At 61.3% G+C, this 56,995-nt stretch carries 49 protein-coding genes (2 of these 49 cut by a window edge); 28 read left to right on the top strand and 21 right to left on the bottom strand.

The annotated features are described in order from the left end of the window. From fabI to gloB, 8 genes are all read right to left on the bottom strand, one after another. Window positions 1–622, bottom strand: partial view of an enoyl-ACP reductase FabI gene (gene fabI / locus ACYP2Q_RS01085; RefSeq protein ID WP_207283146.1) — the 5' portion only. It extends 173 nt beyond the left edge of the window; 622 of the gene's 795 nt are visible here — the first part of the coding sequence; its start codon is at window positions 620–622; the stop codon falls past the left edge of the window. A 20-nt stretch (window positions 623–642) separates the two neighbouring features. Beyond that, on the bottom strand, window positions 643–2,253 hold the full coding sequence (locus tag ACYP2Q_RS01090; protein WP_459728708.1) for an ABC transporter ATP-binding protein: 1,611 nt from the start codon (window positions 2,251–2,253) through the stop codon (window positions 643–645). Window position 2,254: 1 nt separating this feature from the next. After that, window positions 2,255–3,274: an ABC transporter permease gene (locus ACYP2Q_RS01095; RefSeq protein WP_459728709.1), complete on the bottom strand. Its 1,020-nt coding sequence runs from the start codon at window positions 3,272–3,274 to the stop codon at window positions 2,255–2,257. A 1-nt stretch (window position 3,275) separates the two neighbouring features. Continuing rightward, window positions 3,276–4,349 carry a microcin C ABC transporter permease YejB gene (locus tag ACYP2Q_RS01100; protein WP_034146535.1) on the bottom strand — a complete coding sequence of 358 codons (1,074 nt, stop codon included), beginning with the start codon at window positions 4,347–4,349 and terminating at the stop codon, window positions 3,276–3,278. A gap of 4 nt (window positions 4,350–4,353) precedes the next feature. Beyond that, a complete protein-coding gene (locus ACYP2Q_RS01105) occupies window positions 4,354–6,183 on the bottom strand; it encodes an extracellular solute-binding protein (protein WP_459728710.1) in 1,830 nt (609 codons plus the stop codon). Beyond that, the gene (locus ACYP2Q_RS01110) at window positions 6,180–7,994 is read right to left on the bottom strand and encodes an extracellular solute-binding protein (RefSeq protein ID WP_459729460.1); all 1,815 of its coding nucleotides are present in this window, start codon (window positions 7,992–7,994) and stop codon (window positions 6,180–6,182) included. The genes ACYP2Q_RS01105 and ACYP2Q_RS01110 overlap by 4 nt, the downstream gene beginning before the upstream one ends. 328 nt (window positions 7,995–8,322) lie before the next feature. Continuing rightward, window positions 8,323–9,759, bottom strand: a complete 1,437-nt coding sequence (locus tag ACYP2Q_RS01115) for a transglycosylase SLT domain-containing protein (protein ID WP_459728712.1) — start codon at window positions 9,757–9,759, stop codon at window positions 8,323–8,325. A 99-nt stretch (window positions 9,760–9,858) separates the two neighbouring features. Then, complete coding sequence (gene gloB, locus ACYP2Q_RS01120) at window positions 9,859–10,626, bottom strand: hydroxyacylglutathione hydrolase (protein WP_459728713.1); 768 nt, start codon at window positions 10,624–10,626, stop codon at window positions 9,859–9,861. A 65-nt stretch (window positions 10,627–10,691) separates the two neighbouring features. On the opposite strand from gloB, the gene ACYP2Q_RS01125 reads away from it, so the two are divergent. The 5 genes from ACYP2Q_RS01125 to ACYP2Q_RS01145 all read left to right on the top strand — a co-directional run bounded on the left by ACYP2Q_RS01125 (window position 10,692) and on the right by ACYP2Q_RS01145 (window position 15,975). Beyond that, on the top strand, window positions 10,692–11,450 hold the full coding sequence (locus tag ACYP2Q_RS01125) for a class I SAM-dependent methyltransferase (protein ID WP_459728714.1): 759 nt from the start codon (window positions 10,692–10,694) through the stop codon (window positions 11,448–11,450). Between the two features lie 91 nt (window positions 11,451–11,541). Beyond that, window positions 11,542–11,994: a ribonuclease HI gene (gene rnhA, locus ACYP2Q_RS01130; RefSeq protein ID WP_008062270.1), complete on the top strand. Its 453-nt coding sequence runs from the start codon at window positions 11,542–11,544 to the stop codon at window positions 11,992–11,994. A gap of 213 nt (window positions 11,995–12,207) precedes the next feature. After that, complete coding sequence (gene dnaQ, locus ACYP2Q_RS01135) at window positions 12,208–12,966, top strand: DNA polymerase III subunit epsilon (RefSeq protein ID WP_459728715.1); 759 nt, start codon at window positions 12,208–12,210, stop codon at window positions 12,964–12,966. Between the two features lie 124 nt (window positions 12,967–13,090). Continuing rightward, window positions 13,091–15,346, top strand: coding sequence for an Orn/Lys/Arg family decarboxylase (locus tag ACYP2Q_RS01140; protein ID WP_459728716.1), 2,256 nt, complete (start codon window positions 13,091–13,093; stop codon window positions 15,344–15,346). A gap of 14 nt (window positions 15,347–15,360) precedes the next feature. Next, window positions 15,361–15,975: a GNAT family N-acetyltransferase gene (locus ACYP2Q_RS01145; protein WP_459728717.1), complete on the top strand. Its 615-nt coding sequence runs from the start codon at window positions 15,361–15,363 to the stop codon at window positions 15,973–15,975. On the opposite strand, the gene ACYP2Q_RS01150 is transcribed toward ACYP2Q_RS01145, so the two are convergent. Together ACYP2Q_RS01150 and ACYP2Q_RS01155 are read right to left on the bottom strand one after the other, a co-directional pair. Further along, window positions 15,941–16,834 carry a LysR family transcriptional regulator gene (locus ACYP2Q_RS01150; RefSeq protein WP_459728718.1) on the bottom strand — a complete coding sequence of 298 codons (894 nt, stop codon included), beginning with the start codon at window positions 16,832–16,834 and terminating at the stop codon, window positions 15,941–15,943. The two genes, ACYP2Q_RS01145 and ACYP2Q_RS01150, sit on opposite strands and share 35 nt — an antisense overlap. 88 nt (window positions 16,835–16,922) lie before the next feature. Continuing rightward, window positions 16,923–17,156, bottom strand: a complete 234-nt coding sequence (locus tag ACYP2Q_RS01155) for a hypothetical protein (protein ID WP_459728719.1) — start codon at window positions 17,154–17,156, stop codon at window positions 16,923–16,925. 184 nt (window positions 17,157–17,340) lie between these two features. Here ACYP2Q_RS01155 and ACYP2Q_RS01160 point away from each other — a divergent pair, with 184 nt between their 5' ends. Next, window positions 17,341–17,901: an NADPH-dependent FMN reductase gene (locus tag ACYP2Q_RS01160; RefSeq protein WP_459728720.1), complete on the top strand. Its 561-nt coding sequence runs from the start codon at window positions 17,341–17,343 to the stop codon at window positions 17,899–17,901. A gap of 9 nt (window positions 17,902–17,910) precedes the next feature. Here the strand turns inward: ACYP2Q_RS01160 and ACYP2Q_RS01165 are convergent, their stop codons facing one another. Further along, window positions 17,911–18,570 carry a TetR/AcrR family transcriptional regulator gene (locus tag ACYP2Q_RS01165; RefSeq protein WP_459728721.1) on the bottom strand — a complete coding sequence of 220 codons (660 nt, stop codon included), beginning with the start codon at window positions 18,568–18,570 and terminating at the stop codon, window positions 17,911–17,913. Between the two features lie 56 nt (window positions 18,571–18,626). Between ACYP2Q_RS01165 and ACYP2Q_RS01170 the strand changes: the two genes are divergently transcribed. Beyond that, window positions 18,627–19,730 carry a DUF2855 family protein gene (locus ACYP2Q_RS01170; RefSeq protein WP_459728722.1) on the top strand — a complete coding sequence of 368 codons (1,104 nt, stop codon included), beginning with the start codon at window positions 18,627–18,629 and terminating at the stop codon, window positions 19,728–19,730. 103 nt (window positions 19,731–19,833) lie between these two features. Here the strand turns inward: ACYP2Q_RS01170 and ACYP2Q_RS01175 are convergent, their stop codons facing one another. Further along, on the bottom strand, window positions 19,834–20,784 hold the full coding sequence (locus tag ACYP2Q_RS01175; protein ID WP_459728723.1) for a DUF1853 family protein: 951 nt from the start codon (window positions 20,782–20,784) through the stop codon (window positions 19,834–19,836). A gap of 111 nt (window positions 20,785–20,895) precedes the next feature. Here ACYP2Q_RS01175 and ACYP2Q_RS01180 point away from each other — a divergent pair, with 111 nt between their 5' ends. The 8 genes from ACYP2Q_RS01180 to ACYP2Q_RS01215 all read left to right on the top strand — a co-directional run bounded on the left by ACYP2Q_RS01180 (window position 20,896) and on the right by ACYP2Q_RS01215 (window position 31,430). Further along, window positions 20,896–21,786: an NAD(+) kinase gene (locus ACYP2Q_RS01180; protein ID WP_433735670.1), complete on the top strand. Its 891-nt coding sequence runs from the start codon at window positions 20,896–20,898 to the stop codon at window positions 21,784–21,786. Further along, window positions 21,786–22,757 (top strand): metallophosphoesterase, encoded by a 972-nt coding sequence (locus ACYP2Q_RS01185; RefSeq protein ID WP_459728724.1) that lies wholly within the window; start codon window positions 21,786–21,788, stop codon window positions 22,755–22,757. The genes ACYP2Q_RS01180 and ACYP2Q_RS01185 overlap by 1 nt, the downstream gene beginning before the upstream one ends. Continuing rightward, window positions 22,754–23,623: a rhomboid family intramembrane serine protease gene (locus ACYP2Q_RS01190; RefSeq protein WP_459728725.1), complete on the top strand. Its 870-nt coding sequence runs from the start codon at window positions 22,754–22,756 to the stop codon at window positions 23,621–23,623. Before ACYP2Q_RS01185 ends, ACYP2Q_RS01190 begins: the two co-directional genes overlap by 4 nt. A gap of 34 nt (window positions 23,624–23,657) precedes the next feature. Further along, a complete protein-coding gene (locus ACYP2Q_RS01195) occupies window positions 23,658–23,918 on the top strand; it encodes a YeaC family protein (RefSeq protein WP_020799300.1) in 261 nt (86 codons plus the stop codon). Next, a complete protein-coding gene (locus ACYP2Q_RS01200) occupies window positions 23,915–24,745 on the top strand; it encodes a DUF2797 domain-containing protein (protein WP_274076997.1) in 831 nt (276 codons plus the stop codon). Before ACYP2Q_RS01195 ends, ACYP2Q_RS01200 begins: the two co-directional genes overlap by 4 nt. A gap of 10 nt (window positions 24,746–24,755) precedes the next feature. Further along, window positions 24,756–27,413, top strand: coding sequence for an aminopeptidase N (pepN, locus tag ACYP2Q_RS01205; RefSeq protein ID WP_459728726.1), 2,658 nt, complete (start codon window positions 24,756–24,758; stop codon window positions 27,411–27,413). A gap of 551 nt (window positions 27,414–27,964) precedes the next feature. Beyond that, window positions 27,965–29,017 (top strand): YCF48-related protein, encoded by a 1,053-nt coding sequence (locus ACYP2Q_RS01210; protein WP_459728727.1) that lies wholly within the window; start codon window positions 27,965–27,967, stop codon window positions 29,015–29,017. A gap of 28 nt (window positions 29,018–29,045) precedes the next feature. Next, window positions 29,046–31,430 carry an efflux RND transporter permease subunit gene (locus ACYP2Q_RS01215; RefSeq protein WP_459728728.1) on the top strand — a complete coding sequence of 795 codons (2,385 nt, stop codon included), beginning with the start codon at window positions 29,046–29,048 and terminating at the stop codon, window positions 31,428–31,430. 111 nt (window positions 31,431–31,541) lie between these two features. On the opposite strand, the gene ACYP2Q_RS01220 is transcribed toward ACYP2Q_RS01215, so the two are convergent. Both ACYP2Q_RS01220 and ACYP2Q_RS01225 read right to left on the bottom strand, forming a co-directional pair. Next, window positions 31,542–32,261, bottom strand: a complete 720-nt coding sequence (locus ACYP2Q_RS01220; RefSeq protein ID WP_459728729.1) for a FadR/GntR family transcriptional regulator — start codon at window positions 32,259–32,261, stop codon at window positions 31,542–31,544. Window positions 32,262–32,380: 119 nt separating this feature from the next. Further along, window positions 32,381–34,117: an IlvD/Edd family dehydratase gene (locus tag ACYP2Q_RS01225; RefSeq protein ID WP_459728730.1), complete on the bottom strand. Its 1,737-nt coding sequence runs from the start codon at window positions 34,115–34,117 to the stop codon at window positions 32,381–32,383. Between the two features lie 193 nt (window positions 34,118–34,310). Between ACYP2Q_RS01225 and ACYP2Q_RS01230 the strand changes: the two genes are divergently transcribed. The 9 genes from ACYP2Q_RS01230 (at window position 34,311) to ACYP2Q_RS01270 (ending at window position 41,221) form a co-directional block, all read left to right on the top strand. Then, window positions 34,311–35,633, top strand: coding sequence for an MFS transporter (locus ACYP2Q_RS01230; RefSeq protein ID WP_459728731.1), 1,323 nt, complete (start codon window positions 34,311–34,313; stop codon window positions 35,631–35,633). A gap of 155 nt (window positions 35,634–35,788) precedes the next feature. Beyond that, window positions 35,789–36,781, top strand: coding sequence for an AraD1 family protein (gene araD1 / locus ACYP2Q_RS01235; protein ID WP_459728732.1), 993 nt, complete (start codon window positions 35,789–35,791; stop codon window positions 36,779–36,781). Between the two features lie 10 nt (window positions 36,782–36,791). Next, on the top strand, window positions 36,792–38,372 hold the full coding sequence (locus ACYP2Q_RS01240) for an aldehyde dehydrogenase (NADP(+)) (RefSeq protein WP_459728733.1): 1,581 nt from the start codon (window positions 36,792–36,794) through the stop codon (window positions 38,370–38,372). Between the two features lie 150 nt (window positions 38,373–38,522). After that, a complete protein-coding gene (locus tag ACYP2Q_RS01245) occupies window positions 38,523–38,819 on the top strand; it encodes a DUF5629 family protein (protein ID WP_459728734.1) in 297 nt (98 codons plus the stop codon). Then, the gene (locus ACYP2Q_RS01250; protein WP_459728735.1) at window positions 38,812–39,981 is read left to right on the top strand and encodes a lactonase family protein; all 1,170 of its coding nucleotides are present in this window, start codon (window positions 38,812–38,814) and stop codon (window positions 39,979–39,981) included. The genes ACYP2Q_RS01245 and ACYP2Q_RS01250 overlap by 8 nt, the downstream gene beginning before the upstream one ends. Before the next feature lie 156 nt (window positions 39,982–40,137). Next, window positions 40,138–40,317 (top strand): hypothetical protein, encoded by a 180-nt coding sequence (locus ACYP2Q_RS01255; protein WP_459728736.1) that lies wholly within the window; start codon window positions 40,138–40,140, stop codon window positions 40,315–40,317. A gap of 196 nt (window positions 40,318–40,513) precedes the next feature. Next, window positions 40,514–40,639 (top strand): hypothetical protein, encoded by a 126-nt coding sequence (locus ACYP2Q_RS01260; protein WP_459728737.1) that lies wholly within the window; start codon window positions 40,514–40,516, stop codon window positions 40,637–40,639. Between the two features lie 115 nt (window positions 40,640–40,754). Continuing rightward, the gene (locus ACYP2Q_RS01265; RefSeq protein ID WP_459728738.1) at window positions 40,755–40,967 is read left to right on the top strand and encodes a hypothetical protein; all 213 of its coding nucleotides are present in this window, start codon (window positions 40,755–40,757) and stop codon (window positions 40,965–40,967) included. After that, window positions 40,964–41,221: a hypothetical protein gene (locus tag ACYP2Q_RS01270; RefSeq protein ID WP_459728739.1), complete on the top strand. Its 258-nt coding sequence runs from the start codon at window positions 40,964–40,966 to the stop codon at window positions 41,219–41,221. The genes ACYP2Q_RS01265 and ACYP2Q_RS01270 overlap by 4 nt, the downstream gene beginning before the upstream one ends. Before the next feature lie 129 nt (window positions 41,222–41,350). Here the strand turns inward: ACYP2Q_RS01270 and ACYP2Q_RS01275 are convergent, their stop codons facing one another. From ACYP2Q_RS01275 to ACYP2Q_RS01285, 3 genes are read right to left on the bottom strand one after another with little or no spacing between them, the layout of a single operon-like run. Next, window positions 41,351–41,947, bottom strand: coding sequence for a glutathione S-transferase (locus ACYP2Q_RS01275; RefSeq protein ID WP_459728740.1), 597 nt, complete (start codon window positions 41,945–41,947; stop codon window positions 41,351–41,353). Continuing rightward, the gene (locus tag ACYP2Q_RS01280) at window positions 41,944–45,585 is read right to left on the bottom strand and encodes an AAA family ATPase (protein ID WP_459728741.1); all 3,642 of its coding nucleotides are present in this window, start codon (window positions 45,583–45,585) and stop codon (window positions 41,944–41,946) included. Before ACYP2Q_RS01280 ends, ACYP2Q_RS01275 begins: the two co-directional genes overlap by 4 nt. Beyond that, entirely contained in the window at window positions 45,582–46,826 is a 1,245-nt protein-coding gene (locus ACYP2Q_RS01285; RefSeq protein WP_459728742.1) for an exonuclease SbcCD subunit D C-terminal domain-containing protein, read from the bottom strand. The genes ACYP2Q_RS01280 and ACYP2Q_RS01285 overlap by 4 nt, the downstream gene beginning before the upstream one ends. 321 nt (window positions 46,827–47,147) lie before the next feature. Between ACYP2Q_RS01285 and ACYP2Q_RS01290 the strand changes: the two genes are divergently transcribed. The 4 genes from ACYP2Q_RS01290 (at window position 47,148) to ACYP2Q_RS01305 (ending at window position 52,364) form a co-directional block, all read left to right on the top strand. Then, a complete protein-coding gene (locus ACYP2Q_RS01290; protein ID WP_459728743.1) occupies window positions 47,148–47,348 on the top strand; it encodes a hypothetical protein in 201 nt (66 codons plus the stop codon). After that, window positions 47,345–49,246, top strand: coding sequence for a phospholipase D-like domain-containing protein (locus ACYP2Q_RS01295; RefSeq protein ID WP_459728744.1), 1,902 nt, complete (start codon window positions 47,345–47,347; stop codon window positions 49,244–49,246). Before ACYP2Q_RS01290 ends, ACYP2Q_RS01295 begins: the two co-directional genes overlap by 4 nt. Continuing rightward, the gene (locus ACYP2Q_RS01300) at window positions 49,246–50,532 is read left to right on the top strand and encodes an SEL1-like repeat protein (RefSeq protein ID WP_459728745.1); all 1,287 of its coding nucleotides are present in this window, start codon (window positions 49,246–49,248) and stop codon (window positions 50,530–50,532) included. The genes ACYP2Q_RS01295 and ACYP2Q_RS01300 overlap by 1 nt, the downstream gene beginning before the upstream one ends. 248 nt (window positions 50,533–50,780) lie before the next feature. Then, the gene (locus ACYP2Q_RS01305; protein WP_459728746.1) at window positions 50,781–52,364 is read left to right on the top strand and encodes an ABC-F family ATP-binding cassette domain-containing protein; all 1,584 of its coding nucleotides are present in this window, start codon (window positions 50,781–50,783) and stop codon (window positions 52,362–52,364) included. 6 nt (window positions 52,365–52,370) lie between these two features. On the opposite strand, the gene ACYP2Q_RS01310 is transcribed toward ACYP2Q_RS01305, so the two are convergent. The 4 genes in view from ACYP2Q_RS01310 to ACYP2Q_RS01325 are tightly spaced (each overlapping or abutting the next) and all read right to left on the bottom strand, a layout consistent with a single transcriptional unit that may run on beyond the window. Beyond that, window positions 52,371–54,023 (bottom strand): BatD family protein, encoded by a 1,653-nt coding sequence (locus ACYP2Q_RS01310; protein WP_459728747.1) that lies wholly within the window; start codon window positions 54,021–54,023, stop codon window positions 52,371–52,373. Beyond that, window positions 54,020–55,753: a vWA domain-containing protein gene (locus ACYP2Q_RS01315; RefSeq protein WP_459728748.1), complete on the bottom strand. Its 1,734-nt coding sequence runs from the start codon at window positions 55,751–55,753 to the stop codon at window positions 54,020–54,022. The genes ACYP2Q_RS01310 and ACYP2Q_RS01315 overlap by 4 nt, the downstream gene beginning before the upstream one ends. Further along, window positions 55,750–56,829 (bottom strand): vWA domain-containing protein, encoded by a 1,080-nt coding sequence (locus tag ACYP2Q_RS01320; protein WP_459728749.1) that lies wholly within the window; start codon window positions 56,827–56,829, stop codon window positions 55,750–55,752. The genes ACYP2Q_RS01315 and ACYP2Q_RS01320 overlap by 4 nt, the downstream gene beginning before the upstream one ends. Then, window positions 56,822–56,995: the end of a DUF4381 domain-containing protein gene (locus tag ACYP2Q_RS01325; protein ID WP_459728750.1), read on the bottom strand. The gene runs 321 nt beyond the window's last position; the window shows 174 of its 495 coding nt (coding positions 322–495); its start codon lies beyond the right edge, outside the window; its stop codon occupies window positions 56,822–56,824. The genes ACYP2Q_RS01320 and ACYP2Q_RS01325 overlap by 8 nt, the downstream gene beginning before the upstream one ends.

Raw genomic sequence — 56,995 nt, forward strand, 5'->3', positions numbered from 1 at the left:
TGCGGAAGTTCTTGATGCCGGAAGCGGCGAGGGTGCGGATCGGGCCGGCCGATACGCAGTTCACGCGGGTGCCGTCCGGGCCCAGGGAGCCGGCCAGGTAACGTACGCCAGCTTCCAGGGAAGCCTTGGCCATGCCCATTACGTTGTAGTTCGGCATGGTGCGCTCGGCGCCCAGGTACGACAGGGTCAGCAGGCTGCCGTTGCGGCCCTTCATCATTTCGCGGCCGGCCTTGGCCAGGGCCACGAAGCTGTAGGCGCTGATGTCGTGAGCGATGCGGAAACCTTCACGGGTAGTGGCTTCGGTGAAGTCGCCGTCCAGTTGGTCGCCCGGTGCGAAGCCCACGGAGTGCACGATGCAGTCCAGGCCGTCCCACTTCTTGCCCAGTGCTTCGAAGACCTTGGCGATTTCTTCATCGCTGGCCACGTCACACGGGAAGCACAGCTCAGGGCTCGAACCCCAGCCCTGTGCGAACTCTTCGACACGACCTTTCAGTTTGTCGTTCTGATAAGTGAAGGCAAGCTCAGCGCCCTCGCGATGCATGGCGGCAGCGATGCCGGATGCGATGGACAGCTTGCTGGCGACACCGACGATCAGTACGCGCTTACCGGCGAGAAAACCCATGTGTTGCTCCTCTTTTCAGGTTATTGCGCAGTGGCTGGTGCCAAAAAGGCGGCTTCCAGCAACTGCTGTGTATACGGATGTTGGGGGGCGGCAAAAATGCTTTGCGCGTCCCCCTGTTCGACCACTTGGCCATGCTTGACCACCATCAACTGGTGGCTCAGCGCTTTGACGACAGCCAGGTCATGGCTGATGAACAGATACGTCAGGTTGTACTTGCTTTGCAGTGATCGTAAAAGCTCTACCACTTGGCGCTGAACGGTGCGGTCGAGGGCCGAAGTCGGCTCGTCCAGCAGAATCAGCGCCGGTTTTAGCACCAATGCCCGGGCAATGGCGATTCTTTGCCGTTGCCCGCCGGAAAATTCGTGGGGGTAGCGGTTCCGGGTTTCCGGGTCCAGGCCTACCTCCTTCAATGCTGCAATTATCGCCGCTTCCTGTTCCTGCGCGGTGCCCATCTTGTGAATCCGCAGGCCTTCGCCAACGATGTCGCTGACGCACATCCGTGGGCTCAGGCTGCCGAAGGGGTCCTGGAACACCACCTGCATCTCCCGCCGCAATGGGCGAACCTCGCCCTGCGTCAGGCAGTCTAGCTGCTTGCCCTCAAAGCGAATGGCGCCTTTGCTGCCGATCAGCCGCAAAATCGCCAGGCCCAATGTGGATTTGCCGGAACCGCTTTCTCCCACAATCCCCAGGGTCTGGCCCTGGGGCAGGCTGAAATTGATGCCGTCTACCGCCTTGACGTAGTCTACGGTCTTTTTCAGCAGGCCTTTCTTGATCGGGAACCAGACCTTCAGGTCCTCGACCGCAAGCAAAGGCGGGCCGACAACGTTGGTCGCAGGCTTGCCGCTGGGCTCCGCTGCCAGCAGTTCCCGAGTGTACGGGTGCTGCGGCGCGCGGAACAATTCTTCGCACGATGCCTGTTCGACGATGCAACCGCGCTGCATGACACATACGCGATGCGCAATTCTTTTAACCAGGTTCAAATCGTGGCTGATCAGCAGCAAGGCCATGCCCAGGCGGGCCTGCAATTGCTTGAGCAATTCGAGGATTTTCAGCTGGACGGTCACGTCCAGCGCGGTGGTCGGCTCGTCGGCAATCAGCAGTTCCGGTTCGTTGGCCAGGGCCATGGCGATCATCACCCGCTGGCGCTGGCCGCCGGACAGTTCGTGGGGCAGGGCCTTGAGACGCTTCTCAGGTTCCGCAATGCCGACCATTTCCAGCAGTTCCAGGGTGCGCTTGGTCGCGACCTTGCCGACCAGGCCCTTGTGAATGCCCAGCACCTCGTTGATCTGCTTCTCGATCGAGTGCAGCGGGTTGAGCGAGGTCATCGGCTCCTGGAAGATCATCGCGATCCGGTTGCCGCGGATGTGGCGGATGGTTTTCTCTTTCAACTCCAGCAGGTTCTGCCCGGAATACTCGATGGTCCCGGACGGATGGCGGGCGAGCGGGTAGGGCAGCAGGCGCAGGATCGAATGCGCCGTCACTGATTTTCCGGAACCGCTTTCACCCACCAGCGCCAGGGTTTCGCCACGCTTGATGTCGAAGCTCACACCTTCGACCACCCGCTGACAGCGCGCGCCAACGACAAATTCGACGGCCAGGTCGCGCACTTCGATCAGATTGTCCTGATTCATTTCACTTCCTCGGGTCGAAGGCATCGCGAGCGGACTCGCCGATGAACACCAGCAGACTCAACATCAACGCCAGCACGGCAAACGCGCTCATGCCCAGCCACGGCGCCTGCAGGTTGGATTTGCCCTGGGCCACCAGTTCGCCCAGTGACGGGCTGCCGGCCGGCAAGCCGAAGCCGAGGAAGTCCAGGGCGGTCAGGGTGCCGATGGCGCCGGTCAGGATGAACGGCATGAAGGTCATGGTCGAGACCATGGCATTGGGCAGGATGTGGCGGAACATGATCGCGCCATTCTGCATGCCCAGCGCCCGCGCCGCACGCACGTATTCAAGGTTGCGCCCGCGCAGGAACTCGGCGCGTACCACGTCCACCAGGCTCATCCAGGAAAACAGCAGCATGATCCCCAGCAGCCACCAGAAGTTCGGCTGGACGAAGCTGGCGAGGATGATCAGCAGGTACAGCACCGGCAAGCCGGACCAGATCTCCAGGAATCGCTGCCCCGCCAGGTCCACCCAGCCGCCGTAGAAACCCTGCAGCGCCCCGGCAATCACACCGATCAGCGAGCTGAGCAAGGTCAGCGTCAGGGCGAACAACACGGAAATCCGAAAGCCGTAGATCACCCGGGCCAGCACATCGCGGCCCTGGTCATCGGTGCCCAGCAGGTTATCGGTCGAGGGTGGCGCGGGGGCCGGCACTTTCAGGTCGTAGTTGATGCTTTGGTAGCTGTAGGGAATGGGCGCCCACAGCACCCAGGCGTCCTTGGCCTTGAGCAGTTCGCGGATGTACGGGCTCTTGTAGTTGGCTTCCAGCGGGAACTCGCCGCCGAAGGTGGTTTCCGGGTAGCGCTTGAGCGCCGGGAAGTACCAGCCGTTGTCGTAGTGCACCGCCAGCGGTTTGTCGTTGGCAATCAACTCGGCGCCGAGGCTGGCGCCGAACAGGATCAGGAACAGCCACAACGACCACCAGCCACGCTTGTTGGCCTTGAACAGTTCGAAGCGCCGGCGATTGAGAGGGGACAGGTTCATCTCAATGCTCCCGGCTTTCGAAGTCGATGCGCGGATCGACAAAGGTGTAGGTGAGGTCGCCGATCAGCTTCACCACCAGCCCCAGCAGGGTGAAGATGAACAGGGTGCCAAAGACCACCGGGTAATCGCGGTTGATCGCCGCTTCGAAACTCATCAGGCCGAGGCCGTCGAGGGAGAAGATCACTTCCACCAGCAAGGAGCCTGTGAAGAAGATGCCGATGAACGCCGAGGGGAAACCGGCGATCACCAGGAGCATGGCGTTACGGAAGACGTGACCGTAAAGCACGCGGTGATTGGTCAGGCCCTTGGCCTTGGCGGTGACCACGTACTGCTTGTTGATTTCATCGAGGAAGCTGTTCTTGGTCAGCAGGGTCATGGTCGCGAAGTTGCCGATCACCAGGGCGGTCACGGGAAGCGCCAGGTGCCAGAAGTAGTCGAGGATCTTGCCGCCCATGCTCAACTCGTCGAAATTGTTCGAGGTCAGCCCGCGCAACGGGAACCAGTCCAGGTAACTGCCGCCGGCAAACACCACGATCAGCAGGATGGCGAACAGGAACGCCGGGATCGCGTAGCCGACGATGATCGCCGAGCTGGTCCAGACGTCGAAGTGACTGCCGTGCCGCGTAGCCTTGGCGATCCCCAGCGGGATCGACACCAGGTACATGATCAGGGTGCTCCACAGCCCGAGCGAGATCGACACCGGCATCTTTTCCTTGATCAGGTCGATGACCTTGGCGTCGCGGAAGAAGCTGTCGCCGAAATCCAGGGACGCATAGTTCTTGACCATGATCCACAGGCGTTCCGGCGCCGACTTGTCGAAGCCGTACATGTGCTCGATTTCCTTGATCAGCGCCGGGTCCAGGCCTTGTGCGCCACGATAGGCGGAGCCGGCCACCGACACCTCGGCACCGCCGCCGGCGATGCGGCTGGTGGCGCCTTCGAAGCCTTCGAGCTTGGCGATCATCTGTTCCACCGGGCCGCCGGGGGCAGCCTGGATGATCACGAAGTTGATCAGCAGAATGCCGAACAGTGTCGGGATGATCAGCAGCAGTCGCCGAAAAATATACGCCAGCATCTGATTACTCCGTGCCCGCAGGGTCGGCTTGCAATTTGGTTTCGATCTCTATGGCCGGTTTTGCATCGGGCTTGATCCACCAGGTGTTGATGCCGATGTCATATTTAGGCGAGACCTTCGGGTGGCCGATGTGGTTCCAGTAGGCCACGCGCCAGGTCTTGATGTGCCAGTTGGGTATCACGTAATAGCCCCATTGCAGCACGCGGTCCAGTGCGCGGGCGTGGGCCACCAGGCTGCGGCGTGAGTCGGCGTTGATCAACTGCTCGACCAACTGGTCCACCACCGGATCCTTGAGGCCCATGGAGTTGCGGCTGCCGGGCTTGTCGGCGGCCGCGGTCATCCAGAATTCGCGCTGTTCGTTGCCCGGCGAGTTGGACTGCGGGAAGCTGCCGACGATCATGTCGAAGTCCCGCGAGCGCACGCGGTTGACGTACTGCGAAACGTCGACCCGGCGGATCACCAGCTCGATACCCAGGTCGCTCAGGTTACGCTTGAACGGTAGCAGCACCCGTTCGAATTCGGTCTGGGCCAGGAGGAATTCGATGCTCACTGGTTTGCCGTTGGCGTCGACCATCTTGTCGTCGACGATGCGCCAGCCGGCCTCTTGCAGCAGCTGGTAGGCCTTGCGTTGCTGGGTGCGGATCATGCCACTGGCGTCGGTCACCGGGTTCGCGAACGCCTCGCTGAACACCTGCTCGCTAATCTTGCCGCGGAATGGGTCGAGGATCGCCAGTTGATCGGCGTCCGGCAGGCCGGTGGCGGCCATTTCCGAGTTTTCGAAATAGCTGCGGGTGCGCGCGTAGGCGCTATTGAACAGCTGCTTGTTGGTCCATTCGAAGTCCAGCAGCAGGGTCAGGGCCTGGCGCACCCGCACATCCTGGAACACAGGGCGGCGCAGATTGAAGACGAAACCCTGCATGCCGGTGGGGTTGCCGTTGGGGATCTGCTCCTTGATCAGCCGGCCTTCGGTGACCGCCGGGATGTTGTAGGCGTTGGCCCAGTTCTTCGCGGTCATCTCCAGCCAGTAATCGAACTGCCCGGCCTTCAGGGCTTCCAGCGCCACGGTGTTGTCGCGGTAGTAATCGGTGGTCATCACGTCGAAGTTGTAGAAGCCTCGGTTGATCGGCAAATCCTTGCCCCAGTAGTCCTTGACCCGCTCATAGCGCACCGAGCGCCCGGCCTTCACTTCGGTGACCTTGTACGGGCCGCTGCCCAGCGGAACCTCCAGGTTGCCCTTGTTGAAGTCGCGACTGGCCCACCAATGCTTGGGCAGCACCGGTAACTGGCCGAGGATCAACGGCAGTTCGCGGTTGTTGCTGTGCTTGAACTTGAACAGCACCGTGAGCGGATCTTCGGCGACCACGTCGGCGACGTCGCTGTAGTAGCCGCGGTACATCGGCGCGCCGTCCTTGACCAGGGTCTGGAAGCTGAACACCACGTCATCGGCGCGCACCGGATGGCCGTCATGGAAACGCGCTTCGGGCCGCAGGTAGAAACGCACCCAGTCATTGTTCGGGGCTTTTTCGATCTTGCCAGCGATCAGGCCGTATTCAGTAAACGGTTCATCCAGGCTCTGCCGGGCCAGGGTGTCGTAGATCAGGTCGATGTCGTTCGCCGACACGCCCTTGCTGATGAACGGGTTGAGGCTGTCGAAGCCACCAAACCCGGCCTGGCGGAATTTTCCGCCCTTGGGCGCGTCCGGGTCGACGTAATCGAAGTGCTTGAAGTCGGCCGGGTATTTCGGCGGTTCGTTGTACAGGGTCAGGGCATGTTGCGGGGCGGCACAGGCCCAACCTGCAAACAACAAGGCGAGCAGGGCAATTGCGGGTTTCATCGATCTTTCTCCGAAGATTTCAGCCACCACGCGCTCAGGCCCAGGGTGTAGGGCGGCGTCGTGACGAAGGCCAACCGGTTGCGGTAGGCCAGGCGGTGATAATTGAGGTACCAGTTGGGAATGATGTAGTGCTGCCACAGCAATACCCGGTCGAGGGCTTTGCCGGCGGCGACCTGCTCGTCACGGCTCTTGGCCGCGAGCAGTTGATCGAGCAGATGATCGACAACCGGGTTGGCGATCCCCGCGTAGTTCTTGCTGCCCTTGACCCCGGCCTGGCTGGAATGAAAGTACTGCCATTGCTCGAGGCCCGGGCTGAGGGTCTGGTTGAGGGTCATCAGGATCATGTCGAAATCGAACTGATCGAGGCGCTGCTTGTATTGCGCACGATCGACCGTGCGCAGCCTGGCGTCGATGCCGATGCTGGTGAGGTTCTCGACGTAGGGCTGGAGAATGCGTTCCAGGTTCGGGTTGACCAGCAAGATCTCCAGGCGCAGCGGTTGCCCGGCCGCGTTCTGCAAGCGCTGGCCATTGAGCTTCCAGCCGGCCTCGGCCAGCAGGGCCAGGGCCTTGCGCAGGGTTTCCCGGGGGATGCCCTGGCCCTGGGTCTGCGGCAGGCGCAAAGGCTCGGTAAACAGCCTGGCGGGCAATTGCTCGCGATAGGGCTTGAGCAACAGCCATTCATGGCCGACCGGCAGCCCGCTGGCGGAAAACTCGCTGTTGGGGTAGTAACTCATGGCGCGTTGGTAGGCGCCGCTGAACAGGGTGCGGTTGGTCCACTCGAAGTCGAACATCAGGCCCAGTGCTTCACGCACCTTGGCCTCGGCGAATGTCGGACGGCGGCTGTTCATGAACAGGCCTTGGGTCTGGGTCGGGATCTGGTGCGGGATCTGCGCCTTGATCACGTCGCCACGGCGGATCGCCGGAAAGCCATAGCCGGTGGCCCAGTTCTTCGCCTGGTGCTCGATATAGATGTCGAACTCGCCGGCCTTGAACGCTTCGAACGCGACGTCGCTGTCACGGTAGAACTCGACTTCCATGCGATCGAAATTGTACTTGCCGCGGTTGACCGGCAGGTCCTTGCCCCAGTAGTCCTTGACCCGCTCGAACACGATCTGGCGCCCCGGGTTGACCTCGGTGATGCGATACGGCCCGCTGCCCAGCGGCGGTTCGAAGGTGGTCGCCTTGAAGTCGCGACCTTTCCAGTAGTGCTGCGGCAACACCGGCAACTCCCCCAGGCGCAGGATCAGCAGGGGATTGCCGGCACGCTTGAAGACGAACCGAATGCGCTGCGGATTGAGGACGTCGACCCGTAACACTTCCTGAAGATTGGTGCGGTACTGCGGATGACCTTCCTTGAGCAGCAGGCGGTAGGAAAATGCCACGTCGTAGGCGGTGATCGGCGTGCCGTCGTGGAAGCGTGCTTCGGGGCGCAGGTTGAAGACCACCCAGCTGCGGTCCTCGCTGTATTGCACCGACTGGGCGATCAGGCCGTAGCTGGAAGTCGGCTCGTCCCCGGACGGCGCGTATTGGCCGGTGCCGACCATCAGCGGCTCGTTCAGCTCGTTGATGCCGTACTGCAGGAAATTCGCCGTGGTCACCGGGCTGGTGCCCTTGAACGTGTAGGGGTTGAGCGTATCGAAGGTGCCAAATGCCATGACCCGCAAGGTACCGCCCTTGGGCGCTTGCGGGTTGACCCAGTCGAAGTGGGTAAATCTGGCCGGGTACTTGAGCGTGCCGAACTGCGCATAACCATGGCTTTCGCTGATCGTCGCGCTTGCGGTGGAGCTCAAGGCCAGGCTGATCAGGAGCAGGAGGAGGGGACGCTTCAAATAAGGAATCCGATCCGGGCGGCTTGGGCATTGTGGATCGTACAGTAACAGCTTGTATGGACAGGAAAAAGACGGCGGTTTGATGGGGGTGCGGTTGTGCAACGGCGGTGCGGCGAATTGACTGGTCGGGCCATCTCTCACGGCTGCACCCGATCCCTGTAGGAGCTGGCTTGCCAGCGATGATCGTCAACGATTACGCGTATTTACAGGTTAATCGCGGCGCTCTGATGTTTTCGCTGGCAAGCCAGCTCCTACAGCGGGCAGGTGAAACATGCGGATAAAAAAAGCCCCTGAATTCAGGGGCTCATTTTCAATGCGGGTTGGAAACCGTCAGCATCTGCCCTGGCTTCAACGCCTGGCCGACCCGTGGATTCCAGCGCTTGAGGTGCTGCATTTCAACGTTGAAGCGCTTGGCCACCATGTACAGCGAGTCGCCTTGCTGAACCTTGTATTGCGACTGTGGCTTCTGGGTCTTGGACTTGGCCGCAACCACGGTGTTGATGCGCCCCGAGTTGCGTTTGCCGGTGTCTTGCATGACCAGCGTCTGGCCCGGCTTGAGATTCTTGCCGCTCAGCTTGTTCCAGCGTTGCAGGTCCTTGACGTCGACATTGTTGGCCTTGGCAATGGAGCCCAGGTTGTCTCCGCGCTTGACCCGATAACTACGCTTGGCGCTCGCCAGTTGCGTATCGTCCGAGCCTTCGAAAACCGGCTTGAGCTGCTTCTTGCTGATCAACTCTTCCGGGCGCATGGTCTGCAGGCTGGTGGTCAGCAGCTGTGCCTTGGAAGTCGGGACCAGCAAGTGCTGCGGACCGTCGATGGTGGTTCGCTGTTTGAAGGCTGGGTTGAGCTGGAACAGCTCGTCTTCGTCGATGTTGGCCACCGCGGCGACCTTGGACAGGTCCATGCGCTGGTTGATTTCGACGACCTGGAAATACGGTTCGTTGGCGATCGGGCTGAGGTTCACGCCGTAGGCGTCCGGGGCCATGACCACCTGCGAGAGTGCCAGCAACTTCGGCACATAGGCCTGGGTCTCGGCGGGTAGCGGCAGGTTCCAGTAGTCGGTCGGCAGACCGAGTCTCTCGTTGCGTTCGATGGCGCGGCTGACCGTGCCTTCACCGGCGTTGTAGGCGGCCAGGGCCAGCAGCCAGTCGCCGTTGAACATGTCGTGCAGGCGGGTCAGGTAGTCCATGGCCGCCGTGGTCGAGGCGGTGATGTCGCGACGGCCATCATAGAAACGGGTCTGGCGCAGGTTGAAGTAACGCCCGGTGGAGGGAATGAACTGCCATAGGCCCACCGCATTGGCCCGGGAATAGGCCATCGGGTTGTAGGCGCTTTCGATCACTGGCAGCAGCGCCAGTTCCAGCGGCATGTTGCGCTCTTCAAGGCGTTCGACGATGTAGTGGATGTACAGGCTGCCGCGGTCGCCGGCGTTTTCGAGGAACGATGGATTACTGGCGAACCACAGCCGCTGTTGCTCGATGCGCGGGTTGACGCCCAGTCCGTCCTGCAGCTGGAAGCCCTGGCGCATGCGCTCCCAGACATCCTGCGGGATCTGCGGGGTCGGCTTTTCAGTGAGGAAGACGGGCTTCTGCTTGGCGCGCGCGGCAATGTTCGGCGTGTGCGCCGCATCGGTCTGCGGCGCATGGCTTGAACAGCCTGCCAATGTCGCGGACACAGCCACCGCTATGGCTTGCGCCAGACGGGTGAGGGCGTCCGAATTGATGGCTTTGCGTATAGATGACGACATTGGCTGGAAGTAAGTTCCGGGCAAAAATGTCGGGCGATTCTAGAAAGCGCACCCTCTGCGGTCAACCTTTCAGAGTTTTTGGACCATCGTGCAAACAGCTCAGAATGTATCTTTCCAGGCCCTGAGTGCAGCAAAAACCATATCGGGCGCGGAGTTATCGGTGCCGGTCCGTTCATCCGCTTTTTCTTTAACGGATGTTTCGCCGGTGCGCAAAAACGGATTTGTACGTTTTTCCAGGGCCACCGTGGATGGCAACGTCATGACCCCGGCTTCCCGCTGAAGGGTCACGCTGGCCAGGCGTTCAAGGGTGTCGGCATTGCCGGGTTCGACCGCGGCAGCGAAGCGCAGATTGCTCAGGGTGTACTCATGGGTGCAGTAGACCTGCGTTTCCCCAGGCAGGGCGGCGAGGCGAGATAGCGAATGGTACATTTGCCTGGGCGTGCCTTCGAACAGACGCCCGCAGCCGGCGGCGAAGAGGGTGTCGCCACAAAACAGCAGGCCCAGGTGATAATAGGCAATGTGCCCCAGGGTATGGCCGGGAACAGCGATGATATCGAAATCATGGCCTAGTACGCTGATGCGGTCGTTGTCCTTGAGGGCCACGTCCCGCGCCGGAATGTTTTCGCTGGCCGGACCGTAGACGGTCGCGTCCGTCGCTTTCTTCAGCGCTTCTACGCCGCCGACATGGTCATGATGGTGGTGAGTGATCAGGATATCGCTCAAGACCCATTGTGGATTGTCCTTGAGCCAGGCCTGCACTGGCGCGGCATCGCCCGGATCGACCACTGCACAGCGGTGGGTTCGGGGATCTTGTAACAACCAGATGTAGTTGTCGGTGAAGGCGGGCAGGGCAGTGATCTGTATCATCGTCGGATTCGCCAAGCGGAAAACAATGGCGCATCTTAGAACTTCCTGGCGCGTTGGAGAATGCAATGACCGATAAAGCGTTCGCTCAGGCTGATCCTGACTGGCTGGCGTTGATCAGCGCAGCTCGTGAGTGGCTGTCCGGGCCCCTCGGGCAATTCCTGCTGGATGAAGAACGGCGCATGCTCGAAGACGAGTTGGGGCGCTTCTTCGGTGGCTACCTGGTGCATTACGGGCCGTCGGCCCAGACGCCGCCGTCGGCGCCGCAGGTGCAGCGCAACGTGCGCCTGGGTGCGCCGTTGCCCGGGGTCGAGATCGTCTGCGAGGAACAGGCCTGGCCCCTGAGTGAGCATGCCGCCGATGTGGTGGTGCTGCAGCATGGGCTGGATTTCTGCCTGTCGCCCCACGGTTTGCTGCGCGAGGCAGCGAGCAGCGTGCGGCCCGGTGGGCATTTGCTGATCATCGGCATCAACCCTTGGAGCACCTGGGGGCTGCGGCATGTGTTTGCCCATGACGGCTTGCGCAAAGCCCGCTGCATTTCCCCCTCGCGGGTGGCTGATTGGCTGAACCTGCTGGGCTTCGCGCTGGAGAAACGCCGCTTCGGGTGCTATCGTCCGCCGCTGGCTTCACCCACCTGGCAGACCCGTCTGGCCGGTTGGGAGCGCAAGGCCGGTGACTGGCAACTGGGCGGTGGCGGCTTCTATTTATTGGTCGCGCGCAAGATCGTGGTGGGCCTGCGGCCGGTCCGTCAGGAACGCCGCGAGCCGATGGGCAAGCTGATTCCGTTGCCGATGGCCAAGGTCAACCGGCGCAACATCGAACCGTGATACTTCCTTTTTTCCGGCCGGGGGTGACCCCGGTCCTGGGCGTCGTCGATCTCCGATGGGCGGGCCACTGCATTTTTCTGGATAGATTGGCATGAGCGATAGCGTAGAACTCTTCACCGACGGCGCCTGCAAGGGCAACCCTGGCCCTGGCGGCTGGGGTGCATTGCTGGTGTGCAAGGGGGTCGAGAAGGAACTGTGGGGCGGCGAAGCCAATACCACCAACAACCGCATGGAACTGATGGGCGCGATTCGCGGCCTGGAAGAACTCAAGCGTTCATGCGACGTGCTGCTGGTAACCGACTCCCAGTACGTGATGAAAGGCATCAACGAGTGGATGGCCAACTGGAAAAAACGCGGCTGGAAAACCGCCGCGAAAGAGCCGGTTAAAAACGCCGACCTGTGGAAGCTGCTCGATGAGCAGGTCAATCGCCATAACGTCACCTGGAAATGGGTACGCGGGCACATTGGCCATCACGGCAACGAACGGGCCGACCAACTGGCCAACCGTGGCGTGGATGAAGTGCGCGGGTTCAAGCAGGCCTGAATTGAGCCCGACTCATGCACCGAGTCGCGGCCTTCGCGAGCAAGCCCGCTCCCACATTTGATCTCCTTGAGCGCAAATCTTGCATTAACCAGCGATCCAGTGTGGGAGCGGACTTGCTCGCGAAAGGGGTGACACGCTCTATCTGAAAGACCCCGACAAGCGTGTTAACATCCGCGCTTTTGCACGATTGACCGATTGAGAGCTGAGCACCCGATGGCCACCAGATCCGTTGTACTCGATACCGAAACCACCGGCATGCCGGTGACCGACGGCCACCGGATTATCGAAATCGGTTGTGTCGAGTTGATCGGTCGGCGCCTGACCGGCCGGCATTTTCACGTGTACCTGCAACCTGATCGCGAAAGTGACGAAGGTGCCATCGGCGTCCACGGCATCACCAACGAGTTCCTGGTGGGCAAGCCGCGTTTCGCCGAGGTGGCCGAAGAGTTCTTCGAGTTCATCAAGGGCGCGCAACTGATCATCCATAACGCGGCGTTCGACGTTGGCTTCATCAACAACGAATTTGCCCTGATGGGCCAGCACGATCGTGCGGACATCACGCAACACTGCTCGATCCTCGATACCCTGATGATGGCCCGGGAACGCCACCCCGGGCAGCGCAACAGCCTCGATGCCCTGTGCAAGCGTTATGGCGTCGACAACTCCGGCCGTGAGCTGCACGGCGCCTTGCTCGACTCCGAGATCCTGGCCGACGTCTACCTGACCATGACCGGTGGCCAGACCAGCCTGTCCCTGGCCGGTAATGCGTCGGACGGCAATGGCTCCGGCGAAGGCGCGGACAACTCCGCCACGGAAATCCGCCGCCTGCCGGCCGACCGCAGACCGACGCGCATCATTCGCGCCAGTGAAGAGGACCTGGCCCAGCATATGGCGCGCCTGGAAATCATCACTAAATCCGCTGGTGGGCCGGCGCTGTGGTTGCAATTGGCCGAAGCCAAGGCTTCGGCGTAGGTCCGTTGACCCGATCAGGCACAGACGACCCATTTCAGTGCATCGCACTCGCCACATCCGCTCCAACCCTCTACCCTGAGGTGATTGGCAGTCTCTGGCCTGCCGCCTCAGGACACTGAGCACCATGTATAAAGATCTGAAATTCCCGGTCCTGATCGTCCATCGCGACATCAAGGCCGACACCGTCGCTGGCGATCGCGTGCGGGGTATCGCCCGGGAACTGGAGCAGGAAGGTTTCAGTATCGTCTCGGCGATGGATTACACCGAAGGCCGGCTGGTCGCTTCGACCCATCACGGCCTCTCGTGCATGCTGATTGCGGCGGAAGACGCCGGCGCCCATTCGCATTTGTTACAGAATATGGCCGAATTGATCGGGCTGGCGCGAGTGCGTGCACCGGATCTGCCCATCTTCGCCCTGGGCGAGCAAGTGACCCTGGAAAACGCACCTGCCGATGCCATGGCCGAGCTCAATCAGTTGCGCGGCATTCTCTACCTGTTCGAAGACACCGTGCCTTTCCTTGCACGCCAGGTGGCGCGGGCCGCGCGCAAGTACCTGGATGGCTTGCTGCCGCCATTCTTCAAGGCGTTGGTGCAGCACACCGCCGACTCCAACTATTCCTGGCACACGCCCGGTCACGGGGGTGGGGTGGCGTATCACAAGAGCCCGGTGGGGCAGGCGTTCCACCAGTTTTTCGGGGAAAACACCCTGCGTTCAGATTTATCGGTGTCGGTGCCGGAACTGGGCTCGCTGCTGGATCACACCGGGCCCCTGGCCGAGGCGGAAGCGCGTGCGGCGCGTAACTTCGGCGCCGATCACACCTTCTTCGTGATCAACGGCACCTCGACCGCGAACAAGATCGTCTGGCACTCCATGGTCGCGCGCGACGATCTGGTACTGGTGGACCGCAATTGCCACAAGTCGGTACTGCACTCGATCATCATGACCGGTGCCATCCCGTTGTACCTGTGCCCGGAACGCAATGAGCTGGGGATCATCGGGCCGATTCCACTGAGTGAGTTCAGCCGTGAGTCGATCCAGGCCAAGATCGACGCCAGCCCGTTGACCCGGGGCCGGGCGCCCAAGGTCAAGCTGGCGGTGGTGACCAACTCGACCTACGACGGCCTCTGCTACAACGCCGAGCTGATCAAGCAGCAGTTGGGCAACAGTGTCGAGGTCCTGCACTTTGACGAGGCCTGGTACGCCTACGCGGCGTTCCATGAATTCTTTGCCGGGCGCTACGGCATGGGCACGTCCCGCAGTGAAGACAGTCCGCTGGTGTTCACCACCCATTCCACGCACAAGCTGCTGGCAGCCTTTAGCCAGGCGTCGATGATCCATGTGCAGGACGGTGGCGCCCGGCAGCTGGACCGCGATCGTTTCAACGAAGCCTTCATGATGCACATCTCCACGTCGCCGCAGTACGGCATCATCGCTTCGCTGGATGTGGCGTCGGCGATGATGGAGGGCGGGGCAGGGCGTTCGCTGTTGCAGGAGATGTTCGACGAGGCCCTGAGTTTTCGCCGGGCGCTGGCCAATCTGCGCCAGCACATCGCCGCCGACGATTGGTGGTTTTCCATCTGGCAGCCGCCGTCGGTGGAAGGCATCGACCGGGTGGTGACCGAGGACTGGCTGCTGGAACCGGCGGATGAGTGGCATGGCTTCGGCGAGGTGAGCGAGGATTATGTCCTGCTCGATCCGATCAAGGTCAGCCTGGTGATGCCGGGCCTGACCGCGGGCGGTGCGCTCAGCGAGCGCGGAATCCCGGCGGCGGTGGTCAGCAAGTTTCTCTGGGAACGCGGGCTGGTGGTCGAAAAGACCGGGCTGTATTCATTCCTGGTACTGTTCTCGATGGGCATCACCAAGGGCAAGTGGAGCACGCTGCTCACCGAGTTGCTGGAGTTCAAGCGCAGCTACGACGCCAATGTCAGCCTGGCCAGCTGCCTGCCTTGCGTGGCCCAGCAGCACGGCGCGCGCTATCACGGAATGGGCCTGCGTGACCTGTGCGATCAACTGCACGCTTGCTATCGCAGTAATGCCACGGCCAAACATCTCAAGCGGATGTACACGGTACTGCCGCAAATCGCCATGAAGCCGGCGGACGCCTATGATCATCTGGTGCGTGGCGAAGTCGAAGCGGTGTCGATCGATGCCCTGGACGGGCGCATCGCTGCCGTCATGCTGGTGCCGTACCCGCCGGGCATTCCGTTGATCATGCCCGGCGAACGATTTACCGAGGCGACCCGCTCGATCATCGACTACCTGGCGTTTGCTCGCACGTTCGACAGCAGCTTCCCGGGTTTCGTCGCAGATGTGCACGGATTGCAACACGAAGACGAGGGCAATGGGCGGCACTACACCGTCGATTGCATCAAGGAATGAGGACCTTTCCCAGTATGCAACCGGTCATGAATCCGAATTACCCAGGGCTGTCGGTGCGCGTGGCCGACGAGGGCTTTGCCGCTTATATCTGGGGCAGTGATTTCAGTTTTGAAGTCGCCGCCTACGGAACTCCCGAAATAGGCCAGCCGGTGGAGCAGTGGCGGGTTACGCCGATCACCCCTTATCGCAAGTGCTACGGCATCGATCCGGAGGAGTTCAGCAGCTTTCGCGACGCCGCCGACAGTGCGATCTTCATGGCGTACCTGGACGACGAGCCCGTGGGCCACCTGGTGATCAGCACCAACTGGAACGGCTTTGCCCACATCGACGAACTGGCGGTGCACGCACCGGCCAGGCGACACGGCGTGGCCAAGGCGTTACTGGATGTCGCGCAGTTCTGGAGTCGCAAGAAGAAACTGCCGGGCATCATGCTCGAAACCCAGAACAACAACTTGGGCGCCTGCCGGCTTTACGAGCGTTGCGGTTACGTGATCGGCGGCATCGACCATCTGCGTTATCGAGGTATTGACCCCAATACCGCCGAAGTGGCGCTGTTCTGGTACCGATTTTTCGACAACCCGCTGGAACACACGATCAGTTCGCCAACATCGCCGCGGCTTGTTCCGTGACGATCGCCAGCAAAGCCTGGATGGCGGCAGACGGATCGGCGTTCTTCAGGCTCAGCGCGTAGAGGCTGACCGGCACGGCCGGTGCCAGCGGGCAGGCATCGAGCCCGGCCCCTTTGGCGCCGAGGGCGGTGAAGGGGTCGACAATGGCCAGGCCTTCACCAGCCTCGACCATGCTGCGCATCATCTGGTGAGTCTGCACCCGGGTCTGTATGACCGGCGCCGGCCGCAGGGCGTGCAGTTTGTGTTCAAGCGCCGGGCTGAGCGGGTCATGCCCTTCCAGTCCCACCATCGCCTGACCGGCCAGGTCCTGCAGCGAGATGTACTTCTGCCTGGGTTGCAGCCAGCCGTGAGGTGCGAGCAGTTGCAGCTTGCCTTGGGCGATCGGCTGACAATGAATATCGGCATGCTCGGGATCGTGCAGGCTCAGGCCAAGGTCGCTTTCGCGCAGCAGCAGGCTTCTGACGATGTCGCGGGTGGGTTGGCTCAGTAGCGTACAAGGCGCATCGGGCAAGCGTCGGCGCAGCGCTGCGATGCTTTGCGGCAATAAGTGCTGGGCCAGGGGCGGGGTGCAGATGATGCGCAGCGGCGGGGCCAGGTATTGCCGCAGGCTGTTGGCCAGGCGCTGCACGGGTTCGAGGGCATCGTAGACGCGGGTGATTTCGACCTGAAGCTCCCGCGCCTCACGCGTGGCCTGCAAACGCCCGCGAACGCTGGCGAACAGCATGAAACCCAACTGATCCTCGGCGTCGCGCAAGATGCGTTCGACTTCGGCCACCGGCAACTGCAGCCATTCGGCGGCGGTGCCCAGGTGACCGGTCTGCAGGAGCGCCTGGATCACTTCGATATGGCGTAAGCGCATGCGTGAAGTCCATGTTCAGCAGGTGAAGGAGTCAGTGACTGAATCCTAACCCAAGTCTGCGCATATGCCTTCTGCTCATAACAACGAGTTATGAAACGACGTTCACCGGTTCGCGGGTGATGGTCACGCCCGATTGCACCAGCATGAATTCGTTTTCATCAAGCTTGTTCACGCGATCGCCAATGGCCAGCTTGTACGTGGTGACGGGCGTGGAACCTGCGAAGCCGTCAGCCGGCGGGGTGGATTCCTGGAACTCATGTACGGAATAAATGCGGCCTTCCGCGTCTCTTGCATGGAACTGACCGACGAGTACTGCTGCCATCTGCTTAGAACCTCTGGAGATAAATCACTCAATGTGCGGTTGGATAGACCGCCACCGTGTAAGGTAAGTTTTCCTACGTAAAAAAAATATAATCAGGGAGCAGATATACCTACGTTCATTGGTTGGATCGTCGCCTGATCATCTATAACTACAGGCTCCTCCCACGGACAATCGAGAGTCTTCCATGAGCAATGTCCATACCATCGCCGTAGTGGTCGGCAGTCTGCGCAAAGCATCGATCAACCGCAAGGTCGCCCTCGCGCTGGCGGAGCTGGCGCCGGCCAACCTCAAGCTGGAAATCGTCGAAATCGGAGATTTGCCGCTCTACAACGAAGACATCGATGGTGCTTCACCGCCGGCAGCCTACAGTACTTTCCGACAACAAGTCAGTTCATCCGACGCAGTGCTGTTCGTCACCCCGGAATACAACCGATCGGTGCCCGCCCCGTTGAAAAACGCCATCGACGTGGGTTCGCGGCCCTATGGCAAGAGTGCCTGGAGTGGCAAGCCGGGTGCGGTGATCAGTGTTTCGCCGGGTGCGGTCGGTGGATTCGGCGCGAATCACAACTTGCGCCAGTCCATGGTGTTTCTCGATGTGCCGATGATGCAGCAACCGGAAGCCTACCTGGGTGGCGCCGGTTCCGCGTTCGACGAGGCGGGCAACCTGTCCGAATCCGTCAGGCCGTTCCTGCAGAAGTTCATCGATGCCTACGGCAAGTGGGTGGAACAGCATAAAAAGCTTTAATGCCTGGGATTACGAAGCGCTGGCCAATCGGCTACAGATCAGCGTCTCCATTTCCGACAACCATGCGACGGTTTGCGCCGCCGCAGGTTGTGCGGTGACGCAATAGCGCCGTCCGCCCCAGGCCATGATGACCCACGCATCGATGGTTGCTGGAGAGGGTTGAACAGGCAAGTCGCTACAGGCGGCGAACGCTTCGCGCCATTTCTGCGACAGTTCGTCGAATACCCTTCGATGATGTTTCGGCTCGGCGATCTGGTGTTCGATGAGCGACACGGCATGGTTGAACAACGGCTGGCGCGCATCAAAGGGATTGCAGGTGATGTAGATCAGGCGTCTGATCCGGGTCGGCCAGTCCAGGTTATTGGCTTGCACCACTGATTCGTCCAGGTGCAGTAACAGGGCATCCAGTTGATGCCGTATGTAACCGGACAGCAACGCCTCCTTGCTCGGGAAATAGTCATACAGGGTGCCAATCGCCACGCCTGCCTCGAGTGCCACTTCCCGGGTGGTCAAGCTCGACCAGCCATTTCTTTGCCAAATCCGAACAAAAGCCTGGTAAATCGCTTCGACGGTGAAAATCGCCCGGGCCTGACTCGGCCGTTTCAGAGGTTTTGCCCGGGGATTGACGGTGGGATCGCCGCCCTTGGAGTTTCCGAACCCGCTCTTCATCGGCTGCCATTACTCTGGTGCTACCCGCCACACTTGCGCAGCTGGAGAGTGAAAAGATGCAAAGTCCAAGTACGGTAACACGGCTGATAACCCGTAAAAACGCCCTTGACCAAAGCCGGATCGAACAGGTGCAACGAAGCCTGATCCCCGCAGCCGGCGAAGTGATCCTGAAGATTGACCGTTGCGCGCTGACGACCAACAACATTACCTACGCGGCCTATGGCAATTCGATGAACTACTGGGGATTTTTTCCTACGGGCTTGCCGGACTGGGGACATGTTCCAGCCTGGGGCTTTGCCGATGTCGTGGCGTCTGACGTGGCGGGTATCAAGGTCGGGGAGCGATTCTACGGTTACTTTCCGCTTGCCAGTCATCTTTGGATGCGTCCGGAGCGGGTCACCGAACGTGGATTCTACGACGGTGCCGAGCATCGACTCGGGCTGACCTCGGCGTACAACCAATACACCCGTTGCAGTTGGGATTCGTACTACAGCCCGGAAACCGAAAACCTGCAGATTCTGCTCAAGCCGCTGTTCCTGACCTCTTCCATGCTTGCGGATTTCTTGCAGGACAAGCAGTTATTCGGTGCAACCCGACTGGTGTTCTCCAGCGCTTCGAGCAAAACCGCCTACGGCAGCGCGGCCTGCCTGGGCGATCATCCCGGGCTGGAACGGGTGGCGCTGACCTCAGCGGGCAATAAAGCCTTTGTCGAGACCCTTGGCTGTTACGAGCGAGTGGTGTCTTACGCGGAACTGGCAAACCTGCCCAATGATCGTCCTACGCTGTATGTGGATTTTTCCGGCGATCTCGAATTGCGTGACCGGGTGCACCGGCAGTTTGCCGGGAAGTTGGTCTATAGCTGCTTTGCCGGCTCGGCACAAAGTACCGATGAGGCCCGGCTTACGGCCATGGAGGGACCGCAACCGGTATTCTTTTTTGCGCCGATCCAGATCCGCAAACGCAATGCCGAGTGGGGGCCGGAAGGGGTCAGTCAGCATATTGGTGAGGGATTGTTGCGATTTTTCCAGAAGGTGAAGGGTGGAGAATCACCGTTGCTGGAGGTGGTGGAAGGTCAGGGGTACGAGGCGGCGCAGGCGGTTATTTCCCGTTTGTTCCATGGGCAGGTTGCACCGGTGGAAGGGCATGTGATTCGGTTGTGATCGAGACGGCCCCATCGCCAGCAGGCTGGCTCCCACAGGGGAATGCATTTCAAATGTGGGAGCCAGCCTGCTGGCGATGGTGTCAATTCAGTCAGCGAAAAACTCAACCCTGGCCCGGCACATTCGGCCAAAGATCGGCCACTAGAAACAATCTTTCGGCTTCCTCCCAATCGCCCAGCGCATTTTCCGTCAGGCGCACCAGCAATTGCGCCGGCGCCAGAGGCTCCAGTTCGCTCAGCCAGGCATTCAGCTGTTCAGCGCTCCAGGCCTGCTCCGCCGGGTAGTGCGCCGGTGCCAGCCAGGCGTGGCGGGGCAGGGGTTGCCAGCGGCCGGGCGGACTCTGGGCGAAAAACGCCGGCCAGTCCTTTTGATGCAGCCAGCGGCCGCGCAAGTGCTGTGGGTGTGCGCCACTGGGCGATTCGGCTTGTCCCGGCCATGGATAGAGCAGATAGCCACCCAGCCACAAATGCGCGCTGAACTGCCGAATATCCAGCGCTGCCAGCACCTCGCGACTCTCCGGGCGCGCGGAGATTGGTAGTTGATGCTGGCTCAGGTGTGCCAGTTTGCGGTCCAGCCGATCGTGGCAACCCGGACCCAGCCACTGCGCGGTGTCCTGTCCGTCGCCGTTCTGCGGGCCGAGGTACAGCTTGATCGCCAGTTCCAGGTGGTGCACGCCGTCGCGATCGCGCAGCAGCATGTCCAGTTCGCCCAGGGTGTGACCTTCGCGACGGATCGGCATGTTGGCGGCAATCAACTCGATCCCCGGTGCATGCTGCACGGCGAACTGCCAGAGTCGCTCATAATAAAGGCCCAGGCGTCGGGTACGGGCCTGGGCCAGCCAGTGCAGCAAGCCGTAACTGTCGCGGTCGAGTTTTCGCAGCCAGTTTTCCAGGTGTTCCGGGGCCTGCACCCAGTCGCTGCCGGCCAGCGGATGACGTTGCGGCCACGGCGTGGCGCACAGCATCGGCGGGGCGAGGATGACCCATGCCAGGTCGCGCACTTCGGGGTGGCGCAACTGGTGGGGTAACTGCAGCAAATCTGGAAATAGGATCATCTTGCGAGCATAGCCCGAATCGTGGGTACACCTTGAAGCTGAAAGGATTTTGTCTATCCCGCGCTTTCGCCCATAATCGTGCTTTTCGCCGTCACAGAGCTTAGGGGCCCCATGGAGCAATTTCGCAATATCGGCATCATCGGTCGCCTGGGCAGTTCCCAGGTGCTGGATACCGTCCGCCGACTGAAACGTTTTCTGCTCGATCGTCACCTGCACGTGATCCTCGAAGACACCATTGCCGAAGTCCTGCCGGGCCACGGTTTGCAAACCTCGTCGCGCAAGATGCTTGGTGAGGTCTGCGACATGGTCATCGTGGTGGGCGGTGATGGCAGCCTGCTGGGCGCGGCCCGTGCCCTGGCCAAGCACAATATCCCGGTGCTCGGCATCAACCGCGGCAGCCTGGGGTTTCTCACCGACATTCGCCCCGACGAGCTGGAAATCAAGGTTGCCGAAGTGCTTGACGGCCACTATCTGGTGGAAAACCGTTTTCTGCTGCAAGCCGAAGTTCGCCGCCACGCCGAAGCCATTGGCCAGGGCGATGCCCTGAACGATGTGGTGCTGCACCCCGGCAAATCGACGCGCATGATCGAGTTCGAACTGTACATCGACGGCCAGTTCGTCTGCAGCCAGAAAGCCGACGGCCTGATCGTCGCCACGCCCACCGGCTCCACGGCCTATGCGCTCTCTGCCGGTGGCCCGATCATGCATCCCAAGCTCGACGCCATTGTTATTGTGCCGATGTACCCCCATACCTTGTCAGGCAGGCCGATTGTGGTCGATGGCAACAGTGAGCTGAAAATCGTCGTGTCCAAGGATATGCAGATTTACCCGCAAGTCTCGTGTGACGGGCAGAACCACTTTACCTGTGCGCCCGGCGACACCATCACCGTGAGCAAAAAGGCGCAGAAGTTACGGCTGATCCACCCGCTCGATCATAACTACTATGAAGTGTGCCGGACCAAGCTCGGCTGGGGCAGCCGGTTGGGTGGTGGAGGCGACTGATGCTCGATCCCGCGCGTAGCTACGACCTGATCGGTGACGTGCACGGTTGCGCTCTGACCCTTGAGCACTTGCTCGACCGGCTCGGTTACCACAAGCAAGCGGGCGTCTGGCGCCATGCCTCGCGCATGGCGGTGTTCGTCGGCGACATCATCGACCGCGGCCCGCGGATTCGCGAGGCGCTGCACATCGTCCACGACATGGTCGAAGCCGGCCAGGCGCTGTGCATCATGGGCAATCACGAATTCAACGCCCTGGGCTGGGTCACCCCGGCGCTGCCTGGCAGCGGCAAGCAGTTCGTGCGCGAACACACCCCGCGCCATGCGCGCCTGCTGCACGAGACCCTGACCCAGTTCGAACACCATCCGGCAGACTGGCATGACTTCCAGCAGTGGTTCTATGAACTGCCGCTGTTCGTCGATGCCGGGCGCTTCCGGGTGGTGCATGCCTGTTGGGACGCCGGCTTGATCGAGCCGCTGCGGGCCTTGTTCCCCGATGGCTGCGTCGACGAGCATTTCCTCCAGTCTTCGGCCGTGCCCGGCAGTTTCGCCTGCACCGTGTTCGACCGGCTGCTGCGCGGCACCGACATGCGCCTGCCCCATGGCCTGACCATGACCAGCGGCGACGGCCTGACCCGCGCGTTCTTCCGCACCAAATTCTGGGAAGACGACCCGCAAACCTACGGAGACATCGTGTTCCAGCCCGACGCCTTGCCCGACCCGGTGGCCCGGACGCCACTGTCGTCCACCGAGAAAGACACCCTGTTGCGCTACGGCATCGACGAGCCGTTGCTGTTCGTCGGCCATTACTGGCGCAGCGGCAAACCGGCACCCATTCGTCCAAACCTGGCGTGCCTGGACTACAGTGCGGTGCTCTATGGAAAACTAGTGGCCTATCGCCTGGACCAGGAAACCCGGCTCGACCCGCACAAGTTTGTCTGGGTCGATGTCGAGCGACCGGAGGTGTTGCAATGAGTACGATCGCAGTCCTGCGCCTGCCGCTGGCGGTGGATCTGAGTGGTTTCGTCAAGTTGCTGCAACGCATGCAGGTGCCGCATCGGGTCAGCGAGGAAGCGGGCGAGCAGGTGCTGTGGGTGCCGGCGAACATCAGCGACGACGTGCGGGTGTTGTACGAACGTTATCCTGAGGGCGATCCGGAGCAGAAACTCGACATTCCGGTGGCACAGTCGACTCGCCGACCGAGCTTCGCCTCGCAGGTCCGCCATGGCAAAGCCACGGCAACGGTGCTGCTGCTGAGCCTGGTCGTCGGCGCACTGACGCTGCTGGGCGATAACCTGAGCACGTTGCGCTGGCTGACGTTTCTCGATTTTCGCGTGGTTGGCGACTACATCCATTTCGTGCCATTGGCCGACAGCCTGGCGGCGGGGCAGTGGTGGCGCCTGGTGACGCCGATGCTGATCCACTTCGGCATCCTGCACCTGGCCATGAACGGCATGTGGTACTGGGAGCTGGGGCGACGCATCGAGTCGCGCCAGGGCAGTGTCAATCTCATCGGCCTGACCTTGTTGTTCAGCCTCGTGTCCAACTACGCCCAGTTCGTTTTCAGCGGCCCGACCCTGTTTGGCGGGTTGTCCGGGGTGCTGTACGGCCTGCTAGGTCACTGCTGGATCTTTCAGATTCTGTCGCCGAACAGCGCCTATCGCCTGCCTCGTGGGGTATTGGCGATGATGCTGATATGGCTGCTGCTGTGCCTGTCCGGACTGGTCTCGATGATCGGCTTCGGCGAAATTGCCAACGCGGCCCATGTCGGCGGGTTGCTCGTCGGATGCTTGACCGGTCTGTTGGGTGGTTTGTACAACCGCCGTAAACTGGCCGCCTAAAATTGTTATGTGATTCAAAGAGCGCGGAGACCCAATGTCCTCTTTTAACGAAATGATCAAGAACATCACCCCGGACATCTACCAGAGCCTGAAACTGGCGGTGGAAATCGGTAAATGGTCCGACGGTGGCAAACTCACCGCCGAACAACGCGAACTGTCGTTGCAGGCGATGATCGCCTGGGAAATCAAGAACCTGCCTGAAGAAGAGCGTACGGGCTACATGGGCCCGCAGGAATGCAGCTCCAAGTCGATTCAAGTGCCCAATATCCTGTTCAAGTCGGATGCCATCCATTGATCGAGATTGGCCGCGGTGCAATCAGTAAAATGTCGGCGCGCCTGGACGGGCCGAACGTGCAATACGCATTTCGCCTGGGCGACGTCGAGGTTCCGGTCAATCCGTTGATCGGCACCACGGTGCGCCTGGAATACCTGGGGGCGATCCACTGCACCCATTGCGGACGCAAGACCAAGACCAGTTTCAGCCAGGGTTACTGCTACCCGTGCATGACCAAGCTGGCCCAGTGTGACGTGTGCATCATGAGCCCGGAACGCTGCCATTTCGACGCCGGCACCTGCCGGGAGCCGGAGTGGGGCCAGACGTTCTGCATGACCGATCACATCGTGTACCTGTCGAATTCCTCCGGAGTCAAGGTCGGGATCACCCGCGCCACGCAGCTGCCGACCCGCTGGATCGACCAGGGCGCCAGTCAGGCACTGCCGATCATGCGCGTCGCGACCCGCCAGCAATCAGGCTTCGTCGAGGACCTGTTCCGCAGCCAGGTCGCTGACAAGACCAACTGGCGTGCCTTGCTCAAGGGCGATGCGGTGTCGGTGGACCTGCCGCAGATCCGCGACCAGCTGTTCGACAGCTGCGCCGAGGGTCTGCAAGGTTTGCAGGAACGATTCGGCTTGCAGGCGATCCAGACGATTGCCGACGTCGAACCGCTGGAAATCCGTTTTCCGGTCGAGCAGTATCCGGCGAAAATCGTCAGCTTCAACCTGGACAAGAATCCGATTGCCGAAGGCACGCTGATGGGGATCAAGGGCCAGTACCTGATCTTCGATACCGGCGTGATCAACATTCGTAAATACACGGCTTATCAGCTCGCCGTGCATAGTTAAGGACTCCAGCATGCGCACCGAACAACCGAAGATGATCTACCTCAAGGACTATCAGGCGCCCGAGTACCTGATCGACGAAACGCACCTGACCTTCGAGTTGTTCGAGGACCACAGCCTGGTCCATGCGCAACTGGTGATGCGCCGCAACCCCGAGCGTGGCCCGGGCCTGCCGCCGCTGGTGCTCGATGGTCAACAGCTGGAACTGTTGTCGGTCACTTTGGCTGACCAGGAGCTTTCAGCAGCGCAGTATCAGCTGACCGAGAATCACCTGACCCTGCAGCCAACCAGTACCACGTTCACGGTGGACACCAGCGTGCGCATCCACCCGGAAACCAACACCGCCCTGGAAGGCCTGTACAAGTCCGGCACGATGTTCTGCACCCAGTGCGAGGCCGAAGGCTTCCGCAAGATCACCTATTACCTCGACCGCCCGGACGTGATGAGCACGTTCACCACCACGGTGGTCGCCGAGCAGCACAGCTACCCGGTGCTGCTGTCCAACGGCAACCCGATTGCCTCGGGTCCCGGCGAAGACGGCCGGCACTGGGCGACCTGGGAAGACCCGTTCAAGAAGCCGGCTTACCTGTTCGCGCTGGTGGCCGGTGACCTGTGGTGTGTCGAAGACACCTTCACCACCATGAGCGAGCGCTCCGTGGCGCTGCGCATATATGTCGAGCCGGAAAACATCGACAAGTGCCAGCACGCGATGAACAGCCTGAAGAAGTCCATGCGCTGGGACGAAGAGGTCTATGGTCGCGAGTACGATCTGGACATCTTCATGATCGTCGCCGTGAACGACTTCAACATGGGCGCCATGGAGAACAAGGGACTCAACATCTTCAACTCCAGCGCCGTGCTGGCAAAGGCCGAAACCGCCACCGATGCCGCGCACCAGCGGGTCGAGGCGATCGTTGCCCACGAATACTTCCATAACTGGTCGGGCAACCGCGTGACCTGCCGCGACTGGTTCCAGTTGTCGCTCAAGGAAGGCTTCACCGTGTTCCGCGACTCGCATTTCTCCGCCGACATGAACTCGGCCACGGTCAAGCGTATCCAGGACGTGGCGTACCTGCGCACCCACCAGTTTGCCGAAGATGCGGGCCCCATGGCCCACGCGGTGCGCCCGGACAGCTTCATCGAGATTTCCAACTTCTACACCCTGACCGTGTACGAAAAGGGTTCGGAAGTGGTCGGCATGATCCACACACTGCTCGGCGCTGAAGGCTTTCGCAAAGGCAGCGACCTGTATTTCGAACGCCATGACGGCCAGGCCGTGACCTGCGATGACTTCATCAAGGCCATGGAAGATGCCAACGGCGTCGACCTGACCCAGTTCAAGCGCTGGTACAGCCAGGCCGGTACACCGCGCCTGGTGGTGAGCGAGTCCTTTGACGCGGCGGCGAAAACCTACAGCCTGACCTTCCGCCAGAGCTGCCCGCCAACCCCGGACAAGGTTGAAAAACTGCCGTTCGTAATCCCGGTCGAACTCGGCTTGCTGGATAGCCAGGGCGCTGAAATGGCCCTGCGTCTTGCCGGTGAAGCGGCGGCGCAAGGCACGTCCCGAGTCATCTCGGTGACCGAAGCCGAGCAGACGTTCACCTTCGTCGACATCGCTGAACAGCCGCTGCCTTCGTTGCTGCGTGGCTTCTCGGCGCCGGTGAAACTGAGCTTCCCGTACAACCGTGACCAGTTGATGTTCCTGATGCAGCACGACAGCGACGGCTTCAATCGTTGGGATGCGGGTCAGCAATTATCAGTGCAGGTGCTGCAGGAACTGATCGCCCGGCAGCAGGAGGGCGAGGCGCTGGTGCTGGATCAGCGCCTGGTTGCGGCCTTGCGTACGGTGCTGTCGGATGAGTCGCTGGACCAGGCGATGGTCGCCGAAATGCTCTCGCTGCCAAGCGAAGCGTACCTGACTGAAATCAGCGAAGTCGCTGACGTCGATGCCATCCACACCGCCCGCGAGTTTGCCCGCAAGCAACTGGCCGATGCGTTGTTCGAAGGGCTGTGGCTGCGTTACCAGGCCAACCGCGACCTGTCCAAGCAGACCCCCTACGAGGCCGAAGCCGAGCATTTCGCCCGTCGCGCATTGCAGAACATTGCGCTGTCGTACCTGATGCTCAGCGGCAAGCCTGAAGTGCTGGCGGCGACGCTGGAACAGTTCGAGGCCTGCGACAACATGACCGAACGCCTGACCGCGCTCGCCGTGCTGGTCAACTCGCCATTCGAAGAACAGAAAGCCAAGGCCCTGGCCAGCTTCGCCGAGCACTTCAAGGACAACCCGCTGGTCATGGATCAGTGGTTCAGCGTCCAGGCCGGCAGTGTACTGCCCGGTGGCCTGGATCGGGTCAAGGCATTGATGCAGCACCCGGCGTTCAACATCAAGAATCCGAACAAGGTGCGGGCACTGATCGGCGCATTCGCCGGGCAGAACCTGATCAACTTTCATGCGGCGGATGGTTCCGGGTATCGCTTCCTGGCGGATCTGGTGATCGAGTTGAACGGCTTCAATCCGCAGATTGCCTCCCGGCAGTTGGCGCCTTTGACTCGGTGGCGCAAGTACGATGATGCGCGTCAGGCCTTGATGAAAGGGGAACTGGAGCGGATTCGGGCTTCGGGGCAGTTGTCCAGCGATGTGTTTGAGGTGGTCAGCAAAAGCCTGGCTTGAGGTTGGTCTTGCTCCCGCAGTGTTCCTCGGACCCTGCGGGCGCATATCTCCCGCAGATGTACACCGATCAACATGTAGGAGCTGGCTTGCCAGCGATGGCTGCCTTATAGGCGACCCATCTCCCACAGATGTACTGCGATCAAACTGAGGGAGCGAGCCTGCTCGCGAAAAACCTGAGAGCGCCGTGGGGTGTCAGGCTTCCCGCGTCATCGTTGACCTCCATCGCGAGCAAGCTCGCTCCTACAGGTAAGAGCGAAACCATAAGTGGCCGTTACCTGAATAATGGATATGTACACCACCCCCCCAAAAAAAGCGCAATCACCCCACCTGATACCCAATCATTCAGAAAAACCCCATCCCCCTCTGGTTAACAAAACATAACGTGCCGTCGATTGTCAGCCCTTCAAAAACACCGATAGGATAAGCCAGCTTCCGAAGGGGCTCTGGATTGCGGGTTTCAAGACTATGCTTAGCAACAGGTCATCCCGCGAATACCCCTTACGGCGCCCTGAAAGGTTGAACGACCTAACAATAATAATGGGGGAAGGTCTATGAGTGAGCCTGTCATGGGTGTGGGTATCTGCCGCCCGCCGGCATTGCGCAAGTTCGCGTTGCTGGCTACAGCGCTCTCGCTGTTGGGCTGTGCCGTGTGGTCGGCACCGGTGCTGGCCGCTGACGCGCCGGCAGCCGACGTTGTTTATTCCGTTGAATCGGCCAAGGCCAGCAAAAGCCTGGTTCTCGATGTCGTGCACGCCGGCAAGCGGCTGGTGGCGGTCGGGGATCGTGGGCACATCCTGTATTCCGATGACCAGGGCGCGACCTGGACCCAGGCCAAGGTGCCCACCCGGCAGCTGCTGACCTCGGTGTTCTTCGTCGATGACAAACACGGCTGGGCCGTCGGTCATGACGCGCAGATCCTCGCCAGCGAGGACGGCGGTACTACCTGGACCAAGCAATTCGAAGATCTGAAACGCGAATCGCCGCTGCTCGACGTCTGGTTCCAGGACGCCAGCAGCGGCTTTGCCGTGGGCGCCTACGGCGCGCTGATGGCCACCACCGACGGCGGGAAAAACTGGGAAGACGTCAGCGATCGCCTGGACAACGAAGACCAGTTCCACCTCAACGCCATCACCGCAGTCAAGGACGCCGGGCTGTTCATCGTTGGCGAGCAGGGCAGCATGTTCCGCTCCGCCGATTGGGGCCAGACCTGGGAAAAACTCGAAGGCCCGTATGAAGGTTCGCTGTTCGGTGTGATCGGCACCGCGCAACCCAACACGCTGCTGGCCTATGGCCTGCGCGGCAATCTGTACCGCTCCACGGATTTCGGCAGCAACTGGGAAAAGGTCGAGCTCAAGGCTGAACGCGGTGATCTGGAATTCGGTCTGTCCGGCGCCACCTTGCTTGACGATGGTTCGATCGTGATCGTCGGCAACGGCGGCTCGGTGATCAGCAGCAGCGACAACGGCGAAACCTTCAGCGTCTTCAACCGTCGCGATCGTATCTCGCTGGCGTCGGTGGTCGCCGCAGGCAATGGCAATCTGATTCTGGCTGGACAGGGCGGCGTTCGCGCCACTTCGCCAAACGGCGCAGAGCTGGGCAAATGAGCCGGGTTAATAATAAGAAGGCGCAGCTATGACTTCCTTAAGCACACATCATCAGGACAAGGCGACGTTTCTTGAGCGCCTGATCTTCAACAACCGACCGGCAGTGATTACGATCTGCCTGCTGGTCAGTGTTTTCCTGTTCTGGCAGGCGACGCTGATCCGGCCGTCCACCAGCTTCGAAAAAATGATCCCGCTGGAGCATCCTTTCATCCAGAAGATGATGGAGCACCGCAACGATCTGGCGAACCTGGGCAACACCGTACGCATCTCCGTGGAAGCCACCGATGGCGACATCTTCTCCAAGGAGTACATGGAGACCCTGCGCCAGATCAACGACGAGGTGTTCTACATCTCCGGTGTCGATCGTTCCGGCCTCAAGTCGCTGTGGAGCCCGAGCGTACGCTGGACCGAAGTGACGGAGGAGGGCTTCGCCGGCGGTGAAGTGATCCCGCAGAGCTATAACGGCTCCCAGCAAAGCCTCGACCTTCTGCGTAACAACGTGCTCAAGTCCGGTCAAGTCGGGCGCCTGGTGGCCAACGACTTCAAGTCGAGCATCGTCGACATCCCGCTGCTGGAGTCCTACCCGGACCCGCAGGACCAGGGCAAGTTGCTGGCGCTGGACTATCGCAAGTTCTCCCACGAGCTTGAAGACAAGATCCGCAACAAGTTCGAAGCACAGAACCCGAACGTGAAGATCCACATCGTCGGTTTCGCCAAGAAAGTCGGCGACCTGATCGACGGCCTGGTGATGGTGGTGATGTTCTTCGGCATCGCCTTCGTCATCACCCTGATCCTCCTGCTGTGGTTCACCAACTGCCTGCGCAGTACCATCGCCGTGTTGAGCACGACCCTGGTGGCAGTGGTCTGGCAGCTGGGCTTGATGCACTTCTTCGGTTTCGGGCTCGATCCGTACTCGATGCTGGTGCCATTCCTGATCTTCGCCATCGGTATTTCCCACGGCGTGCAGAAGATCAACGGTATCGCCCTGCAATCGAGCGAGGCGGAAAACGCCTTGACCGCGGCGCGACGCACGTTCCGCCAACTGTTCCTGCCGGGGATGATCGCGATCCTCGCCGATGCCGTGGGCTTCATCACGCTGCTGATCATCGATATCGGTGTGATCCGTGAGCTGGCCATTGGCGCTTCCATCGGTGTGGCAGTGATCGTGTTCACGAACCTGATCCTGTTGCCGGTGGCGATTTCCTACGTCGGCATCAGCAAGCGTGCCGTGGCCCGCAGCAAGAAGGATGCGATCCGTGAACACCCGTTCTGGCGCCTGTTGTCGAACTTTGCCAGCGCAAAAGTTGCACCGGTGTCCATTCTCCTGGCGCTGGTCGCCTTCGGTGGTGGCCTGTGGTACAGCCAGAACCTGAAAATCGGTGACCTCGACCAGGGTGCGCCGGAGCTGCGCCCGGACTCGCGCTACAACAAGGACAACAACTTCATCATCAGCAACTACTCCACCAGTTCCGACGTGTTGGTGGTGATGGTCAAGACCAAGGCCGAAGGGTGCTCGCGCTACGAAGCCATGGCGCCGATCGACGAGCTGATGTGGAAGATGCAGAACACCGAGGGCGTGCAGTCGGCGATTTCCCTGGTGACCGTGTCCAAGCAGATGATCAAGGGCATGAACGAGGGCAACCTGAAATGGGAAACCCTGTCGCGTAACCCGGACGTGTTGAACAACTCCATCGCCCGTGCCGATGGCCTGTACAACAACAGCTGTTCATTGGCGCCGGTGCTGGTGTTCCTCAACGATCACAAGGCCGAAACCCTGGATCGAGCGGTGCATGCGGTGCAGGATTTCGCCAAGGAAAACAACACCGAGAACCTGGAGTTCATCCTGGCGGCTGGTAACGCGGGCATCGAGGCAGCCACCAACGAAGTGATCAAGAAGTCTGAACTGACCATCCTGATCCTGGTGTACATCTGTGTCGCGGTCATGTGCATGATCACCTTCCGTTCCTGGGCGGCGACCTTGTGCATCGTGTTGCCGCTGGTCCTGACGTCGGTGCTGGGCAACGCCCTGATGGCCTTCATGGGCATCGGCGTGAAAGTCGCGACCCTGCCGGTCGTGGCGCTCGGGGTGGGGATTGGCGTGGACTACGGCATCTACATCTACAGCCGTCTGGAAAGCTTCCTGCGTGCTGGCCTGCCGTTGCAGGAGGCGTACTACCAGACGCTGAAATCCACCGGCAAGGCGGTGCTGTTCACCGGTCTGTGCCTGGCAATCGGCGTGTGCACCTGGATCTTCTCGGCCATCAAGTTCCAGGCCGACATGGGCCTGATGCTGACCTTCATGCTGCTGTGGAACATGTTCGGTGCGTTGTGGCTGCTGCCGGCACTGGCGCGGTTCCTGATCAAGCCTGAGAAACTGGCGGGGCAGAAGGGCAATTCGCTGTTTGCTCACTGATCCACGCTGAAATGAAAAAGCCGCAACCCTGGTTGCGGCTTTTTTACCTCTCAAATTCAACACCAATCCCTTGTAGGAGCTGGCAAGCCAGCTCCTACAGGGGATCGTGTTTTATGAGGGATCGCTACCCAGCACCACATTCAACGCACTGCGCGCATCATCGAGCTGCACCAGCGTCGCATGCCGCGCACCCAGCGCATCGCGGTTCTCGATTGCCGTGAGTATCGCCTTGTGCCGTGGCAGCGCCAGTTCGTGAAGGTTCGGCCGCTGGTTGGAGTGCTTCAATGCTTCGGCAATCGCCACCGAGAGCATGTTGCACAGGTTGGCCAGCAGGTCGTTGTGGGTGGCATCGGCGATGCGGCTGTGGAAATCCAGGTCCGGTTGCAGCAGGGCTTCCGGCGTCGGCGCGGCTTCCATGCGCTGGTAGGCTTCGCCGATGGAGGCGATGTCCGCTTCCGTGGCGAACTGCGCGGCGAGGGCGGCGGCGGCCGGTTCGATGATGCTGCGTACGCTGGTCAGCAGGTCAAAGAACTGGTTCTGCGGGCTGCTTTGCATCAGCCAATGCAGGACGTCCGGGTCGAGCATGTGCCATTCCTTGCGCGGCTTGACCACGGTGCCGACTCGCGGACGGGAATACACCAGGCCCTTGGCGACCAGGACACGGGTGGCTTCGCGCAACACCGGCCGGCTGACGGCATATTCCTCACAAAGCAGGGCTTCGGCGGGCAGTTTATCGTCCGGCAGGAAACGTCCGGAGACGATCTGCATGCCCAGTTCCTGGACGATGCGCGAGTGCATGCTTTTGCGGTCGGAGGGTTTGCGGTAATCCATGGGGAACGGCGCGGTCCTGGGCGATGACGATGCTGCGCATGATAACAGGCGCGGACAGTCCTGAATCAGACGAAGATCAGCTGTAGGAGCAAGCTTGCTCCTACAGGGGGTATTTGCAATCAGTGAGAGTGACGCGGTACTTCGGCGCCACGGCAGCCGACCAGGAAGTCGAAGTCGCATCCCTGATCCGCCTGCAAGACGTGGTCGATGTACAGCTGGCGATATCCGCCCACCAGCAGTTGCTGTGGTGGCTGCAGATCCGCCATGCGCGCCGCCAGTTCGGCATCCGGGATGTCCAGGTGCAATCGGCCGCTCGCGCAGTCAAGTTCGATCCAGTCACCTTCTTTCACAGCCGCCAATGGCCCGCCAGCCGCCGCTTCGGGCGCGACGTGCAGGACAACCGTGCCATACGCCGTACCGCTCATTCGCGCATCGGAAATTCGCACCATGTCGGTCACGCCCTGGGCCAGCAGCTTGGCCGGCAAGCCCATGTTGCCGACTTCGGCCATGCCCGGATATCCCTTGGGCCCGCAATTTTTCATGACCAGGATCGAGTTGGCATCCACGTCCAGTTCCGGGTCGTTGATCCGTGCCTTGTACATGTCGAAGTTCTCGAACACCACCGCGCGCCCGCGGTGCTGCATCAGCTCGGCACTGGCGGCGGAGGGCTTGAGCACCGCGCCCAGCGGCGCCAGGTTGCCGCGCAATACACAGATGCCGCCGTCGGCGCGGATCGGGTTGTCGAGGGTGCGGATCACTTCGTCCTCGCCGTAGATCGGCGCGTCTTTGGTGTTTTCGCCGATGGATTTACCGTTTACGGTCAACGCGTTCGGGTTCGGGATCAGATTGGCTTCGCCGAGGCGACGCAATACAGCTGGCAAACCACCGGCGTAATAGAACTCTTCCATCAGGAAACGTCCGGACGGCTGCAGGTCGACGATGGTTGGCATGCCGCGACCGATTCGGGTCCAGTCGTCCAGGTCCAGCTCCACGCCGATGCGACCGGCAATGGCCTTCAGGTGAATCACGGCATTGGTCGAACCGCCGATGGCGGCGTTAACGCGGATGGCGTTTTCGAAGGCTTCCCTGGTCAGGATCTTCGACAGTTTCAAATCCTCGCGCACCATCTCCACGGCACGCATGCCGGACATGTGCGCCAACACATAACGCCGCGCATCGACGGCGGGAATCGCCGCGTTGTGGGGCAGGGAGGTGCCCAGTGCTTCGGCCATGCAGGCCATGGTCGAGGCGGTGCCCATGGTGTTGCAGGTACCGGCCGAGCGGGACATGCCGCCCTCGGCCGCGAGGAAATCGTCGATGGTGATGGTGCCGGCCTTGACCTGTTCGCTGAGCTGCCAGACCACGGTCCCCGAGCCGATGTCCTTGCCTTTGTGCTTGCCGTTGAGCATCGGCCCGCCGGTGACGACGATCGCCGGCACGTCGCAACTGGCCGCGCCCATCAGCAAGGCCGGGGTGGTCTTGTCGCAACCGGTCAGCAGCACCACGCCGTCGATCGGATTACCGCGAATCGCCTCTTCGACGTCCATGCTCGCCAGGTTGCGGGTGAGCATGGCGGTCGGGCGCAGGTTGGATTCACCGTTGGAGAACACCGGGAACTCCACCGGGAAGCCCCCGGCCTCGATCACGCCGCGCTTGACGTGTTCAGCGATCTGGCGGAAATGCGCGTTGCACGGGGTCAGTTCCGACCAGGTATTACAGATGCCAATGATCGGCTTGCCATGAAACTGGTGGTCGGCGATGCCCTGATTCTTCATCCAGCTGCGGTACATGAAGCCGTTCTTGTCGGCGGTGCCAAACCATTGGGCGGAGCGCAGGGTGGGTTTCTTATCAGACATGATCGATTCTCTTATTGTATGACTATATTGTTTGAGCTGAGGCGTAACATAAGCTCAAATTCACCTGTTTGGAAGTGTTGTTGGGTAAATAGTATTACTATATAGTCGTTTTCAGCGGAGGGATGGCCCTGGCGGTTAACCGTGAGAGGCGTCCCCCGAGGTTCTATAAAAACAACAATCGGAGACCGATCTCATGAGCCAGGAACTGCGGCTGATACGTCGCATCACGCTGAAACTGATTCCCTTCCTGATCCTGCTGTACCTGATCGCCTATGTGGATCGCTCCGCGGTAGGGTTCGCCAAATTGCACATGGGTGCCGACATCGGCCTGGGCGATGCGGCGTACGGGCTGGGCGCGGGGCTGTTCTTCATTGGCTATTTCCTTCTGGAAATCCCCAGCAACCTGATGCTTGACCGTTTTGGCGCGCGGCGCTGGTTCGCGCGGATCATGCTCACCTGGGGCGCCATCACCATCGGCATGGCGTTCGTCCAGGGGCCGAACAGCTTCTACCTGATGCGCTTTCTGCTCGGTGCGGCGGAAGCCGGGTTCTTCCCGGGCGTTCTCTACTACATCACCCAATGGTTCCCGGTGCGCCATCGCGGCAAGATCCTGGGCCTGTTCATCCTGTCCCAACCCATCGCAATGATGATCACCGGGCCCGTTTCCGGCGGTCTGCTGGGCCTGGAAGGCGTGCTCGGCCTGCATGGCTGGCAGTGGCTGTTCATCGTCATCGGCACCCCGGCAATCCTGCTGACCTGGCCGGTGCTGCGCTGGTTGCCGGATGGCCCGAAACAGGTGAAATGGATGGACCAGGCGGAAAAGGACTGGCTCAGCGGCGAGCTGAAAAAGGACCTGGAACTGTATGGCCAGACCCGTCACGGCAACCCGCTGCACGCCCTCAAGGACAAGCGCGTGTTGCTGCTGGCGCTGTTCTACCTGCCGGTGACCCTGAGCATCTATGGCCTGGGCCTGTGGCTGCCGACCCTGATCAAGCAGTTCGGCGGCACTGACCTGGTGACCGGGTTTGTGTCATCGGTACCGTACATCTTCGGGATCGTTGGTTTGCTGATCATCCCGCGCAGCTCCGATCGCTTGAATGATCGCTACGGCCATCTGGCGGTGCTGTACGTGCTCGGTGCCATCGGCCTGTTCTTCAGTGCCTGGCTCTCGGTGCCGGTGTTGCAACTGGCGGCGCTGTGCCTGGTGGCGTTTTCACTGTTTTCCTGCACGGCGATTTTCTGGACCTTGCCCGGTCGCTTCTTTGCCGGCGCGAGTGCGGCGGCGGGGATTGCCCTGATCAACTCGGTGGGCAACCTCGGCGGCTACATCGGCCCGTTCGTGATCGGTGCGCTCAAGGAATACACGGGCAACCTGGCGTCGGGGCTGTATTTCCTGTCCTGCGTGATGCTGTTCGGCCTGGTGTTGACCGGCGTGGTGTATCGCCTGTTGGAGCGCAAGCATGTGTTGCCGGCGAATGAGTTTGCCGCCAGTGCGCGTGGGGCAACCCGTACCTGACACAAAAATCTGGCAATCACCACCGACCCTGTAGGAGCTGGCTTGCCAGCGATAGCGCAGTGTCAGTCGACATCAATGTTGACAATGCCGCCGTCATCGCTGGCAAGCCAGCTCCTACAGGGGGGGCGGTGTTTTCAAGTAAATGGAGAATTTTCATGCGTTTGGTTCAGTTCGAATTGAGTAACGGCGAACGCCGCGTAGGCGTGGTCGAAGAAGGTCTGGTCCGTGAAGTACAAGACGCCCGCACCGTGCGCGACCTGGCGCTGGCCGCGATCGAGGCGGGGGCCAGTCTTGAGCAACAGGTGCAAAGTCTCGGGTTGGGCATCAGCCATGACTACGCCGAGCTGCTGGCACAACTGCGCATCCTGCCACCCCTGGATCACCCGGACCCGGCACACATGCTGGTCAGTGGCACCGGCCTGACTCACCTGGGCAGCGCGTCGGCCCGGGACAAGATGCACCAGCAGGCCGGTGATGAAGCGGCTATGACCGACACCATGCGCATCTTCAAGTGGGGTGTGGAGGGCGGTAAACCCGCGGCAGGCCAGGCGGGGGTGCAGCCGGAATGGTTCTACAAGGGCGATGGCAGCATCGTCGTACGCCCCGGCCAGCCGTTCCCACTGCCACCCTTTGCTGAAGACGCCGGTGAAGAGCCCGAACTCAGCGGCCTGTATGTCATAGGTGGCGACGGCAAGCCCTATCGCCTCGGTTTTGCCGTGGGCAACGAGTTTTCCGATCACGTCATGGAGCGCAAGAACTACCTGTACCTGGCCCACTCGAAACTGCGCAGTTGCAGCTATGGGCCGGAGTTGCGGGTCGGCGAGCTGCCGCAACACCTGGCCGGTACCAGCCGCATCCTGCGCGATGGCCAGGTGCTGTGGCAGAACGAGTTCCTCAGCGGCGAGGCCAACATGTGCCACAGCCTGGCGAACCTTGAGTACCACCATTTCAAGTACAGCCAGTTCCTGCGTCCGGGCGACGTGCACATCCACTTCTTCGGCACCGCGACCCTGTCTTTCGCCGATGGCATTCGCACTCAACCGGGTGATGTGTTCGAGATCAGCCAGGATGAATTCGGCGCGCCGTTGATCAATGGCATCGCGACCGTCGATGCGGCATTCGAACCCGGCACTGTCGGCACACTTTAAGGAATCACCTATGAGCCAAATTCTTGGTCACAACTACATCGGCGGCCAGCGCAGCGCATTGGGCAGCGTGACATTGCACAGCGTTGACGCCGAAACCGGTGAGGCGTTGCCCCACGCTTTCATCCAGGCCACGCCGGAAGAAGTCGATGCCGCCGCCAAGGCTGCCGCTGTAGCGTATCCGGCTTATCGCAACTTGAGTGCCGAGCGCCGCGCGCAATTTCTCGATGCCATCGCCGATGAGCTGGATGCGCTGGGTGATGAGTTCGTATCCCTGGTGTGCCGCGAAACCGCGCTGCCTGCTGCGCGGATTATCGGGGAGCGTGGGCGCACCAGCGGCCAGATGCGCCTGTTCGCCAAGGTGCTGCGCCGTGGTGATTTCTACGGTGCGCGGATCGACCAGGCCTTGCCAGAGCGTCAACCATTGCCGCGTCCCGACCTGCGCCAATACCGTATCGGGCTCGGTCCGGTGGCGGTGTTTGGGGCCAGCAACTTCCCATTGGCGTTCTCCACGGCTGGGGGCGACACCGCGTCGGCCCTGGCCGCCGGTTGCCCGGTGGTGTTCAAGGCCCATGGCGGCCACATGGCCACGGCCGAGCAGGTGGCCGATGCAATCATTCGCGCGGCAGAAAAAACCGCGATGCCGGCCGGCGTGTTCAACATGATCTACGGCGGCGGGGTGGGCGAAGCGCTGGTCAAGCATCCGGCCATCCAGGCAGTGGGTTTTACCGGCTCGCTCAAGGGTGGTCGTGCGCTGTGCGACATGGCCGCGGCACGCCCGCAACCGATCCCGGTGTTCGCCGAGATGTCGAGCATCAACCCGGTGATCGTGCTGCCCCAGGCGCTACAGGCGCGCACCGAAACCATCGCCCGTGGCCTGTCGGCTTCGGTGGTCCAGGGTTGCGGCCAGTTCTGCACCAACCCTGGCCTGGTGATCGGCATCCGTTCGCCGCAGTTCACTGCGTTCCTGCAGTTACTGGCCGACATGATGGCCGACCAACCGGCGCAGACCATGCTCAACGCCGGGACCCTGGGCAGCTATGCCCAGGGCCTGCAAGCACTGCTCGATCATCCTCGTATCGAACACCTGGCGGGCCATCCGCAACAAGGGCGGCAGGCACAGCCGCAACTGTTCAAGGCCGATGTCAGCCTGCTGATCGATGGCGACGAGGTGCTGCAAGCCGAGGTGTTCGGCCCGACTACCGTGGTGGTCGAAGTGGCGGATCAGGCACAGCTGAGCGCCGCCTTGAACGGCCTGCACGGCCAATTGACCGCGACCATCATCGGCGAGCAGGGGGATTTCGAGCAGTTCAGCGAGCTGACCGGGTTGCTGGAGCAGAAGGTCGGGCGAATCCTGCTCAATGGCTATCCAACCGGTGTGGAGGTCTGCGACTCGATGGTGCATGGCGGGCCGTACCCGGCGACCTCGGATGCGCGCGGCACGTCGGTGGGCACCCTGGCCATCGACCGTTTCCTGCGCCCGGTGTGTTTCCAGAACTATCCGGATAGCTTGCTGCCGGATGCGCTGAAGAACAGCAATCCGCTGGGTATCCAGCGTCTGGTGGATGGCCAACCATCCCGCGAAGCCCTGTGACCCCCCTGTAGGAGCGAGCTTGCTCGCGATGGTCGTTAACGATTACGCGTGCTTACTGGATAAACGCGGCGCTCTTGAGTCCATCGCGAGCAAGCTCGCTCCTACAGTTTCAACTATCATTGCGTTTTTCCCATTCAAAGATTGACTGCCATGACTGCTGCAACCGACACCTTGCTCAACGCCCTCGAACACTGCGCGATGGTGGAAATCGATGGGCTGCATGCCTTCGAATTCGCCCTTGATGAAGGCGACAACCTGCATATCGAATGCATGGATGGTCGAAATGCCCTGCACTGGGAATTCACCCCCGCGCAGATTCAGGCGGCAACGTTCGATGCGACCTTGCAAAGCTGGCTGATCAACGACAACAACGGCGAACACCGTCTGGTCTGCATGGGCGACGTCTTCAGCGGTGACAACGAAGACGATGATCAAGACGATGCGTAACCTCTGGCCGCTGTTGGTTGCCGGCAGCATCGGCGCCATGGGCATGCAGGTGGCCGCCGCCGACGACTATCAATTGCTCGTGGGCTCGTACACTGCCAGTCAAAGCCAGGGCATTTATCGCCTGAGCTTCGACGGTGCGACCGGGCAGATCGACGCCAAGCCGCTGCAAGTGATCAAAAGTGAAAACCCGTCCTGGCTGACCCTGTCCAAGGATCAGCAGCGCCTGTTCGTGGTCAACGAAAATGGCCCGGGCCAGGCCGATCCGGTCGGGCGCGTGAGCAGTTTTGCCATCGATCCCAAGACCCATGCCCTCAGCCCGGTCAACCAGGTGCAGAGCCTGGGCAACGAGCCGACGCATTCGAGTCTCAGCCTTGATGCCAGCCACTTGTTCGTCAGCAACTATTCGGTGGCTGAAGATCCGGGCGGCACCCTGGCGGTGATACCGGTGGCGGCCGATGGCACGCTCAAGCCTGTGGTGCAGATGAGCAGCCATCCGGCCAGCCGGGTCAATCCCGAGCGGCAGATGTCGGCGCATGTGCATTCGACGGTCCCGTCGCCTGATGGCAAATTTGTGTTTTCCAACGACCTGGGTGCAGACAAAGTGTTTGTCTACCGCTTCGACCCCAAGGCCAACCCTGACTTGCCGTTGACCCCGGCCACACCCGCGTTCATCCAGCTGCCGCCCGGCAGCGGGCCGCGCCATTTGCTGTTCAGTGCCGATGGCAAGCACGCCTGGCTGACCATGGAAATGAGCGCGCAAGTGGCGGTGTTCGATTACCGCGACGGCAAGCTCGAGCAAACCCAGATGGTCGATCTGGCTGCCGGTCAGCCTGTTTCGGACAAGGCCGCCGCGGCATTGCATGCCTCCAAGGACGGCAAGTTCCTCTATGCCAGCAACCGTGGCACGGCCAACCAGCTGCTGGTGTTTGCCATCGACCCGGCCACCGGCCAGCTCAAGGAGCTGCAACGCCGCGCGGTAGAAGGCGATCATCCACGGGAATTCAGCCTCGACCCGAGTGGCAAGTTCCTGCTGATCGCCAATCAAAAGAGCAACCAGATCGTCGTCGTCGAGCGCGATGCCAAGACCGGCTTGCTGGGTAAAACCATGCAAAAGCTGCCGATGGATGCCCCCAGCGACCTGAAATTCCTGGTGCGTCAATAGGCCGCAGGCCCCGGGTGATGGGGCCTGCAACCTTCTATCGATGAGGGTGATATGTGGAAGTGCTACAAAGCATTTCAAGCCGCTAACCCTCGAGGGTTAAGTTTGCTTCACGGCCCCACCGGCCAAACAAGCCAACTGACTTCGAGGAACACCCGCATGAACTTCAATCTCTTCTCCGTAATCGCCGCTTCCGCCATTTCCGCCACTGTTGCCCTGCCAGCCGGCGCCAACGTTGAAATCAGCGACAAGAAATCCCACACCCAGAGCTACACCCAGAAATACCTGCAACAGAGTGCCAACTTCTACGCCGCGCTGGACCACAAAGCCCAGCACTGAAATTGCAGCCCTGCCGTCTTTATGCAGGAGCGAAGTCACTTGCCGATCGAAGCCCTGGCCGCGAAAGGCGTTGAAGTGATGTCGCTCCTGCATAGCGCGTTTGCGACAAGCCATCCTGTAATGCTTGATGTCAGGTGGCCATGCCTCTAAATTTGACGCTGATTTTTTGACTCCTTCGCAGAAAAGGATTGCCAAAATGACCATGCGTCTCGCCGTTGTGCTGTTGTTCCTCTATTCGACCCCCATCTTGTCCGCTGCCGGCCCCATTCCCGGCGAACCCGACGCTGCTCGCGAGCGCATGATGAGTTTTATTGAAGACTGAGATAGTCTGGCTTAATGATCAACGAAGTTGATATTTGCTATGCATCAGACTCGTTGGTTACCGGTGCTTTTTTGAATGATTCTGTGGACTCTGAAACATGTCCACGGAGTTCATCATGGCCAGCTCGATCATCACCTCTGCCAAACACGGCGCCTATGTGGCTATCGGCCTTTACCTGGTCATGGTGCTGGTTATCAGTCTTTCGCCCCAGTCGCAGCAAAGCGTCGAACCGCCGATTCATGTCGCACACCCTGGCATCCAGTTTGAACATCGCACGCAGCAGGCGATGGTCGATCCGGCAGAACTGGCGGGAGTGGGCGGAGCATGAACCGTTGCAAACTTTTGGTCATCGCTTTCCTGGCCTTCATCACCAACGGATTTTCCTTGCTGGGGATAGGGCAAGGTTCGATAGGCGGGGTGGCCCGGGCCATTGAGGCCAACCACAACATTGCGCGCAACATCGAAACCGCAAAGGCCATGGGCATGCTGGCCGGCAATCCACCGATCAAATCCGATGAAGGATTTTTCGGACCGTTTCACGTCGATTGCTCGGTAATAGGAATGTGTGAAGTATTGGCCTGAGCACAACACCGCCCCCCCTGTAGGAGCGAGCTCGCTCGCGATGGTCGTCAACGATAACGCGACAAACCTGATGCTGCGCGGTGCCCTCGGGTTTTTCGCGAGCGAGCTCGCTCCTACAGGGATCGCGTGTTACTTGGCCATTACTGATGTGAATAAATCGGACTCCAGAAACCGCTGAAGCCACGCCTGCAGACGTCGATAGGGCGTCTGCGCGAACCACTCGCGATCGACATGGGCGAATTGCCGTATGAACGGCATCAGCGCCACGTCGGCCAGGCTCGGGTGGTCCGTGAGCAAGTAGTCGCGTCCCTCCAGTAACTCCTCCAGTTTGCGCAGGAACACCTCGCCTTCGGCGCGATAGAACGCCATCGGTTGCTCCGGATAGCGCTCGGCATACTTGTAGCGATTCAGATGCACTTTGAAGCCTTGATCGTTCTCCTCGATCAACGCTTCAATAGCGATCCGTGCTTGCGGATCATCCTTGAGCAACCAGTCCTGCGGGTCATGGCGGGCGACGGCCCAGCGCATGATGTCCAGGCTTTCATCGATGACCTGGCCGTCGACGTTCAGCACCGGCACCGTGCCTTTGCTCGACAGTGCGAGCATCTCGGCGGGCTTGGCCTTGAGGCTGACTTCGACAATGTTCACGGCCACTTCGCAGTAGCGCAGCGCCATGCGTGCGCGCATGGCGTAGGGGCAGCGGCGGAACGAGTAGAGCGTGATCATTTCACCTCCAGGGTGCTCAGGCCATTGCCCTGACGGCGGACCTGAATCTGCACCGGGATCCGCTCATGCATTTCCTGCACATGGGAAATCACCGCGACCTTGCGACCCTGGGCCTGCAGGCCGTCGAGGGCGTCCATCGCCAGTTGCAGGGATTCCGGGTCCAGGCTGCCGAAACCTTCGTCGATGAACAGCGATTCGATCTTCAGCGTGCTCGAGGCCATCGACGCCAGGCCCAGCGCCAGGGCCAGCGACACCAGGAAGGTCTCGCCACCGGACAACGAATGCACCGAACGCAGCTCATCGCCCATCTCGGTGTCCATCACCAGCAAGCCCAGCATGCTGCCGCCGCGTTTCAGGCGATAACGTCGCACCAATTGGCGCAATTGCACGTTGGCGTGGTGCACCAGCAGGTCGAGGTTGTAGGCCTGGGCGATCTTGCGGAAAGTGTCGCCGGTGGCCGAACCGATCAGCGCGTTCAAGCGTGCCCAACGCTGGTACTCGCTGTACGCGTCGGCGATCTGTTGTGCGAGGGCCTGGTTGGCGTTCTGCCGGCGCTGATCCTCGGCCTGTTCGGCACGCAGCTCGGCGCAGCGCTGTTCGCTGACGCTGAACTGGTTTTGCAACTCGCTGAGCGCGCTGGCGAGTTGCTCGTCATCGAGGTTGCCGTTGTGTTGCGCCTGATGATCGAGCACGCGCTTGTCGCGCTCCTGCAGCAGCACATTGGCCTGCTCGATGGCTTTTTCGCTGTGCTGCAAGCGTTGGCGCAGTTCGCTGACATAGGCGTCGTCGATCCGCAGCAGGTCTTCAAGGCCGGCATCATCCAGTTCCGGATGACGGGCGCGCCAGTCGGCGATTTTGCCGCAGAGTTCGTGGTGTTCGCTGTCCAGCGTGTGCAAGCGCTCTTGCTGGGCCTTGAGTTCGGCGGCGATTCGCACCCGTTGCGTGAGTACGTTTTGCAATTGCGAGGCCGTCGTGGTTTCCGCGCTGCGCGCCTGTTCCACTTCCCGCTCAAGCTGCTGCTGCCACTGTTCTGCACTGCTGTGCGCGGCGAGCAATTGTCCGAGCGCGTGCTGGCTGGCCTGTTGTTGCTCGGCCAGCGCATTGAACTGCTGCTCGGCGGCTTGCAATTGTTGCACGCGGGTTTGCTGGCGATCCTGTTCCTTGTCCAGGTTTTGCTGACGCTGTTGCTGTTCGGCCAGCTCTTCCTTTTGCTGATCGAGTTGCGCCAGGCGCTCGGCGATCTGCCCATCAAGCTGCATGAAGGTCGCGGCGGGCTCGCTACGCAGCGCTTGCAGGGTTTCGGCAGGCAGCAGGCTGGCGAACGCGCGGAGTTCTTCGTCCAGGCGCTGGCGGTCATTGCCCAGTTCGCGCTGTTGATTGTCCAGATGCTGGGCCGCTTGCTGGTGCGCGGTCTCGGCGTGGCGCAATTGCTGGGCCAGACGCGCGGCGTCCTGTTGCAGGGTGAGCAGGGCGGTTTGCCGTTGTTCGTCCTGGCTGATGCTCTGGTTCAACTGCGCGTTTTGCTGGCTGAGCCAGGCGCCGCGTTTGGCGTAGTCCTGATTAAGCAGTGCGGTGGCCAGCGGATGCGCCTCAAGGCTTGGCGCCAGGGCTTGCTGCTGGGTCGCCAGGTGTTCCTGCTGTTGCAGCAGTTCTTTTTGCTGGGCGATCAGCCCGCCCACTTCCGCGCGCAGTTCGGTCAGCTTTTCCTTGAGCTGGTCGACTGCTTTTTGCGCAGTGGCCTGTTCGCTTTCATCAAAGCGACCGAGGCTTTGCAGCAGGGCTTCGGGCTGATGATAAGGATGCTCGTTGCTGCCGCAAACCGGGCAGGGCTGGTCATCCTGCAACTGCGCGCGCAGTTCCTCGACACTGGCGCTGCGGGCCAGGCGCTGGCGCTCCAGCAGCTCGCGGGTGACGGACAGGGTCTGCTCGGCAATGGCGAGTTCAGCCTTGGCTTTTACCCCGTCCTGAGTCAGGCGCTCACGGTCCTGTTGGGCTGCGACCTGGCGTTGCTGCAACTCGGCGCCGCGTTTGTCCAGGTCCTGTTGGCTGTCCCACAGCCGGGTCAGGTCTTCGATGGCACGCAGTTGCTTGCGGTTGTCCTGCAGCAGGCTGCCGAGTATGCCGATCTGCTCGGCGACGGCATCCGGTTCGGCGCCTGCCTCCTTGAATAGCACTTCCAGTTGCTGTTTCTGCGCAGTGAGGGCTTGCGCGGTGTGCACGGCGTTCTGTTCGAGATTGGCCAGTTCGGCCTGGCCCTTGTTCAGGCGATTACCGATCAACATCAGCTGTTGCAGGCGATCGCGGTAGGCGTTCCAGGCCTCGCTCAAGGGCGCCAGATGGGCGCTCTGTTCCAGCTCGGTCGCCATGCGCTGCAAGTGTTCGCCAGCTCGGGCCTGTTGCTCGTGCAGGGTTTGAATCGCGCTCTGGCCCTGGGTGCAGGCCTGTTCGGCGATCTGCTTGGCTTCGGCACTGAGGGCCGCCTCCTTGGCCAGCCGGGCGAGGGTGCTTTGTTCCTCGAACGCCTGCCGCAACAGCGGAGCAGATTCGGTTTGCCGTTGTTGCGCTTCGCCCAATGCGATCCGGGTTGTGCCGAGGGCCTGTTCCAGTAGCGCCTGACGCTCACTCAGTTCGCCCTGCTGGCGGGTATGCTGGGCAATCTGTTCGGCCAAGGGCGTGAGTAAACCATCGACTTCGGCCTTGCGGGCGAACTGATGCCGTTGCGGGGCGAGCTGTTCGAGGCGGGTCAGCTGCAAGCGCTCGCCGGCCAGGCTGTCCCAGGTTTGTCGGGCGCTGTGCAGTTGTTCGGCAGCGGCCAGTTGCGCGTCATGCAAACGGCGCAGCTCGATGAGCCAGGCGTGCTGCAGCTCAAGCTGCTTGAGCTGCGCCTGCTGATGTCTAAGCTGCTGTTGTGCGGCGTTGAAGCGTTCGTCGAGCTCGGCGCGGGCCTCAGGTGCCAGTGGCGTGACGCCGCTCGCCTGGTCCTGCAGCAGTTTGTGGGCTTCTCGGGCTTCTTTGGTCTTGTCGAAGGCGCGCCGGCCCAGGCGGGTGTAGAGCGCCGTGTCGGTGAGTTTTTCCAGCAGTTCGCTGCGGTCGTTGTCATCGGCCTTGAGGAAGGCACTGAACTCGCTCTGGACCAGCAGCACCGCACGGGTGAACTGTTCGAAGTTGAGGCCCAGCGCGGCTTCGAGCTGGGTCTTGTATTCGCCTTTCTGGCTGGCCAGCAGTTGATCCTGATCAAGGTCGCGCAGGCTCTGGCGACTGGCTTGCAGCTTGCCGCCGGCCTTTTCCCGGGCGCGGTTGGCTTCCCAGCGCGCGCGATAACGACGGCCGTCAACGCCGACGAAATCCACCTCGGCATAACCTTCGCCGGTGCCGCGGCGCAACAGCGTGCGGGGGTCGCCGGTGCCGATTTCGCCATCGGCGTCGGGCACCTTGGCGTCGCGCCCGGTGTTGTTCAGGCGCGGCACGGCGCCGAACAGGGCCAGGCACAACGCGTCGAGCAAGGTGCTCTTGCCGGCCCCGGTGGGGCCGGTGATGGCGAACAGTCCGGCGCTGGCCAGGGGTTCGGCAGTAAAGTCGATTTCAAACGGTCCGGCCAGTGAGGCGAGGTTCTTCAGGCGGATGGCGAGGATCTTCATGGCTGTTCGTCCTCCAACTGCACGTCTTGCAGCAGCTCGGCGAAGTCCTTGAGGGTTTGCTCATCGACCTCGCTGCCGTAGTTGTCCTGCCAGGCGCGGCTGAACAGTTCATGGGGCGTGAGCTGGTCCAGCTCGATCAGCCCGGCACCGTCATCGGCGCCTTCGCGGCTGCCGTTGCCGGCGTATTCGGCGGCGATGCGCACCAGGCGCACGGCCTTGCCTTGCAGGGCGCTTTCCACTTGATGGCGCAAGTCCGGTTGCGGTTCATCGAGGCGCACCCGCACTTCCAGCCAGGGTTGGCGCTGGTAGTCGGCCAACAGGTCGATGATCGGCAGGTCGGCCAGTTGCACAAGGATGTAGGCCAAGGGTGCAGGGCCGATACGTTGCAGGTTCACGGCGCGGGGGATCAGTTTCGGTTCGACGCTGACCAGGGTTTCGCCATCGAGGGTGATGACCAGAATCTGATGCTGGTAGCCGATCTCCGAGAACGACAATGGAATGGGCGAGCCGCTGTAGCGAATGCGCTCCTCGCCGTTGACCTTCTGTGGCTTGTGCAAATGCCCCAGGGCGACGTAGCTGATGGTCGGCCCGAACAGGCTGGCGGGCAGCGCTTCGGCGTTGCCGATGATCAGGCTGCGTTCGGAGTCTTCCGAAACAGAACCGCCGGCCATGTGCGCATGGCTGATGGCGATCAGCGCTTGACCGGGCAGGCGTTTGGCATTGGCCGCTTCAATCAGCCATTCGTGAACCTGGCCGATGCCGCGCAGGTAGTTGTCGCCCAGGTGCGCGCCAGTGACTTCGGCCGGGCGCAGGAACGGCAGCGCCAGGCACCAGGCGGCAATCTCCCCTTGGGCATCGGGCAGTGGCAGCAACAGGCGTTCGGCGTCCAGTTGCCCGTCATCCAGCCACAGCACGCGGCCCAGGGCATGGGTGCGCAAGCGGCGCATCAAGGGCGCGGGCAGTTCGATCCGTGAGCCGGAATCGTGGTTGCCGGCAATCATCACGATGGTCAGCAAGGGTTGCTGCTCATGGGCGCTGACGATGAAGTCGTAGAGGCGTTCCTGGGCTTTGACCGGCGGGTTGACCGTGTCGAAGATGTCGCCGGCGATCAGCAGCACATCCGGCTGATCCAGCTTGAGCTGGCGCAGCAGCCAGTCGAGAAAACAGCCGTGCTCGAAATCGCGATCCTGGCCGTGCAGGTTCTGCCCGAGGTGCCAGTCGGAGGTGTGGAACAGACGCAAGGGCAACTCCGCTACAAATAAGGTGGTGGCCGCGAAGACAAATGATGGCGGCGAAAGGGGAGAGAGTTTACTGGGAAACAGCCGGGAATGTTGAAAGGCAAAAAGATCGTCCGAACGCGGCCTGAACCCTCGGCAGCTCACATTGGGTTATGCGACACGGTTAACCCCGGTGTTCCAATATACGGAAAAGCCCTACACCCTCCTCAGAAACGTCTCATTTATAAATCGGTCCACTTCCTGAATGCTTTTCACCTTCCAGGACCGGGGTGCAAGCACGACCCTTCCTGCCCGTTCCGCCCCACAGACCAGGAAGGCCTGACCATGAGCACGCAACCGCGCCTCTTCCTCAACCACATCCTGGACCTCTTCAAGGTCCATCGCTTGGACACCGTGTTTCGACATCCTGGCCCGGCTTACCGACGGGTGATGGCCAACGGTGTGGCTTACCAGATTCCGGTCCCTGTCGATTACCGCAATGCCGAGCAAATGGACATCACGGACCAGGAAGGAAAAATACAATGATGAGACCCGACATTGTCGTGCCGGTCGCGCTGCAGCATACCAACCAGGCGACCTGCACCCCGCCCTGGTACGTGCAAAACACCGAATACCCTCCTGCAAAAGCGACCTACCAACCCTTGATCAACGGCGAGGAAACCTTCCGCGCCGTTCACGAAGCCATCTCCCGGGCCGTGAGGACTGTCGACATCATCTGCTGGGGTTTCCAGCCGTCGATGTATTTCATCCGCGACGGCAGTAACGCACCGTGCATTGGTGAATTGTTGATGGACATGGCCCGAAAAGGTGTCGAGGTTCGGCTGCTGGGCTGGGAGATGCCATTCAACAGCGCGGGCTATGCCGACGAAGCCAATCTACCCGGTAAAGGTCCTTACCGGATCTACGACCGGGCGCTGCAACGCTCCACGGATGAGCAATATGCCTATGACCGGCAGTGGTTTTCCCGATGTGCGTTCAGTGACCACCTGGCGGCTGCGATGCGGGTCGCTCGCAATGTGCCGGTGTTCGTCAGTCGTGGCTTCAGCGTTTACGAAAGAGCCGAGATTGCCCATCAGGTGAAGTACAAAAGTCTCGATCCGCACCTCAGCGTTGGCACACTTGCCACGTTGAGCGCGACAGCGACCCACCATCAGAAAACGGTCTTGGTCGACTACGAAATAGCCGATCGCGCCGTTGGTTTCGTCATGGGCCACAACATGCTCGACGAGTACTGGGACACTGACAGGCATACCGCGCTAAATCGATCCAAGGACAACAAACCCAGACCCGAGCTGGGGCCGCGTGGCGCTACCCCGCGCCAGGACATCTCCAGCCAGGTCAGCGGACCGATCCTGGAACACCTGCACCACAACTTCGCCACTGCCTGGCGCAAGGAAACCGGCGAGGACCTGCTTGCCTCGCGCCAGGCCATGCACGTGGGACCGACACTGCAATGCACCCCGCAGGCAACCCGGCAGATGGCCCAACTGGTGCGCACCCAGCCGCAGGAGGGCAAGCGCGATATCGAGGCGTTGTATCTGCAGGCCGTCAACAACGCGACCCAGTTCATCTACATCGAGAACCAGTACTTTCGCTGGCCACCCCTGGCCGAACTGGTCAAGGCCGTCGCCGCCGGTCAGACCCGGGCCGGGCGCGACCCCGGCATACACGGTCCTTTGCACTTGTTTGTGATCACCAATGACGACTTCGAGGCCATTAAAGCGGGCATGGTCAATACCCAGCGCATGCTCGAAAGCTTCGGGCGTGGCGATACCATCCCCGCGATCACCAAGTTACGGCGCATTGAACAGGCAAGGAGCGACGCTGCGAAGCAGGCCCCCACCCTGGGTGAAATGCTCGAACAGCGCGCCTTGCTCACGCTGACGAATCTCACCGATGCGCTGGGCGGAACCGATTTCAGTCAAGCTCAGCGGGATACCGCCATAACCAATGATCTTCGACTGGCTGATCTCAACGACAAAATCAGCGCAATCGAGCGCAACGCCATTGAAGCGGATCTGAACATTCCCGGCCTGAAAGTCCACGTGTGCTCGCTGGTCGCTCCCGACTCACCGGCGGGCAAGGACTGGATGCCGGTGTACGTTCACTCCAAGGTGATGATTGTTGACGACGTCTTCACGACTCATGGCTCGGCCAACATCAACACCCGCAGCATGCAGGTCGATAGCGAGCTGAACATTGCCCATGAGTGGGTGAGTGTGACCCAGGCGATGCGGCGGCGGTTGTGGGATCTGCATACGGGTGGGAAGGGGGGGCAGGATGATGCTGCGCTGGCGTTTGACGCTTGGCAAGACATTATCAAGGAAAACAAAAAACGCCAGAAAGACAAGGAAAACGGCGTACCGGACACCTCTCTTGTCGAATTTTATTACGGCAAGAAAAAACTGCAGGACATCGACTGATGCGCCGTTTTCTCCTGCTGTCCTGTTTTTTGCTGGTCGCCTGTGACAGTCCCAGCGCCTTTACCTCTACAAAGAAGGATCCTCATGTGAATCCGCTCAACGAGATCAAAGCCAAGTTGGCCTTTACCTGCTCGCACGAACAGTTCCCTGAATCGTCAACCGAGTCCGATGTGCTGTTTCAGTACGCCCGATGGTTACAGAAAAACAATCAGCTCAAGCAGGACAAAAGCATCGATGTCGAAATCGAACGGCTATACCGTATCGCCGCCGAGAACGGTCATTACAAGGCCAATATCAACCTGCAAAACGGCGCGATGCGCGGTCATTTCCAACTTCGTGGCGATGAGCCGCTGCGCCTGAGTCAGCAACTGATCGATGCGGGTGTGGCAACAGGGTATTATTTCATCGGCATCTTCTTAGAGCAGGGCTCAGCGGGGCTGAAGCAGGATTCCGAAATGGCTTTGCGTTACTACCGCAAAGCCGCTGATCAGGGCAATCCCCAAGCTCAGTACTACGTGGGTGACATGCTTGAACCCAGTAACATTGCCCCACATATTGCAATGCAGATGTATCGCTGTGCAGCCAAACAAGGCCACGGCGAAGCAGCTGTTACGCTGTCGCTCTATCTTAGGGATGATAAAAAATACAACGAGGCAATTGAGGTTTTGCAGATGGGCGTAGCCGCAGGCTACGAAAGTGCAGCTGGCCGTTTGGGCAAAGGTTTCCGAGCGCCTGATCCAAGTAATCAAATGTATTACCTCGATCAAAAGGAAGACCTCGAGCGCGCCGAACGCTACGAAAAAATCTGGAAAGTGCTCTCTGGCTATTCCTATGCCAACCCCAAAGTCCCCGAAATCAACGAAATCCTCCCGCTCCCCCCCGCCAAACTGCCCGCCTGGGACGGCAAGCTCCAGTGGCTCGAAGCCCGCCTGGCCAACACTCCTCCAGAAAAACCCAGCGAAGCGCTGATCAACCAATTGGCCAAGGCCAAACTTCTAGCCCCGGCCACCGGTCGACCGCTGCCGGACTCTCCCGATTTCATCCATGCTACTTCCCCCAGGCCGACCTGCAACAGCGGCCAAGCCTGTCCGCAGACTGGCTACTGGAAAGCCGATATCGGCAGCCCTCTTTTCTCGCGCCTCGAAGGCGCACAGGTACGCCATTTCGAGAAGGGTGAAATCCTGCCCACCCTGAAAATCCAGAGGCGCCACAGCCGTTTCTTCCTCTCCGATCGAGTGACCGTCGAAGACGAACATATCGAATGGAGATTGTTCGGTGAAGCCTGAGTATTTTCTGATCTTTGGGCATTGGCGATCTGGCTTCTATCGGAGCATGCAGGCAACGTCATTGAACAAATCGAGAGCGGCATGAATCCTATTCGCCCGGACGGGGCAACGATGGTCCTGCAGGGCTGGCCGTAGAAGCCTCGATAGGCGCCGAGCAGGCTAGCAAAAGATGCTGGGTGAACTGGCGGTGAATCGTGCACTGGGGGAGTGGTTCAGTGCCCTTCGGGCCGATTAATCAAGGAAGCGTCATGACTCAACGGTTACTCCAACTTGATCAAGTGTCGTTTACCCTGCCCGACGGGCGCGTGCTGTTCGATCACTTGAACCACACCTTCAGTACCAGGGTCACGGGAATCGTCGGCGCCAATGGCTGTGGCAAGTCCTTGCTTGGCCGGCTCCTGACGGGGGAGCAACGGCCCACCAGCGGTATCGTCCGTCGCGAAGGGCGGGTTTACGCCGTGGCGCAGTTACTGGAACCGGAGCGCTATCCCAGCGTTGCCGCGCTGGCCGGAGTCGACCATATTCTGGCGGCGCTGGAGCGCATTGCCCAAGGCAGTGTCGACGATGACGACCATTCGCTGGCGGTTGACCAATGGGATTGCGCCACACGCCTTGAGGCGCAGCTGCAGCAGATCGGCCTGGGGCACTTGAATGCCGACGCGCCCACTGATGCACTCAGTGGTGGCGAACGGCAACGGGTGGCGCTGCTGGGGGCGTGGTTATCCAAGGCCGACTGGCTCATTCTGGATGAGCCCAGCAACCACCTGGATATTGATCAGCAACACAAGCTTGCGCAGCAGATCGATCGCTGGCCCAACGGCCTGGTATTGATCAGCCATGACCGCGGACTTTTGGAGCACGTGAACGAAATCGTCGAGCTTTCGCCCATGGGGATGGCGGTTTATGGCGGCAACTACAGTCAGTATGCGGCGGCACGAGAGCATGAACAGCAGTCGTTCCAGTCGGCATTGCAGGGGGAGCGGGCGCAGGCTAAGCGTGAGCAACGTGAGATGGCCGTGCAGATGGAGCGTCAGCAACGGCGTAATGCCCGCGGCGACCGTCAGGCTCGTGACGGCAATCAGACCAAGTTGATCACCAACGCCCAGAAAGAGCGCAGTGAAAACAGTGAGGGGAAATTGCGCCTCAATCAACAGGTGGCCCGGGAGCAGCAGCAACAACGGATCGCCGAGGCCCGTGCGCGGTGTGCGCCGGACATTCAACGCATGATGATGTCCCCGGAAAGCATAGTGCCCAATGGCAAGTTGATTGTGCAACTCAACGACGTAATTATCCCGTTCGGTTACGCGGCGCCGATCAATCTGACGCTGACCGGGCCTATGCGCATGGCGATCCTGGGCGCCAACGGCAGCGGCAAATCGACCTTGTTGCGAGTGATCGCCGGCCAACTGCCGGTACACGAAGGCGAACTCATCCGCAGTTGCCATGTTGGCTGGCTGGATCAACACGCCGGATTGCAGTACCCCGAACGCACGGCAGTGCAATGGCTCTACGAGAGTAATCCGCAGTTGCCCGAGGCCGAGGCGCGGACCCGCCTGGCCCAGATGGGGATTGATGCGGATCGTGCGATGCTCAAGACTTGCCAGTTAAGCGGTGGCGAACGCCTGAAAATAGCCCTGGCTGCGCAGTTGTACGCGCAACGGCCCCCGCAATTGCTGTTGCTGGACGAGCCGGATAACCATCTGGATCTGCCCAGCAGAATGGCGCTGGAACAGATGCTTGATCAGTATCAAGGTGCATTGATCGTGATTTCTCACGATTGCGCTTTTTTACACGCCATTCATCTAGATGCCGAGTTTCATCTCAAAAGCTAAAGACAATCACTTCGGATACAGCGGCGGCAACCCACTGTCCCCAACCGGATCCTGAACCCGTTCCGCAATCGGAATCGTCCGGATCGCCCGCCACAAATCTTCCCCTTGCCAATGCTGGCCGGTTTCGCTGTACAGCGCGCCGTTCAAGCCGTCGAGGGCGTCGGACAGGGGGACGAAGCGGGCGGCCATGTCGGCCAGGGTTTCCGGTTGCTGGCGGGCCCAGGCGTCGAGCGCCTGGCGGGTGGCGTGGGAATCGTTGGCCTGGCAGGCGCGCTTGAGGTCGTCGAGCACGGTGCGTGGGCTCGGGCCGGTTTGCGCCGCCCGCAGGATCGCCGGTTGCCAGCGTGCCCGCCACCAGAGGCCGAACCCCAGCAGGGTGGTGCAGGCCAGGATCAGGGTGCTGAGTTTCCAGCGCCAGAGGGTTTCGCTGCTGGCACTGCTGTCCTGTGGCGAGGTGCCGGGCGGGGTGTCGACCATCAGGCTTGGATTGGCCGCCACCTGCAGGGTTCGGGCGGGCAGGCTGCTGTGCTCCAGATGGTCTTCGAAGGTGTTCCACCAGACCACCTCGACCGACGGCAATTCGATGGCGCCGCTGCGCGAAGGCACCAGTGCTTCGCGGTCTTCGCGACTGCCCACCAGGCCTCGCTCGCTGTTCTGGTTGCCCAGCACCGGTTGGTCGGGATAGCGCCGCAGGCCGCTGACCTCGGTACCGGGCAGGGGCGGCAATTGCGAACTGGCCAGGCCTTCGGCCTTGACCGTCAGGCTGCGGGTGAGCGAATCACCGACCTGGACATGGTCCGGCTCGGGATTCCAGCTTTCGCTCAGCGTCAGGCTGCGCGCCGGTAGCCAGGGCAGGTCGGCAGGATAGGTGATGGGTTTGGCCTTGACCGTCAGCAGGATTTCGCCGGAGCTGACGCGCATCAGTTTGCCGGATTTCGGCGACTGGGCGCTGGCGTCCTGGACGGGTTGGGCGTCGACCAGTGCGGCATTGAATATCTGCCCCGGAATGATCAGTTCACCGCTGTGCTGCGGGTAGATCGCGTAGCGCATCTCGATGACGCCGTGGCGTATGCCGTTGATGTCTTTCTCATAGGTGCGTGATTCGCCCAGCTGTTCGATGCGCGCGTCGGGAATCTGCAAGGGCGGCAGGCTGCTGTCGTCGTACAGGGACACCGAATGGTAGATGCGCAAGGTCAGGATCGCCTGGGCCTGCACGTACACGCTGGTTTGATCGAGGCTGGCGTCGATGAACACCGCTGCCTGCTTGTTCGGGTTGGCCTGGGTGTCGCTCTCGACCACTTGCACGGTGATCGGCTGGCTCTGCACGTCGCCCAGCTTGAGCGGGGGGATCACCAGGGTGCCGTTGTGCAAGGGCAGCAGGGTGACGATCCAGCGGGTGGTGGCCTGGTTGCCGCCATTGAGCGTGTTCAACTGGTTGACCTGACGGGTGCCGCGCACTTCGAACAGCGGCTCCAGTGGTGTCAGGTCAGGCTTGCCGAACTGGGTCACGTCGTTGGATTCCAGGGTCAGTTCGATGGTCTCGCCGGAGTTCAGGCGAGCCCGGTCGACACTGGCGACCAGCTCGGCTGCCTGGGCCTGCACGACACAGAGTAGCAAGGTGGGCAGCGGGGCGAGCATGAAGGCGGTGAAGCGGGTCATCGAGTTTTTCCCTGATCCTGATGTTGTTGCTGTTCGTACCAGAATTTGCGTCTGAGCAATTCACCCGGGTCGTCCGGGATCTGCCTGAGCCACTGCTCCAGTGCCTGTTGCTGCTCGGCGTCGAGACTGGCGCTGGCCGGGGGCATGGGCGCAATGGTGTGCTGTTCATCGCCCAGTTCGCTGCCCGGGACCTCGTTGGCGCCGGGACGCGGCGGTGTCGTGGCGGACGGCTCGGTGGCGGCTTGGGTCGGTTCGCCAGCGGTTTGCGGTTCACCCGTTGTCGACGGCTGTGCAGCGGTGCTCGGTGGCGTTTCCTGCGTCGTCTCGGTGCTCGCCTCGTCGGTGTCCTGGTCAGGGGCGGGCGGGGTGGCTTGCTGCTTGAGCAGGCTTTCCACCAGGGCCTTGTTGGTCAGGGCCGGGCGCAGATCCGGTTGGCGTTCGAGGGCCTGGTCATAAGCATCCACGGCGGCCTCCAGCTCACCGCTCCTGGCCAGGGCGTTGCCACGATTGTAGTGGGCATGGGCATCGTTGCCTTCGGCGAACCGCTGGGCGGCGCCCGTGTAGTCGCCGGCTTCGTAGAGGGCCACGCCTTGCCACTGGTGATCTTCGAAGTGTTGCGCCGCCTCGGCCGGGCGTTTTTGCTTGAGCAAGTGCAAGCCCTGCTGGTCGGGGCGCAACCACAGGTCCTGGAAGTCGAAGGCATAGCTCGGTTGCGGCAGCATGAGCAACAGCGGCAGGCAGAACAACCAGCCGCGACGCCCGGCACAGGCGGCCAGCAACAGCAGCGGCAACAGCAGCCAGTAGCCCTGGTCGGCCCAGGTGTCCAGGCGCAGGGTCTGGCCGTCGTTGCGCAGGTGGCGCGGACCGTCGAGCAGGCCGAGGGCGCGCAGGTCGGCATCGCTCAGGCGCGCGTGGCGGTAGTGGCCGTCCAGATCGTTGACGAAGGCCTTCAGGCCGGGCTCATCCAGGCGCGAGACCAGGATCGCCCCCTGTTCGTCCTTGAGGAAACTGCCATCCTCCTGGGTGATGGGCGCGCCTTCGGCGGTGCCGATGCCGAGCATCAGAAACTGCGTCGACTTGCCGCTCAAGGCGCGGCTGATGCCCAGGCGCTCCGGCTCGCTCAGTGAGGTGCCGATCAACAGGATCCGGCCATCGCCCAGTGCGGCCTGTTCCAGCAAGGCCAGGGCCTTGACCACCGCCAGGTCGGCGCGCTGGCCGGCTTCGGGCATCAACGACGGCTTGAGCGCATCGAGCAGGTTGCGACTGGTGGACAAGTCGTCCGACAGCGGTACCAGCGTATGGGCGCTGCCGGCGTAGACGACGATTGCAGTCTGCGCGTCGTTGCGGCTCTGCAGCAGGTCGAAGAGTTTGCGCCGGGCCTGTTCCAGGCGGTTGGGCTGAACGTCGGTGGCGAGCATCTGCGGGGTCAGCTCAAGGATTACCACCAGCGGATCGGCGGGTTTCTGGCTGATCTGCTCGACACGGGAAAAACTCGGCCCCACCAATGCGACCACGGCGATGAACCAGGCCAGGCCCAGGGCGATCCACGGCAGTTTGCTTTCGCGCCCGCTGCCACCACTGAGCAATGCCGCATGGAACGCCGGCGGCAGGATCATCTGCCAGCGCCCGGCGCGCTTCTGTCGATGCCACAGTTTCCAGAGCAACCAGCCAAGCAGCGGCAGCGACAGCAGCCACCACGGGCGGAAAAAGTACGGCCAGAGCGCGCTCATCGGCGCCTCCGCAGGCGCAGGCGTTTGAGGCGCTGGCGCCAGTCAGGCAACGGCGATTGCAAGAACAGGTCCTTGTTGAAAAAACGTTGCAGCGGGTTGTCCGGCCACAGCTCGCGCACCACCAGCAGCATGCTCAGCCACAACGCCAGTGCCAGCGGCCAGTGGTAAAACGCCTGGGCCGGACGGGCCTGGGTCGGTTGCTGGGTCACAGGCTCCAGTTGGTCGAGGGTGTTCTTGATCGATTGCAGTTCCTGGCCATCGCGAGCGCGGAAGTACTGGCCGCCGGTGGCCTCGGCGATCGCTTTCAGGGTGGGCTCGTCAAGATCCAGGCTCGGATTGATCCCAAGGAAACCCGGGGTGCCGCTTTGTTCCGGGTCCGCGCCGATGCCGACCGGGTAGATTTTCACCCCTTCCTTGGCCGCCAGGCGCGCGGCGGTGAGCGGATCGATTTCGCCGCCGTTGTTGGCGCCATCGGTGACCAGGATCAGTACGCGACTTTGCGCAGGGCGTTGCCGCAGGCGCTTGAGGGCCAGGCCGATGGCGTCGCCGATGGCGGTGTTCTTGCCGGCGATGCCGATACGCGCTTCGTCGAGCCAGACGCGCACGGTATGCCGGTCAAAGGTCAGGGGCGCCTGCACGTAGGCCCGGCTGCCGAACAGGATCAGCCCGACCCGGTCGCCGTCGCGACTTTCGAGAAAGTCGCCGAGCAAATGCTGGACCAGGGTGAGGCGGCTGACGTCATCGTCCTGCCATTGCATATCGGGAAAGTCCATCGAGCCGGACACGTCCACAGCCACCAGCAGGTCGCGGCCACTGGCGGCAATCGGCAGCGGTTCGCCGAGCCATTGCGGGCGCGCGGCGGCGCTCAGCAGCAGCAACCAGAGCAGCAGGAACGGCGCCTGTTGGCGCCAGGCGGGCAGGTTGGCCCGGGCGCGCCGCCTGGCCAGGCCTTCGAGGTCGGCGAGGAAACTGACCTTGAGTGCCGGTTCGCCACTGTCGGCGACCGGCAACAGCACACGCATCAACCAGGGCAGCGGCAGCAGGGCGAACATCCACGGCCAGGCGAACTCAAACATGTTTGCGAATCCAGGTGTCGACCGCCTGGGTCAGGCCGGCGATGGCCTTGTCGTCGAGCTTGCATTCGGGCTTGTAGGCGCCTTCGACCAGCACCATCCAACGGGTCAGGCCGGCAGCGGGACAGCGGTTGTCGAGAAAAGCCAGCCATTTGCGACCATTGAGGGT

It is taken from the genome of Pseudomonas sp. MHK4 (assembly GCF_054600775.1).

Coding starts and splice junctions, on each gene's coding strand:
- ACYP2Q_RS01090 (WP_459728708.1), bottom strand. CDS start 2,253: ATGAATCAGGACAATCTGATCGAAGTGCGCGACCTGGCCGTCGAATTT.
- ACYP2Q_RS01095 (WP_459728709.1), bottom strand. CDS start 3,274: ATGAACCTGTCCCCTCTCAATCGCCGGCGCTTCGAACTGTTCAAGGCC.
- ACYP2Q_RS01100 (WP_034146535.1), bottom strand. CDS start 4,349: ATGCTGGCGTATATTTTTCGGCGACTGCTGCTGATCATCCCGACACTG.
- ACYP2Q_RS01105 (WP_459728710.1), bottom strand. CDS start 6,183: ATGAAACCCGCAATTGCCCTGCTCGCCTTGTTGTTTGCAGGTTGGGCC.
- ACYP2Q_RS01115 (WP_459728712.1), bottom strand. CDS start 9,759: ATGTCGTCATCTATACGCAAAGCCATCAATTCGGACGCCCTCACCCGT.
- gloB (WP_459728713.1), bottom strand. CDS start 10,626: ATGATACAGATCACTGCCCTGCCCGCCTTCACCGACAACTACATCTGG.
- ACYP2Q_RS01125 (WP_459728714.1), top strand. CDS start 10,692: ATGACCGATAAAGCGTTCGCTCAGGCTGATCCTGACTGGCTGGCGTTG.
- rnhA (WP_008062270.1), top strand. CDS start 11,542: ATGAGCGATAGCGTAGAACTCTTCACCGACGGCGCCTGCAAGGGCAAC.
- dnaQ (WP_459728715.1), top strand. CDS start 12,208: ATGGCCACCAGATCCGTTGTACTCGATACCGAAACCACCGGCATGCCG.
- ACYP2Q_RS01140 (WP_459728716.1), top strand. CDS start 13,091: ATGTATAAAGATCTGAAATTCCCGGTCCTGATCGTCCATCGCGACATC.
- ACYP2Q_RS01145 (WP_459728717.1), top strand. CDS start 15,361: ATGCAACCGGTCATGAATCCGAATTACCCAGGGCTGTCGGTGCGCGTG.
- ACYP2Q_RS01150 (WP_459728718.1), bottom strand. CDS start 16,834: ATGCGCTTACGCCATATCGAAGTGATCCAGGCGCTCCTGCAGACCGGT.
- ACYP2Q_RS01155 (WP_459728719.1), bottom strand. CDS start 17,156: ATGGCAGCAGTACTCGTCGGTCAGTTCCATGCAAGAGACGCGGAAGGC.
- ACYP2Q_RS01160 (WP_459728720.1), top strand. CDS start 17,341: ATGAGCAATGTCCATACCATCGCCGTAGTGGTCGGCAGTCTGCGCAAA.
- ACYP2Q_RS01165 (WP_459728721.1), bottom strand. CDS start 18,570: ATGAAGAGCGGGTTCGGAAACTCCAAGGGCGGCGATCCCACCGTCAAT.
- ACYP2Q_RS01170 (WP_459728722.1), top strand. CDS start 18,627: ATGCAAAGTCCAAGTACGGTAACACGGCTGATAACCCGTAAAAACGCC.
- ACYP2Q_RS01175 (WP_459728723.1), bottom strand. CDS start 20,784: ATGATCCTATTTCCAGATTTGCTGCAGTTACCCCACCAGTTGCGCCAC.
- ACYP2Q_RS01180 (WP_433735670.1), top strand. CDS start 20,896: ATGGAGCAATTTCGCAATATCGGCATCATCGGTCGCCTGGGCAGTTCC.
- ACYP2Q_RS01185 (WP_459728724.1), top strand. CDS start 21,786: ATGCTCGATCCCGCGCGTAGCTACGACCTGATCGGTGACGTGCACGGT.
- ACYP2Q_RS01190 (WP_459728725.1), top strand. CDS start 22,754: ATGAGTACGATCGCAGTCCTGCGCCTGCCGCTGGCGGTGGATCTGAGT.
- ACYP2Q_RS01195 (WP_020799300.1), top strand. CDS start 23,658: ATGTCCTCTTTTAACGAAATGATCAAGAACATCACCCCGGACATCTAC.
- pepN (WP_459728726.1), top strand. CDS start 24,756: ATGCGCACCGAACAACCGAAGATGATCTACCTCAAGGACTATCAGGCG.
- ACYP2Q_RS01210 (WP_459728727.1), top strand. CDS start 27,965: ATGAGTGAGCCTGTCATGGGTGTGGGTATCTGCCGCCCGCCGGCATTG.
- ACYP2Q_RS01215 (WP_459728728.1), top strand. CDS start 29,046: ATGACTTCCTTAAGCACACATCATCAGGACAAGGCGACGTTTCTTGAG.
- ACYP2Q_RS01220 (WP_459728729.1), bottom strand. CDS start 32,261: ATGGATTACCGCAAACCCTCCGACCGCAAAAGCATGCACTCGCGCATC.
- ACYP2Q_RS01225 (WP_459728730.1), bottom strand. CDS start 34,117: ATGTCTGATAAGAAACCCACCCTGCGCTCCGCCCAATGGTTTGGCACC.
- ACYP2Q_RS01230 (WP_459728731.1), top strand. CDS start 34,311: ATGAGCCAGGAACTGCGGCTGATACGTCGCATCACGCTGAAACTGATT.
- araD1 (WP_459728732.1), top strand. CDS start 35,789: ATGCGTTTGGTTCAGTTCGAATTGAGTAACGGCGAACGCCGCGTAGGC.
- ACYP2Q_RS01240 (WP_459728733.1), top strand. CDS start 36,792: ATGAGCCAAATTCTTGGTCACAACTACATCGGCGGCCAGCGCAGCGCA.
- ACYP2Q_RS01245 (WP_459728734.1), top strand. CDS start 38,523: ATGACTGCTGCAACCGACACCTTGCTCAACGCCCTCGAACACTGCGCG.
- ACYP2Q_RS01250 (WP_459728735.1), top strand. CDS start 38,812: ATGCGTAACCTCTGGCCGCTGTTGGTTGCCGGCAGCATCGGCGCCATG.
- ACYP2Q_RS01255 (WP_459728736.1), top strand. CDS start 40,138: ATGAACTTCAATCTCTTCTCCGTAATCGCCGCTTCCGCCATTTCCGCC.
- ACYP2Q_RS01260 (WP_459728737.1), top strand. CDS start 40,514: ATGACCATGCGTCTCGCCGTTGTGCTGTTGTTCCTCTATTCGACCCCC.
- ACYP2Q_RS01265 (WP_459728738.1), top strand. CDS start 40,755: ATGGCCAGCTCGATCATCACCTCTGCCAAACACGGCGCCTATGTGGCT.
- ACYP2Q_RS01270 (WP_459728739.1), top strand. CDS start 40,964: ATGAACCGTTGCAAACTTTTGGTCATCGCTTTCCTGGCCTTCATCACC.
- ACYP2Q_RS01275 (WP_459728740.1), bottom strand. CDS start 41,947: ATGATCACGCTCTACTCGTTCCGCCGCTGCCCCTACGCCATGCGCGCA.
- ACYP2Q_RS01280 (WP_459728741.1), bottom strand. CDS start 45,585: ATGAAGATCCTCGCCATCCGCCTGAAGAACCTCGCCTCACTGGCCGGA.
- ACYP2Q_RS01290 (WP_459728743.1), top strand. CDS start 47,148: ATGAGCACGCAACCGCGCCTCTTCCTCAACCACATCCTGGACCTCTTC.
- ACYP2Q_RS01295 (WP_459728744.1), top strand. CDS start 47,345: ATGATGAGACCCGACATTGTCGTGCCGGTCGCGCTGCAGCATACCAAC.
- ACYP2Q_RS01300 (WP_459728745.1), top strand. CDS start 49,246: ATGCGCCGTTTTCTCCTGCTGTCCTGTTTTTTGCTGGTCGCCTGTGAC.
- ACYP2Q_RS01305 (WP_459728746.1), top strand. CDS start 50,781: ATGACTCAACGGTTACTCCAACTTGATCAAGTGTCGTTTACCCTGCCC.
- ACYP2Q_RS01310 (WP_459728747.1), bottom strand. CDS start 54,023: ATGACCCGCTTCACCGCCTTCATGCTCGCCCCGCTGCCCACCTTGCTA.
- ACYP2Q_RS01315 (WP_459728748.1), bottom strand. CDS start 55,753: ATGAGCGCGCTCTGGCCGTACTTTTTCCGCCCGTGGTGGCTGCTGTCG.
- ACYP2Q_RS01320 (WP_459728749.1), bottom strand. CDS start 56,829: ATGTTTGAGTTCGCCTGGCCGTGGATGTTCGCCCTGCTGCCGCTGCCC.